Annotated in this window: 52 protein-coding genes, 1 tRNA gene, 2 rRNA genes and 1 riboswitch (2 of these 56 running past the window's edge); of the genes, 36 read left to right on the forward strand and 19 right to left on the reverse strand. The window is 46.9% G+C overall.

The window, feature by feature from the left end; genetic code table 11:
- From ACYCS5_RS15200 to ACYCS5_RS15255, 12 genes are all read left to right on the forward strand, one after another.
- Nucleotides 1-2,819 (forward strand): 23S ribosomal RNA (locus tag ACYCS5_RS15200) (it extends 109 nt beyond the left edge of the window).
- 144 nt (nucleotides 2,820-2,963) lie between these two features.
- Nucleotides 2,964-3,080, forward strand: a 5S ribosomal RNA gene (rrf, locus tag ACYCS5_RS15205).
- 346 nt (nucleotides 3,081-3,426) lie between these two features.
- Nucleotides 3,427-4,884, forward strand: coding sequence for an IMP dehydrogenase (gene guaB, locus ACYCS5_RS15210; protein WP_013308172.1), 1,458 nt, complete (start codon nucleotides 3,427-3,429; stop codon nucleotides 4,882-4,884).
- Between the two features lie 336 nt (nucleotides 4,885-5,220).
- A complete protein-coding gene (locus tag ACYCS5_RS15215) occupies nucleotides 5,221-6,609 on the forward strand; it encodes a D-alanyl-D-alanine carboxypeptidase family protein (RefSeq protein WP_029514963.1) in 1,389 nt (462 codons plus the stop codon).
- 131 nt (nucleotides 6,610-6,740) lie between these two features.
- A complete protein-coding gene (gene pdxS, locus ACYCS5_RS15220; protein WP_025720037.1) occupies nucleotides 6,741-7,622 on the forward strand; it encodes a pyridoxal 5'-phosphate synthase lyase subunit PdxS in 882 nt (293 codons plus the stop codon).
- 16 nt (nucleotides 7,623-7,638) lie between these two features.
- Nucleotides 7,639-8,205 (forward strand): pyridoxal 5'-phosphate synthase glutaminase subunit PdxT, encoded by a 567-nt coding sequence (gene pdxT / locus ACYCS5_RS15225; protein WP_029514961.1) that lies wholly within the window; start codon nucleotides 7,639-7,641, stop codon nucleotides 8,203-8,205.
- A gap of 35 nt (nucleotides 8,206-8,240) precedes the next feature.
- Nucleotides 8,241-9,524 (forward strand): serine--tRNA ligase, encoded by a 1,284-nt coding sequence (serS, locus tag ACYCS5_RS15230; protein WP_025720034.1) that lies wholly within the window; start codon nucleotides 8,241-8,243, stop codon nucleotides 9,522-9,524.
- An 89-nt stretch (nucleotides 9,525-9,613) separates the two neighbouring features.
- Nucleotides 9,614-9,702 (forward strand) — tRNA-Ser (locus ACYCS5_RS15235).
- Nucleotides 9,703-9,846: 144 nt separating this feature from the next.
- Complete coding sequence (locus ACYCS5_RS15240) at nucleotides 9,847-10,188, forward strand: hypothetical protein (protein WP_029514958.1); 342 nt, start codon at nucleotides 9,847-9,849, stop codon at nucleotides 10,186-10,188.
- 26 nt (nucleotides 10,189-10,214) lie between these two features.
- Nucleotides 10,215-10,385, forward strand: coding sequence for a hypothetical protein (locus ACYCS5_RS15245; RefSeq protein WP_007428073.1), 171 nt, complete (start codon nucleotides 10,215-10,217; stop codon nucleotides 10,383-10,385).
- 72 nt (nucleotides 10,386-10,457) lie between these two features.
- A complete protein-coding gene (locus ACYCS5_RS15250) occupies nucleotides 10,458-10,613 on the forward strand; it encodes a small acid-soluble spore protein P (protein ID WP_029514956.1) in 156 nt (51 codons plus the stop codon).
- A gap of 200 nt (nucleotides 10,614-10,813) precedes the next feature.
- A complete protein-coding gene (locus ACYCS5_RS15255; RefSeq protein ID WP_165150530.1) occupies nucleotides 10,814-11,890 on the forward strand; it encodes a hypothetical protein in 1,077 nt (358 codons plus the stop codon).
- 87 nt (nucleotides 11,891-11,977) lie between these two features.
- Here ACYCS5_RS15255 and ACYCS5_RS15260 read toward each other — a convergent pair whose 3' ends face one another.
- Nucleotides 11,978-12,544 (reverse strand): GNAT family N-acetyltransferase, encoded by a 567-nt coding sequence (locus tag ACYCS5_RS15260; protein ID WP_069011492.1) that lies wholly within the window; start codon nucleotides 12,542-12,544, stop codon nucleotides 11,978-11,980.
- A gap of 60 nt (nucleotides 12,545-12,604) precedes the next feature.
- Complete coding sequence (tadA, locus tag ACYCS5_RS15265) at nucleotides 12,605-13,105, reverse strand: tRNA adenosine(34) deaminase TadA (protein ID WP_069011491.1); 501 nt, start codon at nucleotides 13,103-13,105, stop codon at nucleotides 12,605-12,607.
- A 328-nt stretch (nucleotides 13,106-13,433) separates the two neighbouring features.
- On the opposite strand from tadA, the gene ACYCS5_RS15270 reads away from it, so the two are divergent.
- Nucleotides 13,434-15,710: a PAS domain S-box protein gene (locus ACYCS5_RS15270; RefSeq protein WP_029514948.1), complete on the forward strand. Its 2,277-nt coding sequence runs from the start codon at nucleotides 13,434-13,436 to the stop codon at nucleotides 15,708-15,710.
- 51 nt (nucleotides 15,711-15,761) lie between these two features.
- A complete protein-coding gene (gene rluF / locus ACYCS5_RS15275) occupies nucleotides 15,762-16,463 on the forward strand; it encodes a 23S rRNA pseudouridine(2604) synthase RluF (RefSeq protein WP_029514947.1) in 702 nt (233 codons plus the stop codon).
- Nucleotides 16,464-16,597: 134 nt separating this feature from the next.
- Here rluF and ACYCS5_RS15280 read toward each other — a convergent pair whose 3' ends face one another.
- A complete protein-coding gene (locus tag ACYCS5_RS15280; protein ID WP_029514945.1) occupies nucleotides 16,598-17,425 on the reverse strand; it encodes a flagellar motor protein MotB in 828 nt (275 codons plus the stop codon).
- Nucleotides 17,418-18,212: a flagellar motor stator protein MotA gene (gene motA / locus ACYCS5_RS15285; RefSeq protein WP_029514943.1), complete on the reverse strand. Its 795-nt coding sequence runs from the start codon at nucleotides 18,210-18,212 to the stop codon at nucleotides 17,418-17,420. Before motA ends, ACYCS5_RS15280 begins: the two co-directional genes overlap by 8 nt.
- A gap of 187 nt (nucleotides 18,213-18,399) precedes the next feature.
- Here motA and ACYCS5_RS15290 point away from each other — a divergent pair, with 187 nt between their 5' ends.
- Nucleotides 18,400-18,693: a hypothetical protein gene (locus ACYCS5_RS15290; protein WP_013308186.1), complete on the forward strand. Its 294-nt coding sequence runs from the start codon at nucleotides 18,400-18,402 to the stop codon at nucleotides 18,691-18,693.
- Between the two features lie 117 nt (nucleotides 18,694-18,810).
- On the forward strand, nucleotides 18,811-19,110 hold the full coding sequence (locus tag ACYCS5_RS15295) for a 4a-hydroxytetrahydrobiopterin dehydratase (protein ID WP_007428083.1): 300 nt from the start codon (nucleotides 18,811-18,813) through the stop codon (nucleotides 19,108-19,110).
- A 78-nt stretch (nucleotides 19,111-19,188) separates the two neighbouring features.
- Here the strand turns inward: ACYCS5_RS15295 and ACYCS5_RS15300 are convergent, their stop codons facing one another.
- The 4 genes from ACYCS5_RS15300 to ACYCS5_RS15315 form a co-directional block, all read right to left on the reverse strand.
- Nucleotides 19,189-19,695 (reverse strand): GNAT family N-acetyltransferase, encoded by a 507-nt coding sequence (locus ACYCS5_RS15300; RefSeq protein ID WP_459759733.1) that lies wholly within the window; start codon nucleotides 19,693-19,695, stop codon nucleotides 19,189-19,191.
- 302 nt (nucleotides 19,696-19,997) lie between these two features.
- A complete protein-coding gene (locus ACYCS5_RS15305) occupies nucleotides 19,998-20,498 on the reverse strand; it encodes a C40 family peptidase (RefSeq protein ID WP_029514939.1) in 501 nt (166 codons plus the stop codon).
- A gap of 5 nt (nucleotides 20,499-20,503) precedes the next feature.
- Nucleotides 20,504-20,641, reverse strand: a riboswitch (cyclic di-AMP (ydaO/yuaA leader).
- A 276-nt stretch (nucleotides 20,642-20,917) separates the two neighbouring features.
- A complete protein-coding gene (locus ACYCS5_RS15310) occupies nucleotides 20,918-21,745 on the reverse strand; it encodes a hypothetical protein (RefSeq protein WP_029514937.1) in 828 nt (275 codons plus the stop codon).
- A gap of 11 nt (nucleotides 21,746-21,756) precedes the next feature.
- On the reverse strand, nucleotides 21,757-23,769 hold the full coding sequence (locus tag ACYCS5_RS15315) for a M1 family metallopeptidase (RefSeq protein ID WP_069011489.1): 2,013 nt from the start codon (nucleotides 23,767-23,769) through the stop codon (nucleotides 21,757-21,759).
- 124 nt (nucleotides 23,770-23,893) lie between these two features.
- On the opposite strand from ACYCS5_RS15315, the gene ACYCS5_RS15320 reads away from it, so the two are divergent.
- Complete coding sequence (locus tag ACYCS5_RS15320) at nucleotides 23,894-24,400, forward strand: YwhD family protein (RefSeq protein ID WP_029514934.1); 507 nt, start codon at nucleotides 23,894-23,896, stop codon at nucleotides 24,398-24,400.
- A gap of 438 nt (nucleotides 24,401-24,838) precedes the next feature.
- Entirely contained in the window at nucleotides 24,839-25,345 is a 507-nt protein-coding gene (locus ACYCS5_RS15325) for a PTS sugar transporter subunit IIA (protein ID WP_029514933.1), read from the forward strand.
- Between the two features lie 100 nt (nucleotides 25,346-25,445).
- On the opposite strand, the gene ACYCS5_RS15330 is transcribed toward ACYCS5_RS15325, so the two are convergent.
- Nucleotides 25,446-26,195, reverse strand: coding sequence for an MBL fold metallo-hydrolase (locus tag ACYCS5_RS15330; protein WP_029514932.1), 750 nt, complete (start codon nucleotides 26,193-26,195; stop codon nucleotides 25,446-25,448).
- 141 nt (nucleotides 26,196-26,336) lie between these two features.
- On the opposite strand from ACYCS5_RS15330, the gene ACYCS5_RS15335 reads away from it, so the two are divergent.
- Both ACYCS5_RS15335 and ACYCS5_RS15340 read left to right on the forward strand, forming a co-directional pair.
- Nucleotides 26,337-26,876, forward strand: a complete 540-nt coding sequence (locus tag ACYCS5_RS15335; RefSeq protein ID WP_029514930.1) for a histidine phosphatase family protein — start codon at nucleotides 26,337-26,339, stop codon at nucleotides 26,874-26,876.
- 56 nt (nucleotides 26,877-26,932) lie between these two features.
- Entirely contained in the window at nucleotides 26,933-27,286 is a 354-nt protein-coding gene (locus tag ACYCS5_RS15340) for a YunG family protein (protein ID WP_459759734.1), read from the forward strand.
- A gap of 225 nt (nucleotides 27,287-27,511) precedes the next feature.
- Here ACYCS5_RS15340 and ACYCS5_RS15345 read toward each other — a convergent pair whose 3' ends face one another.
- The gene (locus tag ACYCS5_RS15345; RefSeq protein ID WP_029514927.1) at nucleotides 27,512-28,324 is read right to left on the reverse strand and encodes a pentapeptide repeat-containing protein; all 813 of its coding nucleotides are present in this window, start codon (nucleotides 28,322-28,324) and stop codon (nucleotides 27,512-27,514) included.
- Between the two features lie 118 nt (nucleotides 28,325-28,442).
- The gene (locus ACYCS5_RS15350) at nucleotides 28,443-28,835 is read right to left on the reverse strand and encodes a VOC family protein (protein WP_459759735.1); all 393 of its coding nucleotides are present in this window, start codon (nucleotides 28,833-28,835) and stop codon (nucleotides 28,443-28,445) included.
- 118 nt (nucleotides 28,836-28,953) lie between these two features.
- On the opposite strand from ACYCS5_RS15350, the gene ACYCS5_RS15355 reads away from it, so the two are divergent.
- On the forward strand, nucleotides 28,954-30,030 hold the full coding sequence (locus tag ACYCS5_RS15355; RefSeq protein WP_459759736.1) for a hypothetical protein: 1,077 nt from the start codon (nucleotides 28,954-28,956) through the stop codon (nucleotides 30,028-30,030).
- Between the two features lie 108 nt (nucleotides 30,031-30,138).
- Nucleotides 30,139-30,603 carry a transporter gene (locus ACYCS5_RS15360; RefSeq protein ID WP_459759737.1) on the forward strand — a complete coding sequence of 155 codons (465 nt, stop codon included), beginning with the start codon at nucleotides 30,139-30,141 and terminating at the stop codon, nucleotides 30,601-30,603.
- A gap of 146 nt (nucleotides 30,604-30,749) precedes the next feature.
- Here ACYCS5_RS15360 and ACYCS5_RS15365 read toward each other — a convergent pair whose 3' ends face one another.
- On the reverse strand, nucleotides 30,750-32,807 hold the full coding sequence (locus ACYCS5_RS15365; protein ID WP_318628408.1) for a transglycosylase domain-containing protein: 2,058 nt from the start codon (nucleotides 32,805-32,807) through the stop codon (nucleotides 30,750-30,752).
- A 282-nt stretch (nucleotides 32,808-33,089) separates the two neighbouring features.
- Here ACYCS5_RS15365 and speE point away from each other — a divergent pair, with 282 nt between their 5' ends.
- Nucleotides 33,090-33,917 (forward strand): polyamine aminopropyltransferase, encoded by an 828-nt coding sequence (speE, locus tag ACYCS5_RS15370; protein ID WP_029514919.1) that lies wholly within the window; start codon nucleotides 33,090-33,092, stop codon nucleotides 33,915-33,917.
- 271 nt (nucleotides 33,918-34,188) lie between these two features.
- Nucleotides 34,189-35,481, forward strand: coding sequence for an MFS transporter (locus ACYCS5_RS15375; protein ID WP_069011485.1), 1,293 nt, complete (start codon nucleotides 34,189-34,191; stop codon nucleotides 35,479-35,481).
- A 149-nt stretch (nucleotides 35,482-35,630) separates the two neighbouring features.
- Here the strand turns inward: ACYCS5_RS15375 and ACYCS5_RS15380 are convergent, their stop codons facing one another.
- The 4 genes from ACYCS5_RS15380 to ACYCS5_RS15395 all read right to left on the reverse strand — a co-directional run bounded on the left by ACYCS5_RS15380 (nucleotide 35,631) and on the right by ACYCS5_RS15395 (nucleotide 40,236).
- Nucleotides 35,631-36,212 carry an LOG family protein gene (locus tag ACYCS5_RS15380; RefSeq protein WP_029514915.1) on the reverse strand — a complete coding sequence of 194 codons (582 nt, stop codon included), beginning with the start codon at nucleotides 36,210-36,212 and terminating at the stop codon, nucleotides 35,631-35,633.
- A 13-nt stretch (nucleotides 36,213-36,225) separates the two neighbouring features.
- Nucleotides 36,226-36,540, reverse strand: coding sequence for a MazG nucleotide pyrophosphohydrolase domain-containing protein (locus ACYCS5_RS15385; protein WP_029514913.1), 315 nt, complete (start codon nucleotides 36,538-36,540; stop codon nucleotides 36,226-36,228).
- A 205-nt stretch (nucleotides 36,541-36,745) separates the two neighbouring features.
- Entirely contained in the window at nucleotides 36,746-38,485 is a 1,740-nt protein-coding gene (locus tag ACYCS5_RS15390; protein ID WP_342425494.1) for an ABC transporter ATP-binding protein, read from the reverse strand.
- Nucleotides 38,482-40,236 (reverse strand): ABC transporter ATP-binding protein, encoded by a 1,755-nt coding sequence (locus ACYCS5_RS15395; protein ID WP_340931155.1) that lies wholly within the window; start codon nucleotides 40,234-40,236, stop codon nucleotides 38,482-38,484. Before ACYCS5_RS15395 ends, ACYCS5_RS15390 begins: the two co-directional genes overlap by 4 nt.
- Before the next feature lie 153 nt (nucleotides 40,237-40,389).
- On the opposite strand from ACYCS5_RS15395, the gene ACYCS5_RS15400 reads away from it, so the two are divergent.
- The 3 genes from ACYCS5_RS15400 (at nucleotide 40,390) to argS (ending at nucleotide 43,489) form a co-directional block, all read left to right on the forward strand.
- Entirely contained in the window at nucleotides 40,390-41,280 is an 891-nt protein-coding gene (locus ACYCS5_RS15400) for a LysR family transcriptional regulator (RefSeq protein ID WP_209950358.1), read from the forward strand.
- Nucleotides 41,281-41,372: 92 nt separating this feature from the next.
- Nucleotides 41,373-41,807 carry a YwiB family protein gene (locus tag ACYCS5_RS15405; protein WP_080658551.1) on the forward strand — a complete coding sequence of 145 codons (435 nt, stop codon included), beginning with the start codon at nucleotides 41,373-41,375 and terminating at the stop codon, nucleotides 41,805-41,807.
- Between the two features lie 2 nt (nucleotides 41,808-41,809).
- Complete coding sequence (argS, locus tag ACYCS5_RS15410) at nucleotides 41,810-43,489, forward strand: arginine--tRNA ligase (RefSeq protein ID WP_069011482.1); 1,680 nt, start codon at nucleotides 41,810-41,812, stop codon at nucleotides 43,487-43,489.
- A 110-nt stretch (nucleotides 43,490-43,599) separates the two neighbouring features.
- Here argS and ACYCS5_RS15415 read toward each other — a convergent pair whose 3' ends face one another.
- Together ACYCS5_RS15415 and ACYCS5_RS15420 are read right to left on the reverse strand one after the other, a co-directional pair.
- Nucleotides 43,600-44,460 (reverse strand): hypothetical protein, encoded by an 861-nt coding sequence (locus ACYCS5_RS15415; RefSeq protein WP_069011481.1) that lies wholly within the window; start codon nucleotides 44,458-44,460, stop codon nucleotides 43,600-43,602.
- 126 nt (nucleotides 44,461-44,586) lie between these two features.
- Nucleotides 44,587-45,480, reverse strand: coding sequence for a LysR family transcriptional regulator (locus ACYCS5_RS15420; protein ID WP_029514902.1), 894 nt, complete (start codon nucleotides 45,478-45,480; stop codon nucleotides 44,587-44,589).
- 202 nt (nucleotides 45,481-45,682) lie between these two features.
- Between ACYCS5_RS15420 and ACYCS5_RS15425 the strand changes: the two genes are divergently transcribed.
- From ACYCS5_RS15425 to ACYCS5_RS15440, 4 genes are read left to right on the forward strand one after another with little or no spacing between them, the layout of a single operon-like run.
- Nucleotides 45,683-46,681, forward strand: coding sequence for an ABC transporter ATP-binding protein (locus ACYCS5_RS15425; protein WP_340931157.1), 999 nt, complete (start codon nucleotides 45,683-45,685; stop codon nucleotides 46,679-46,681).
- Nucleotides 46,682-46,701: 20 nt separating this feature from the next.
- Entirely contained in the window at nucleotides 46,702-47,772 is a 1,071-nt protein-coding gene (locus ACYCS5_RS15430) for an ABC transporter substrate-binding protein (RefSeq protein ID WP_069011479.1), read from the forward strand.
- Between the two features lie 4 nt (nucleotides 47,773-47,776).
- A complete protein-coding gene (locus ACYCS5_RS15435) occupies nucleotides 47,777-49,447 on the forward strand; it encodes an ABC transporter permease (RefSeq protein ID WP_459759738.1) in 1,671 nt (556 codons plus the stop codon).
- Nucleotides 49,444-50,829, forward strand: a complete 1,386-nt coding sequence (locus ACYCS5_RS15440; protein WP_459761318.1) for an MBL fold metallo-hydrolase — start codon at nucleotides 49,444-49,446, stop codon at nucleotides 50,827-50,829. The genes ACYCS5_RS15435 and ACYCS5_RS15440 overlap by 4 nt, the downstream gene beginning before the upstream one ends.
- A gap of 14 nt (nucleotides 50,830-50,843) precedes the next feature.
- Here the strand turns inward: ACYCS5_RS15440 and ACYCS5_RS15445 are convergent, their stop codons facing one another.
- Nucleotides 50,844-52,004, reverse strand: coding sequence for a S8 family peptidase (locus ACYCS5_RS15445; protein ID WP_029514895.1), 1,161 nt, complete (start codon nucleotides 52,002-52,004; stop codon nucleotides 50,844-50,846).
- A gap of 403 nt (nucleotides 52,005-52,407) precedes the next feature.
- On the opposite strand from ACYCS5_RS15445, the gene rpoE reads away from it, so the two are divergent.
- The 5 genes from rpoE to ACYCS5_RS15470 form a co-directional block, all read left to right on the forward strand.
- Nucleotides 52,408-52,953 carry a DNA-directed RNA polymerase subunit delta gene (gene rpoE / locus ACYCS5_RS15450; RefSeq protein WP_029514893.1) on the forward strand — a complete coding sequence of 182 codons (546 nt, stop codon included), beginning with the start codon at nucleotides 52,408-52,410 and terminating at the stop codon, nucleotides 52,951-52,953.
- 402 nt (nucleotides 52,954-53,355) lie between these two features.
- A complete protein-coding gene (locus ACYCS5_RS15455; protein ID WP_039275105.1) occupies nucleotides 53,356-54,957 on the forward strand; it encodes a CTP synthase in 1,602 nt (533 codons plus the stop codon).
- A 213-nt stretch (nucleotides 54,958-55,170) separates the two neighbouring features.
- Nucleotides 55,171-55,539, forward strand: coding sequence for a response regulator (locus ACYCS5_RS15460; RefSeq protein ID WP_013308218.1), 369 nt, complete (start codon nucleotides 55,171-55,173; stop codon nucleotides 55,537-55,539).
- Between the two features lie 248 nt (nucleotides 55,540-55,787).
- Entirely contained in the window at nucleotides 55,788-56,642 is an 855-nt protein-coding gene (fba, locus tag ACYCS5_RS15465) for a class II fructose-1,6-bisphosphate aldolase (protein WP_013308219.1), read from the forward strand.
- A 225-nt stretch (nucleotides 56,643-56,867) separates the two neighbouring features.
- Nucleotides 56,868-57,671 carry the 5' portion of a UDP-N-acetylglucosamine 1-carboxyvinyltransferase gene (locus tag ACYCS5_RS15470; protein ID WP_029514892.1) on the forward strand. It continues 450 nt past the right edge of the window, so the window shows 804 of its 1,254 coding nt (coding positions 1-804); it begins with the start codon at nucleotides 56,868-56,870; the stop codon falls past the right edge of the window.

A 57,671-nucleotide genomic window follows, 5' to 3' on the forward strand; every position in this document is an offset into this window, starting at 1 on the left:
GATGTCCGAATGGGGAAACCCGGCTGTCTTCATCGACAGTCACTTTCTGCTGAATACATAGGCAGAATAGAGGCAGACCAGGGGAACTGAAACATCTAAGTACCCTGAGGAAGAGAAAACAATAGTGATTCCGTCAGTAGCGGCGAGCGAACGCGGATTAGCCCAAACCAAGGAGCTTGCTCCTTGGGGTTGTGGGACGTCTCACATGGAGTTACAAAGGAACCGGTTAGATGAAGAGGTCTGGAAAGGCCCGCCAGAGAAGGTAAAAGCCCTGTAGTTCAAAACTTGTTCTCTCCGAGACGGATCCCGAGTAGTGCGGGGCACGTGAAACCCCGTATGAATCCGGCAGGACCATCTGCCAAGGCTAAATACTCCCTGGCGACCGATAGTGAAGCAGTACCGTGAGGGAAAGGTGAAAAGCACCCCGGAAGGGGAGTGAAATAGATCCTGAAACCGTGTGCTTACAAGAAGTCAGAGCCCTATTTATGGGTGATGGCGTGCCTTTTGTAGAATGAACCGGCGAGTTACGTTCCCGTGCAAGGTTAAGGTGAAGAGCTGAAGCCGCAGCGAAAGCGAGTCTGAATAGGGCGAATGAGTACGTGGACGTAGACCCGAAACCGGGTGATCTACCCCTGTCCAGGGTGAAGGTGCGGTAACACGCACTGGAGGCCCGAACCCACGCATGTTGAAAAATGCGGGGATGAGGTGGGGGTAGCGGAGAAATTCCAATCGAACCCGGAGATAGCTGGTTCTCCCCGAAATAGCTTTAGGGCTAGCCTCGGAAAGAAGAATCGTGGAGGTAGAGCACTGATTGGGTGCGGGGCCCGCAAGGGTTACCAAGCTCAGTCAAACTCCGAATGCCATAGATTTAGTTCCGGGAGTCAGACAGTGAGTGCTAAGATCCATTGTCGAAAGGGAAACAGCCCAGACCATCAGCTAAGGTCCCCAAGTGTGTGTTAAGTGGGAAAGGATGTGGAGTTGCACAGACAACCAGGATGTTGGCTTAGAAGCAGCCACCATTGAAAGAGTGCGTAATAGCTCACTGGTCGAGTGACTCTGCGCCGAAAATGTAACGGGGCTAAACACACCACCGAAGCTATGGCTTGATGCTTGCATCAGGGGTAGGGGAGCGTTGAATGCGGGTTGAAGGTGTACCGTAAGGAGCGCTGGACTGCATTCAAGTGAGAATGCCGGTATGAGTAACGAAAAGATCTGTGAGAATCAGATCCGCCGAAAGCCTAAGGGTTCCTGAGGAAGGTTCGTCCGCTCAGGGTAAGTCGGGACCTAAGGCGAGGCCGATAGGCGTAGTCGAAGGACAACAGGTCGAAATTCCTGTACCACCGTAATCCGTTATGAGCGATGGGGTGACGCAGTAGGGTAGTGACGCGGACTGATGGATGTCCGTCTAAGCAGTGAGGCTGGTGTGTAGGCAAATCCGCACATCGTTAAGGCTGGGCTGTGATGGGGAGCGAAAATTATAGTAGCGAAGGTCATGATCTCAGACTGCCAAGAAAAGCCTCTAGCCAGGAGAAGGTGCCCGTACCGCAAACCGACACAGGTAGGCGAGAAGAGAATTCTAAGGCGCGCGGAAGAACTCTCGTTAAGGAACTCGGCAAAATGACCCCGTAACTTCGGGAGAAGGGGTGCCTCGGTAGGGTGAATAGCCCGAGGGGGCCGCAGTGAAAAGGCCCAAGCGACTGTTTAGCAAAAACACAGGTCTGTGCGAAGCCGCAAGGCGAAGTATACGGGCTGACGCCTGCCCGGTGCTGGAAGGTTAAGGGGAGTGGTAAGCTCGCAAGAGCGAAGCTATGAACCGAAGCCCCAGTAAACGGCGGCCGTAACTATAACGGTCCTAAGGTAGCGAAATTCCTTGTCAGGTAAATTCTGACCCGCACGAATGGCGTAACGACTTGGGCGCTGTCTCAACGAGAGATCCGGTGAAATTTTAATACCTGTGAAGATGCAGGTTACCCGCGACAAGACGGAAAGACCCCATGGAGCTTTACTGCAGCTTGATATTGAATTTGGGTACGATCTGTACAGGATAGGTGGGAGCCGTTGAGCCTTGAGCGCCAGCTTGAGGGGAGGCATCCTTGGGATACCACCCTGATCGTATCTAGGTTCTAACTTGGTACCGTAATCCGGTGCGAGGACAGTGTCAGGTGGGCAGTTTGACTGGGGCGGTCGCCTCCTAAAGAGTAACGGAGGCGCCCCAAGGTTCCCTCAGAATGGTTGGAAATCATTCGAAGAGTGCAAAGGCAGAAGGGAGCTTGACTGCGAGACCTACAAGTCGAGCAGGGACGAAAGTCGGGCTTAGTGATCCGGTGGTACCGCATGGAAGGGCCATCGCTCAACGGATAAAAGCTACCCTGGGGATAACAGGCTTATCTCCCCCAAGAGTCCACATCGACGGGGAGGTTTGGCACCTCGATGTCGGCTCATCGCATCCTGGGGCTGAAGTAGGTCCCAAGGGTTGGGCTGTTCGCCCATTAAAGCGGTACGCGAGCTGGGTTCAGAACGTCGTGAGACAGTTCGGTCCCTATCTGTCGTGGGCGTAGGAAATTTGAGAGGAGCTGTCCTTAGTACGAGAGGACCGGGATGGACGTACCGCTGGTGTACCAGTTGTTCCGCCAGGAGCACCGCTGGGTAGCTATGTACGGAAGGGATAAGCGCTGAAAGCATCTAAGCGTGAAGCCCCCCTCAAGATGAGATTTCCCAATTAGTAAGACCCCTTGAAGACGACGAGGTAGATAGGTTGGGGGTGGAAGTGCAGTAATGCATGGAGCTGACCAATACTAATCGGTCGAGGGCTTATCCTAAGATAAAACGCAATGAGTTTCGGATCCAGTTTTCAGGGTGTAAGTTTTGTATTGTATAAGCACAAGTGGCTTATATGGAACAAGCGAACACACAGCATTTGGCGATGCTGATTCCTGAAAAAGAATTTGCTCAGCAGATTCATGTTTGGTGGCGATAGCGGAGGGGTTCCACACGTACCCATCCCGAACACGACCGTTAAGCCCTCCAGCGCCGATGGTACTTGGACCGCAGGGTCCTGGGAGAGTAGGACGTCGCCAAGCAACAAGTAAAGAGGACCATGATCTCAATGAGATCATGGTCCTCTTTGGTATATTAGGGTACAAACCACTTGTATAATTGCTTCTATGCTGCGCATTCAAAGAAGAGATACGCTCTTGTGAATAGCTATTACTCTTAAAAACGCTTATTTTTAAAGGTTGTCCTCCGTAGGAGTACAGTTGTTTGTACAGGGAAATACTAAAGGTTAGGGCTATTGTTGAAGGCTTGACACCCCTATACCGCTTTGCTAAGATTGCAATAATATATTTTCAGAGAGCCTTGATTTGTCCATGTCGGACAGACAACAAGACCAATACAGACTAAACAATTTGAAGGAGGATCATCTTGGTGTGGGAAGATAAATTCGGTAAGGAAGGCCTTACCTTTGACGATGTTTTGCTGGTACCTCGCAAGTCGGTGGTTCTGCCCAAAGAAGTAAGCGTGGCGACACGTTTGAGTGATAACGTAAAGCTGAATATTCCTTTAATGAGTGCTGGTATGGATACTGTTACTGAGGCAGTGTTGGCAATCGCGATGGCTCGTGAGGGCGGTATCGGTATTATTCATAAAAATATGTCGATTGAACAGCAAGCGGTAGAGGTGGATCGGGTTAAACGTTCTGAGAGCGGTGTTATCACCAATCCATTCTCATTGACTCCGGATCATTTGGTATCTGATGCTGAAGCAGTTATGGGTAAATACCGTATTTCTGGTGTACCTGTTGTAAACGAAGAAAACAAACTGGTGGGTATTATTACTAACCGTGATCTTCGCTTTATTCACGATTTTAACCTTAAAATCAGTGAAGTCATGACGAAGGAAGAACTGGTAACTGCACCTGTAGGTACGACTTTACAGGAAGCGGAAGTCATTTTGCAAAAGCATAAGATTGAAAAGCTCCCTTTGGTCGATGATGAAAATTATCTCAAAGGTCTTATCACCATTAAAGATATTGAGAAAGCTATTCAATTTCCGAACGCAGCGAAAGATGCACAAGGTCGTCTTCTGGTCGGTGCGGCTGTTGGTATTTCCAAGGATACATTTGATCGGACTGAAGCACTTGTAAAAGCGGGTGTGGATATGATTGTTGTGGACTCTGCTCACGGCCATCATATTAACATCATTGAAGCGGTCCGCAAGCTGCGTGAAGCTTATCCTGATCTGACGATTGTAGCAGGTAATGTAGCTACTGGAGACGGAACGCGCGAATTGATTGAAGCAGGAGCATCGGTCGTAAAAGTCGGTATTGGTCCAGGCTCCATCTGTACAACACGCGTAATCGCAGGGATAGGTGTTCCACAAGTAACAGCAATTTATGATTGTGCAACAGTAGCACGTGAATATAATATTCCGATTATTGCAGACGGCGGTATTAAATACTCCGGTGAAATTACAAAGGCCATTGCGGCAGGCGCTTCTGCGGTAATGCTGGGAAGTCTTTTTGCAGGTACGGAAGAAAGCCCGGGCGAATCTGAAATTTACCAAGGACGCCGCTTCAAAGTATATCGCGGTATGGGCTCTATGGCTGCGATGAAGCAAGGTAGTAAAGATCGTTATTTTCAAGATGACGACAAGAAATTGGTACCGGAAGGCATCGAAGGACGCGTTGCTTATAAAGGACCACTTTCCGACACTGTTCATCAGCTATTGGGCGGTCTCCGTTCCGGTATGGGTTATTGTGGTACAGCTAATATTGAGGAGCTTCGTAACGATACAAGCTTTATCCGTATTACAGGCGCTGGTCTGCGTGAGAGCCATCCGCATGATGTGCAAATTACGAAAGAAGCACCAAACTACTCTCTATAAAGTTCGGCTGTAGTAGACTTGACGACAGGCAGAGCGTATTTCGCTCTGCCTGTCTTTTTTTAGAGATACCCCTGTGATAGAATAGACAAGTGTCCGCCTTTATGACGAAATTATTGACGAATTAGGGCACGTAGGTCTTTTGGATGATTCCTACCAGTAAAGAAGATTCGAGCAGAAAATGCTCATGACAGGATACAACTAAGAAAACGAAATAAAACGAAATGAAACTGGATTTTAACACTAAAACATTAATTACATTGGCCAAGTAGAGGCTGTAACCACCGTCTCGTTGTACATAACGGATCGGGTTGAGGTACGAGAGGAGTTTGTATTCATTTGAAAGCGAACAATTTAAAGCAAAATACAAAACGCAGCATGATTAAAAAGAGCGTGACTGCAGTCATGGTGCTCAATATGATGTATATGTCGGCATTGCCTGTTGTAGGCAATTTCGATCCGAGCGTGGCTACTTTTGCAGCTGGAGCGGCAACACAGGCAACCAATATTACGGGGACAGGTTCTATTAACCCCCCTAGTCTGGCACTACGTTCTGCCATTTTGATCGAGCCTTCCACGGGGCAAGTATTGCTGTCTATGAATCCAGATGAGCCACTTCCACCAGCAAGTATGACTAAAATGATGACAGAATACATCGTGGCTGAACAGGTTAAGCAAGGCAAACTCAAGTGGACGGATAAGGTTACGGTTAACGAGAATGCTTCTAAGAGCATTGGATCACGTATTTTTTTGGCTCAAGGGGATCAACATACGGTAGAAGAGCTTTATATTGCCATGGCGGTAGGTTCTGCTAATGATGCAACAGTAGCCCTTGCTGAACGCGTATCCGGAACTGAGCAGGATTTTGTAAAACTAATGAATGAAACAGCTCAGAAAATGGGCATGAAAAATACGTATTTTATCAACTCGACTGGTTTGGACCGTGGTGATATGCCGAAAGGCTTCCAGCCGGATACAGACCGGGAAACGGTGATGACAGCGAGAGATGCAGCTACTCTGGCTGGTTACATCATTAAAGATCATCCGGATTACACACGATTCACGACAATTCAATCTTACAAATTCCGTCCTACTGACAAGGCGCCGATTATTAACTATAACTGGATGCTGGAAGCAAACAAAAATATTACTAACTTTAGAAAGTTTGCTTACCCAGGTTTAGACGGGATGAAAACAGGCCATACGGCCAATGCTGGCAACTGTTTTACAGGAACCGCTGAACGCAATGGAATGCGTCTCATCAGTGTAGTTATGGGAGCTGATTCAGATGCACACCGTTTTACAGAGACAGCTAAAGTGCTGAACTATGGTTTTGATAATTTTGAAGTGAAGCAGGTTATTGCCCCAAAGACGGTGGTTAAGGGTGTTGAGAATGTGCCAGTGACCAAAGGTACGGAAACAGAAGTGCCGATCGTTACAAAAGATGCAGTAAGTTTTATCGTACCCAAGGGTGCGAGCAATCCCAAGGTAACCTTTACAACGAACATTACACCAGCAAGCTCTCTTGTAGCACCTTTGAAGCAAGGGGCCAAAGTCGGAACCATTACGTACACGTACAAGACAGACGGTGTGGATAAAGGGCAGACGAAAACCGTTGATCTGGTTACTACGACAGCAGTAGAAGAGGGCGGCTGGTTCCGAATGCTTTTCCGGGCAATCGGTGATTTCTTCGGAGATCTGTTCCAAGGAATTAAGAATCTCTTCTAAATAAGCAGAGCTAAGCGACCTACCTTGTTTTTCATTACTTATTTTGCAGCTTGAAATGATTGTGTATTTGGCATTGGTGCGGTAAAATATTTAGTTAGAATCTAAACGTAACCCTTACAGGAGGCAACGACATGGAAACGGGAACTTCGCGTGTAAAAAGAGGTATGGCAGAGATGCAAAAAGGTGGCGTAATCATGGATGTCATGAACGCTGAGCAGGCTAAAATTGCAGAGGCAGCAGGAGCTACAGCTGTAATGGCTCTTGAACGGGTACCTTCGGATATCCGTGCAGCTGGTGGGGTTGCTCGTATGGCTGACCCAACGATTGTGGAAGAAGTTATGAAGGTTGTTTCTATTCCTGTTATGGCTAAGGCTCGCATCGGTCACTTTGTAGAGGCAAAGGTACTGGAATCTCTCGGTGTTGACTATCTCGATGAGAGCGAAGTATTGACACCTGCGGATGAAGTTTTCCATATTGATAAGCGGGAGTTCACCGTTCCATTTGTTTGTGGAGCCAAGGATCTGGGAGAAGCACTGCGTCGCATTGGTGAGGGTGCATCTATGATCCGTACGAAGGGTGAACCGGGAACTGGGAATATTGTTGAGGCCGTTCGTCATATGCGTTTTATCAATGGTCAAATTCGCAAGGTGCAAAACTTGTCGAAGGACGAGCTGTATGCAGAAGCGAAAAACCTCGGTGTTGCATATGAACTGCTGTTAGAAGTGCATGAGCTTGGCAAGCTGCCAGTGGTTAACTTTGCAGCGGGTGGTGTAGCAACACCTGCTGATGCCGCGTTAATGATGCATTTAGGCGCTGATGGCGTCTTTGTAGGTTCTGGTATTTTCAAGTCGGATAGCCCTGAGAAGTTTGCACGGGCAATCGTGGAAGCGACCACTCATTATACGGATTACAAGCTGATCGCAGAAGTTTCCAAGAATTTGGGAACTCCTATGAAAGGCATTGAAATTTCCAAACTGGCACCGCATGAGCGCATGCAGGATCGTGGTTGGTAAGAAAGAAGGGACCGGCATGAAAATAGGTGTATTGTCGCTGCAAGGCGCTGTAGCTGAACATATACGAAGCGTTGAACGTGCGGGTGCGGAAGGTATAGCGGTGAAGAAGATCGAACAGCTCGATGAGCTGTCCGGTCTTATCATTCCCGGTGGTGAAAGTACCACTATCGGTAAGCTAATGCGCAAGTATGACTTTATAGAGGCTATACGTCAGTTTTCCAATCAAGGCAAGCCTGTATTTGGCACTTGCGCAGGATTGATTGTACTGGCTAAAACGATTCAAGGACAGGAAGAAGCACATTTGGGACTCATGGATATTACAGTATCGCGTAATGCATTTGGTCGCCAAAGAGAAAGCTTTGAAACAGACTTGAACATTAAAGGGATTGAGGAACCGGTTCGTGCTGTATTTATACGTGCACCATTAATACAGTCTGTTGGAACGGGAGTAGATGTGCTGTCTGAGTATAACGGCGAGATCGTGGCAGCCCGTCAGGGTCATTTGCTGGCTTCATCCTTCCATCCGGAGTTAACAGACGATTACCGGTTACATCAATATTTTGTGGATATGGTCCGCGAATAGTGAAAGTCAGGTTTGTAGTGTAGGAGGGATTACCTGTGTTAGATATAAAGATTTTACGTAATGAGCTTGGTAGGGTTGAGAAAGCTTTGCAGAACAGGGGAAAATCTCTGGATCTGATTAATGGTTTTACAGATCTGGATGTAAGCCGTCGTGAGTTACTTCAGGAAAGTGAAGGGCTCAAAAATCGTCGGAACGTGGTATCCGGTGAAGTAGCCAAGTTGAAGAAGAACAAGGAAAATGCGGATGATCTTATTGCAGAAATGCGTCAAGTCTCCGATCGTATCAAAGAATTAGATGAGCAAGTACGCGAACTGGAAGTTCAGATCGACGAATTGGTGATGTCTATTCCGAATATTCCTAATGAAACAGTACCTGTAGGTGCATCGGAAGAGGATAATGTAGAAATCCGTCGCTGGTCGGAGCCGCGCGAGTTTTCTTTTACACCCAAAGCGCATTGGGAATTGGCTCAGGATCTAGACATTCTTGATTTTGAGGCAGCAGCCAAGGTAACAGGTTCTCGTTTTACGTTCTACAAAGGACTGGGAGCAAGATTAGAGCGCGCGCTGATTAACTTTATGATGGATCTGCACAGCAGTGAGCATGGTTATGAAGAAATGCTTCCTCCATACATTGTAAATCGGGACAGCTTGTATGGAACGGGTCAACTTCCGAAGTTTGAAGAAGATTTGTTCAAGCTGCGTGATACGGAGTATTATCTTATTCCTACGGCCGAAGTTCCGGTAACGAACTACCACCGTGAAGAGATTATGAATGCGGAACAGCTTCCGAAATATTATGTGGCATACAGCTCTTGCTTTCGCTCGGAGGCAGGATCAGCAGGACGTGATACACGTGGCCTGATCCGCCAGCATCAGTTCAATAAGGTAGAGATGCTTAAGCTGGTTCACCCGGATACCTCTTATGAAGAATTGGAGAAAATGACGAATAACGCTGAGCGTGTTCTACAACTGCTCGGACTTCCATATCGCGTGCTGGCACTTTGCACTGGAGATATGGGCTTTACGTCTGCCAAAACGTACGATCTGGAAGTATGGTTGCCTGAGAGTGGCATGTACCGCGAGATTTCTTCTTGTTCAAATACGGAAGACTTCCAAGCGCGTCGTGCGAACATCCGGTTTCGTCCAGATTCGAAGGCAAAGCCTGAATTTGTACATACGCTGAACGGTTCAGGTTTGGCTGTAGGGCGGACGGTGGCTGCTATTTTGGAGAACTATCAGCAAGAGGACGGAAGCATCGTGATCCCAGAAGTGCTACGTTCATACATGCGAGGCATTGAGGTTATCGCTCCTAAACAGTAAGTGTTGCATTCTTAGAAGTTCTGTGGTAAAATAATTTTGTTGCGCCTGAGTATGTTTAAAGGGGAAGCAGCTTTATCCATTTACCACCTGGAGAGGTACCGAAGCGGTCATAACGGGGCGGTCTTGAAAACCGTTAGGGGGCAACTCCACATGGGTTCGAATCCCATCCTCTCCGCCATATTCTAAATAAACCAAGCCATTCGAATACGATAGCTGGTACATTGGCCTTTATACGCCAATGATCAGGAATCGTGGGGAATGGCTTTTTTGTTGTATAAAAAGCTCGTTTTTTTCACACGTTATCAGATGTGGAGGTGCTGGCATGAATCGAGAAATGACAGTAGATCAGCAAAAGCTGGTAGAGGCCTGGCAGGAACAACTGCCGATTCTTTTGAATTCAGGGGACAAATCACAAGTACAAGCAGATGAAGCCGACAACCGGGCTATACGAATCCATATCGAGGTAGAAGGCCGGCAAATGTACTCCTTTGATTTTGCATGTACTTATGTAGACTCTCGGGAAGTACAGGTTAGCTTAGTCGATGTAGAACGGGACGGACAGTCTGTAGATGAACGAACAGATATCATTCAACAGCTGGTGTCCGATTATACTCGGCATATTCACCAATGTGCCCAAACATTACAGTCATTGACGCATTCGTAGTATGAAGGAATGAGGAGGAAGGCTACATGACAAAAGCCAAAAACGGACTGGATAAAAACCTATCTAACATTGTTGATGATTTGGAGCAACGTCCAGTGAATAGTCATCAGGCACAGCAAGTGCAGCAGGATCGTAATGATCGCCGTCATCAGGATTCACTAAACCACGATAAAACAGAAGATCTACACCATCTATAGTCCTATTTTTAATGGTAATAAACGGATTTGTTGATGTACCACAAATATAGACTGAGAATGGAGGATGCATAAATGGGCAAGCCTAAAGCCATTCCTGTCCCTGAAGCACAGGATTCTGGTGGAAGTAACGAAAAGCGTGAGCGTAGTCATCAGCAGGAGCCGTTATCTGGTTCCAAGAAGGTGAAACAGCGGAATCACGTGGATCATCATAACAGAGAAGGTTCATAAGCAGGAAGACCTTTCTCCTAAAAATATATTGCATCGATAGTACACCCTGGTTAGGAGAACCAGGGTGTCTTTGTGCTTATTGTAAGAAAATTTTCCAATAAGTGTTTCGCTGTTTGAGAATATGAGTTAAAATAGGAGGTGTGTATTTTTTTTGTTAGCATAAAAAAAGGGGTTAATTACGAGAGGAGAGAATCTACACAATGAGTAAAAAGTTATCCGTCTTGGTACTCACTATGGTGTTGCTTTTGACGGTAGCCCTGGTAGGTTGTAGCAAGAAGTTAGAACCGAAGGAAGCAGTTACGACCGGTACTGCAAATGCAATGAAGTTGAATTCTTATGAATCCAAAAGTCAATTTACCGTTAAGGATCTGACAATTTCATCCGCTACTTTACCAAGTGAACAAAGTGCAATGATAACCAGTATGCTGAAAAATGCAGACATTACGCTGGACGGTGTATATCAAAAAGAACCTTTCCAATCTGAAATGACGCTCGGCATTCATTTGAAAGGTGATCTTTCCACCAGCTTCACGATTCCAATGGTGATGACTAAAGATAAACTGTACGTTAAAATTCCTAATATTCCATTTTACCCGCTTCCACAGGATGTTGTAGGTAAATTCCTGATCATTGATCCACAAGAACTGGCTAAACAATCGGGACAAGAATTTAACCCTGCAGCTATGGATCAAGAAAAATCGCAGAAATTTGCGAATGAAGTGATCGCTGCTATTATGAACGAGTATGATCAAGCTACGTACTTCTTTGATATTGATCCTAAAGACGCTAAGTTGCCACAAGGCGTTGAAGCTAAACAAGTAGTTCAGTTTAAAATAACGAACGACAATGTGAAGCAAGCAACCAATACATTTATCACTAAGGCGCTTCCTAAAGTCCTTGATATAATGTCTAAGGACGAATATGCTAGCATGCTTCAAGTGAAGAAGGAAGAGCTGGCTGAAGCGAAGAAAGAATTGCAATCTAACACCAGCGAAGTTAGCAAAAAGCTGGATGAGTTGAAAAACTACTTGACAGTGAAGCAGTTTGACATTAACACAGCTTTGAACAAGGATAACATTCCTGTGTATCAAGACCTGAATGCGAATGTAGAGATGAATGATCCGGCTACAAAAGACAATGTAAAATTGTCTGTAACAGGCTACACGCAATACAACAAAATCAATGCTAAAGCAGCATTTAAAGTAGGTATTCCAACAGCTGATCAAGTCCTGACGATGGAACAACTGCAACAAAAAATGCAAACTGTTGCTCCTTAAGTATGGGATAACATGATTGCAAGAAAACCGCTCGGCATAGGCCGGGCGGTTTTTTGTTTACTTTTAATGTTGTCCCTGTACAGTCATTTAGCTCTGCCACACGTCATCCTCGGCTAAAAGTCCAAACATCTGGTGATCCTGCCATGTGCCCTGAATCTGTACAAGCTTGCGAGCAATGCCTTCTGGTCGAAAGCCACATTTTTCTAATACACGTTGTGAGCGATCATTATGCAAAAGAGTACCCGCTTGGAGACGATGTAGAGATAAGGCACGAAAGGCATATTGTATGATTAACTTTAAGGCAGCGGTCATATGCCCTTTACCCTGTTCATGATGATCCATCATGTAGCCGATATCAGCGAATTGTCCAACTCCACGTACTAGATTGGAAATGGAGATATAACCGATGAGCCGTTCTTCCTTTAAGAGAAAGATACCGAATACGTAACCTCGATCTTCTTCGGCTTGCCGCAATTTCTGACGGATGTAGTCCTGTTGTTTCTCTAATGTGAAAAATGAATCCTCGTAAAGCGGCTCATAAGGCGCATGGGAATCCCTATTTCGGTGCCTAAGGGCGAGAAGGGCTTCGCTATCCGCCAAGCTAAATGGCCGTAAAAAGATACCTTGAGGCGTATTATACAAGCTCATAGGCATGGGGTGATCTCCTTCCATGGGGAATTAGCAATGAGATGAGGTATTTTGGACTGTGTCTCCTCAGAATGAAGACGGGGGAGGAGACAATTTGGCTGCCGCTCTTTTTTGCCGCAGATGCCGAAAGAAGCTCGTTAGCAGCGATGCACATTCCTCCTGCAGTACACCACTAGTTACTTCTGTACAATGATTGAACCGAGGCTCCTGTAATAAATTCATCAGCGTGCCTGCGCAGCCTGCCTTGGGATCTGTAGTGCCGTATATCAAATGGGGAACCCGTGATTGCACAATGGCTCCGGCGCACATTGGACACGGCTCCAGAGTGACATACAGCCTACAATCCAGCAGGCGCCAGGCACCTAAGTGCTCACTGGCCTGACGAATGGCGACCATCTCTGCATGTGCGGTTGGGTCAGCATCCGTCTCGCGCAAATTGTAGCCGCGACCGATGATTTCATTATCTTTTACGATGACAGCCCCGATAGGGACTTCACCTAACGTTTCTGCCTTATACGCTTCCTGAATGGCTTCTTTCATCCAATAGGCGTGATCCATGGTGGTCACTGGGAAAATGCTCCTTTCAAAACGCGGAATTATCCAACGAACAAATATTCCGTTGTTAACATGATGTGAATAAAATTGTGGATAACAAGGTACTTGTCCACAGGTTTATCCACAGTTTATAATAAAATCTGTGTATTTGTGGACTACCTGTGGATGATTATCTTTTATATTGTAGGCAAATCCTCGTCTATTGACAATACTGTACACAAGGTGTGTATTTATGTATATCCGGTAAATGTAAATGCTGGTATCACAGGCGCTATTACGGTATCATTGAGTTAGCAATTCCCAGTAATCGCCAGCATGCGGCAAGAGGTGAGAAATCAGTGTGTCGATAAAAATCAGAATAACGATCATTTTGTCGGGGTCCGTCCTGTTTATCCTTTTATTAAACATCGCACTTAATTATTACACGACCCACGAAAACCTAAGAAGTGACAGTGAAACTAAAATGGTTCTGACGGCTAAAATTATCGGAGGAGCTATCGAACAAACCCAACATAGCTGGGAGGCCGTTGACAAACAGCTCGGATATAATCTGTGGCTTTCTGCCACGTTGGCTGCCAATCAGCTCGATCCTGACATTCGAAATATTCAGCAGGAACAGCTTCAAAAGGTGGCCTCACTCCACAGAGATACTAATATTTCCTTGATGATTCGAGACGGGCAGGGGTATAAGGTTGTTAGATCCTCGGATCCTAAAGAAGTAACGCCATCCGATCCATTGACAGGATATTGGAAAAATGCAGTTGACCAATTATATGAGCACGGACAGGCTGCAATGGTGCAAGGTCAGAAACTGGATCATTTTTGGACGGGGTCATTTGACTACACCGGTTCAGACTCCTCAGATATTAACAAATGGGGATTTTATTATGATCAAAAACGTAACTACTTAATTCGAATTTCCTTTCAGGATACTTCAGTACAAAATTTCATAACCATCCTGAGCCCCGATGAGATCGTAAAGCAAACTCAACAAGTGGATTATCGCATCATGGAGATTACAGGAATTAACCCTGCAACCTTTGGTGGCGCTTCGATGGACAAGAACGGAAACGATTCGAAATACTATTACATGTACAACAAACCGATCCAATTCGGCACGTATCAACTAACAAGGGTGCAGGAAGATCGTTTGGCCGTGTCCAGAGCTATCCTCTCGGGGGAGAGTATTGTACAAGACTGCTATATTAAAGGTGAGCGGGTTCTCGTCAGTTACATACCTTTTTATCCGGCTAATCGTGATGCCTATGTTATCCGTATTGTTATGAATTATGATACGATCACTTCTGTTATTTCCAAGCAATTGATAAGTTTAATTGCCATTTCCATTGTCCTTTTAGAGGTGGTGATCATTGGAAGCTATGTGCTGGCAAGTCTGTTTGTCCGCCCAATTCAGTCGATTCTGGGGAAAGTGAATGAGATGGCTGACGGTCATTTTGATACACGGCTAGAAATAAAAGGTGGTCATGAGCTTGCACAGTTGGGTGAGCGCATCAATGCGATGGCCTACAACCTAGGGATGTACACGAGAAGACTCGAGCAGATGTATGAAGAGAACCGTTCTGTAAAGGAACATCTAGAATCGGTTATTAATCAGACAGCAGATGCGATTCATGTAACCGACGAGGAGGATCGCGTCGTTCGGGTCAATCATGCCTTTGAAGCTTTGTACGGCTGGACCAAGAAAGAATTGGTTGGTCGTAAGTTGGAATTTGTACCTCCACAGCAACAGGAGGAATATGAATTTCAGAAGAAGAGCCTGCTTCAGGGAGAGAGCATCGTATCAAGTGAGTCCCTTAGAATGCGGAAGGATGGAAGTACAGTAGAGATTAGTATGAGCACATCGCCTATTCTGGATGAAGAAGGCCAGATTTTGGGATTTATCTGCGTGTCGCGTGATATCACGGGTCGCAACCGGATGGAGGAGTTGTTGCGCAGATCAGAGAAACTGACAACCGTCGGGCAACTGGCGGCAGGCGTAGCGCATGAGATTCGTAATCCGCTAACCACGCTACGTGGCTTTCTCCAACTACAGCAGCAAAATCAAGTGTTGAATATGAAACACAACGATATTATGATGTCTGAGCTGGATCGCATTAATTTGATCGTTAGCGAGTTTTTAATACTGGCGAAGCCACAGGCAGTGCATTTTCAGAAAAAAGATGTTCGTTATATTGTGAGCGACGTGATTTCTTTACTAGATAGTCAGGCGCATCTGCTGGGCATTGTATTCAACCTTCAGGTCACGGACGAGCCTGCCCTGGTATACGCTGAAGAAAATCAGTTAAAGCAAGTATTCATTAATTTACTTAAAAATAGCATGGAGGCTATGAGTAAAGGTGGCATCATCACGATTCATTTGTTCTTGGAGGGAGAAAACGTTAAAATCTTCATACGGGACCAGGGAGCGGGTATTCCCGCAGAAATGCTGTCCAAGTTGGGAGAACCTTTTTTCACAAACAAAGAAACAGGTACAGGACTAGGACTTATGGTCAGCCAGCGTATTATACAGAGTCATAAAGGCACACTGGATATTGAAAGCACAGAGGGAGAGGGAACGACAGCCCTGGTGCAGCTTCCGATTGCCAAGCCGGAGTAACGGGCTGGGGCGCAGGAGGAAGTGTGTTAGTAGAAATGGAGGGTACACAGGTTGCGCATTAACAAGTTTATCAGCGAAACCGGTTTTTGCTCGCGCCGGGAGGCAGACAAGCTGGTAGAGAGCGGTCGCGTGACGATTAACGGCGAAGTGGCTGTGCTGGGTAGTCAAGCGGAAGAAGGCGATGATGTTCGCGTGAACGGCAAGCCACTGCGCGATAAGTCTGATCACGTCTATATTGCATTGAACAAACCGGTGGGCATTACAAGTACAACGGAGAGCCACATTAGAGGCAATGTTGTTGATTTTGTGGGGCACCCGCAGCGGATATTCCCGATTGGACGCCTGGATAAGGATTCGGAAGGTCTCATTTTACTTACCAACGATGGAGACATTGTGAATAAGATTCTACGGGCAGAAGGCAAGCATGAGAAAGAATATATTGTAACAGTGGACCGCCCTGTCGTACCGTCTTTTGTGCAGGGCATGTCTAGCGGGGTGAAAATACTCGGTCAGCGGACGCTACCTTGTGAGGTGACGCGTGTATCTGAGTATGTATTCCGTATTATCCTGACTGAAGGGAAAAATCGTCAGATCCGGCGTATGTGTGCAGCCTTCGGTTATGAAGTTAAAAAACTGCAAAGGCTGCGAATCATGAATATTCGGTTGGGGTCCCTTCAGAAAGGTGCCTGGCGTGATCTGACAGAGGCTGAGAAGCTGGAGCTTGGTCAGATGCTCGATTATACGCTTAGCTAATGCCAGAGGGGCTCGTATAGCCTAGAGCGTATGATCGTCGTATCTGAAAGGGCAAAGTACAGGAAGCACTAAACAAAGAGGCACCAGCTGCATAAAAATGCGGCGGTGCCTTTGTTCATATAACATATGCATAATCAACCTTCACTCGAGCTTGAGGTAGGACTGATGACTTGTGTCCCGTTCTGATATTTGCGGAGAACAGATATTTCAACACGACGGTTTTTAGAGCGTCCTTGACCATCTTGATTGCTTGCCAATGGACGATACTGGCCATAACCGATGGATACAAACTTGGTTGGGTCGAGATCTGGATTGAGCAACAAGATACGCAAGAAATTCAGAGAGCGCTTGGCGCTCAAATCAAAATTGGACGGGAACTGGCTGTTGGAGATCGGTACATTATCCGTGTGACCCGATACGATAACATCATAGCCAGGGAACTGCTGGAGCATACTAGAAATGGACTTGGCCAGCTTTCTTGCTTCCGGCTTTACTTCGGCCTGCCCGGATGAAAACAAGGCATTATCACTAATGGTGATCATTAGTTGCGATTGGTTTAGCTTGGTATTCAGCAACGGGGTCAGGCCGTTATTTTGAATGTATTGATCCATCTGTTTTTTAAGCTTTTTTAAATCTTCTTCTTCCCGTTGGGCCAGCTGTTTTTGCAGTTCAGAGGTAGAAGTAGCTTTCGATTTTACGGGTTGTGACACTTGTTCTTTATTTTTGCCCATATCCATGGATTGTGACGACGGATTCGCAGCTGAGTGATCCAGCACGCCAGTGCCGCCATTAAAAGCTGCACTCAGGGATTGAGCCATAGTTTCAAATTTTTTGGCGTCGAGCGAGCTCATACCGAATAAGACAATGAAAAGAGCCAACAGAAGGGTCATTAAGTCGGAATATGGCAACAGCCAGCTTTCGTCAGCATGCTCTTCATGCGGTTCATGTCTCTTTTTACTCACTGGAATCGCCATCCTTCTGGGTCATCGTAGCCCGTTCGGTCGGAGTCAGGAAGATCGTCAGTTTCTGACTGATGGCGATCGTCGATATCCCCGATTGAATGGAAAGCAGACCTTCGACCATCATTAATTTAAGCTCGACTTCTTTTTTGGATAACCGTTTCAGCTTGTTGGACATCGGATGCCACAGGACATAACCTGTAAAAATACCGAGCAACGTCGCAATGAAGGCTGCTGCAATGGCATGAGAGAGCTTTTCCATGTCACTAAGGTCGGCCAGAGCGGCGATCAGACCTACAACCGCACCGAGTACCCCGAGCGTTGGAGCGTACATACCGGCTTGGGAGAAGATCAGCGCGCCAGAGCGATGTCGATCCTCGGTGGCATTGATATCCTCCATTAGAACGTCCCGTACGAATTCCTGATCATTGCCGTCAATAATCATTCGCATGCCGCCACGCATAAAGGGATCGTCGATTTCCTCTACCTTGGATTCCAAGGCGAGCAGACCTTCACGACGGGTAATGGATGCCCACTCGGTAAACGTACCGATGAGCTCTTTGCGGTCTAATAGTTTTTGTTCGGTAAAGATAACCTTGAACAGCTTCGGAATCCGTTTGATTTCTGCCATCGGGAAGGCCATAAATATACTCGCTGCCGTTCCGACGAAAATAATCATGTAAGCAGCGGGATTATTGACCAGATTGACGACCGGAGCGCCTTTTAAGATCATCCCGACGACCAGTGACAAAATCCCGAGCACAAGTCCGATAATGGTTGAAATTTGCATGATACACCTCATCCATGAGAATAGATTTTGAATCCTTTCATGCCGCCGGGGTCGTCCTTGCCCCAAGCGCGTCATTACAAGACGGATTATAGTATTTATCGACAAAACTCTCTTTTTTGTTAAGTGCGAATTTCCGGTATAATAAGGTGATTATGTATTGAATGGCGGAACCATTGGAGGAAATGGCATGGGAGTAAAGCATGGACGTGAGTATGAACAAATTTTGAACGATTTGACAGAGGCTGTGGGGCGCATCCCAGATAGCTATGAATTTTTTGAGATGGAAGCAGAAGATTGGGACAGGCTGGACCCGGCGGGACGTCAGGAAGTCAATGAAGCTTTGGCAGAAGACTTATTTTATGCACTGGGTACAGAGCCCACAATCACTGTAGGGAGTGGCGTTGTGATCTATGAGCCGGAGCAGCATCGTATCTATGTACTGATTGGGGACGAGGAGCTGACGTCAGTCCCTTTGATTTGAGGTCCGTCTTATGGATTTATCAACGGGGCCGTGGTAATATGTACACCAATATATCGTAGTTTTGGCCGTATTTAAGCGGTCGAAAGGCTTCCGTATAAACGGGGAGGAGTTCGTAACATGCCTTTTACACAAGAAGAGATTGAAGCACATCTGGAGAAACTGGAGGGCTGGGAGCTGGAGGAAGGACGTTGGATCGTTCGGAAATATAATTTTTCCAGTTTTATGAAAGGGATTGCATTCGTGGATGAAGTTGCCGCTATATCTGAAGCATTCAATCATCATCCATTTATTACGATTGATTACAAGACCGTGACTCTGCGTTTGACCTCTTGGGACGATGGCGGTATTATGGCCGTGGATATTAAGGAAGCCCAACAATATAATGAAGCTTTTGAAAAAATGCGTAGCAGTCATTGAGCTTGTAATGTTCTGTCGTATGATGATAAAAGCGCCTTCGCTATACAACATCGTGGTTGTATGCCGAAGGCGCTTTTATCATAGAACCTGGGTTGGGTGGTCTGGACGATATACCATACAATAAAACGGTTTTTTTCCATCGGGAGTCTGGCGTTCATAGGTATCTGTAAGCTCAAATCCAGCCGCCTTGTAGGCCCGAATAGCACGCCCATTCCAAGTGAGCACCTCTAGATCAATTTCATTCTTCGGGTTGCGTCGTTGGGCTTCCTCTGCAATGGCACGGACAAAATCTGATCCTTTGCCATGTCCGCATCTTTCAGGATGCATGCCAAGACCTAGCCGGGTCACACCGATCATAGGAAAATATTGAGCAAATCCTGTCAGCTTGTTCTCTTCATCCAGTACGGCAACATATTGCTCTTGGCGAAGCGTGGGACTCCCAAATTCGACTTCAAGCGCCTTCATTTGTTCCCAGGGGAGCCAACCGTATATGTTATAAGGTGGATCATAGCGCCACTCACAGATTGCAGCCGCTTGATGCTCGTCCATCGGTACGATCCGATAGTTGGATATTGAGGCCGGCATGTGTTCCATCCTCCTTTTACAGGTGCTTCAATCATTAACAACAGATTGTAGACAAGTCGCAGGGGAATAGCAAGCGTGTTTATTTTATACCCAAGACGGGTATACATTCAATAAGAAGGAATTACTGCTCATATGCTCCCCCAGCGGTGACGGTAAAACCGACGATGTTCGCTAAAATTGAAACCTTTTGAGGTGTCAGTTCGTCAGTAAAGATAATCATTGCTGATGTTGTGGACATAAAAAGCCGCAATTCGATTCCGGCAGAATCAAATTGCGGCTAGAGTTAGCTTGCTGTGCGTTAGTTATTCTACGTTGTCGTCATCAGGAATATCTGAAGCTACAGAATGGTAAGCGTCTGTGCTCATAATTCTTTTTGCACCGACATAGCGGTTAGCGTAATAATTTTCGTTCAGTGAGCTAACTACTACACCACGTGAAGTCGAGGAGTGGGCAAATTTCCCTTCACCTACGAAGATACCTACATGGGAAATGCCTCTTCCTGTGGTGTTGAAGAACACCAGGTCCCCAGGCCTCATTTCATCGCGGGATACAGAAGATCCCATTTTGAATTGTGATCCAGATTGATGCGGAAGTTTAATTCCCAGTTTGTTGAATACATACATTGTGAAGCCGGAGCAATCGAATCCCTCGAGTGTAGTGCCTCCGCTTCTGTAGTTCGTTCCTTTGGCATCTTGGATGACCTGGTCCATCTTGGAGTCTGCAAATGCACTGCCGCCACCGAATGTAAAAGATGTAAAGGCAATGGCAAGACTCATAGCTGCGATCGTTAGCTTCTTCTTCAAAAAAAATATACCCCTTCCAATGCCTGCGAGGTTAGCTTAAGGATTCGGTAGAAGGTTCCCCTATGACCACTCTGTTGCGAGATCAATTCACCCAAACTGGTTCCCCCGCTTCCTAGGTGCCAGGAATTAGGCTTTACTTAAGATGTGCACCTTGGAGAGCAGTATTCACAATAACGATATTTTTGAGATAAAGGTTACAATAAAGATTACAAAGTTGTTACTATCAGTTCACTGCGATTATTGTAACAAAGTCGGCTGGCTTTGGCAAATGTTTCATTGCAAAAAGTTACAAAAAAAATCTGCTCCTAATGTCCCAGGAACAGATCTTGTTAACAGTATTCAGTTATGTGCCGTTTGCGCGGTTATGCATAAAGTTTTTTCGACAGACGGAAATGAAGTGATTAACATAAAGGAAGGGCTTAGCTTCTACTGGAGATATCGGTATGCCATAGTCTGTACTGCGAACTGATATGCCACAGCCTGACCAGACTAGTAACAAAATGATACGATTGTTGGAGAATGAGCGCGAGCATGCCAGTCCAAATCATTGCCACGGTGCCAAATAGACCGAAGACCAGCAGCACACAAGCACCGAGCAAAAGGGATATACCGACAGCTGGGAGAAGCTGGCGAAAGAAGGCGAGCAGGGACGATAGTATGGCGTGACCACCGACAGTGCCTAGTTGCATATACAGGATGCACTGCCGAATGAACCATCCGTATGCCATCCATCCCATGGCATAGGGCAACAAGTGCAGCAGGTAAGAGGGAGATTGAAGCGTACCTGCTACAATAGGGTAGAGTCTCGGTACTACCCAAAAGGCGGGAATCAGCAGCAGTCCCAACTCGATGATGTAATACAACAGCGACGACATGCCATGGCGTTTCATACCTTTGAAAAAGGACAGGCTTTGCGGCTCAGTCGCATCGGTATGCAGGCTTTGATATATTCCGGCTCTAATGAAGGGAGTGATTAGTATGCGTAGTACAGTCGCCCCTAGTAGTATCCACAAATACACATGTACTTCCCGGCTGTCCATCAGAGCAATCTGGCTCTCCATCCAAAACAAGGTCTGTCCCAGCTCGTTTTGACCCTGATCAGGATAACGGAGCAATAGCGGGATAACGGCAGACTGCACCAGTCGATAGAGAAACACCCCCCACAGTAGTCGATACAGAAATAAAATGATAACGATATAGAATCGTATGCGCACCAGCGCCCAGCCCTCTTTTATAACAGTCCGCATCTATAGACACCTCACCATGACAGACTTCCAAGCAGTGTCTCCAACAGCTTGGTTACACTTATACTCCAACGGGTTTGTTGCTTTTCGTCCAATTCGGCTTTTAGGGTATTGTTAATATGCTTGTTCTCCAGTGCAATGGTATATAGGGGATCAAGGGTTACATAGGAAACGGGAGAAGTACTTTTGATCCGAAAAGTTGTGCTTTTGCCCGCACCGTCCCAAGCCTTGAATTTCGTGGTTCCATCCTTGAAGGTAAATTGGACAGGGATCTTGGGATAATCCGCCCCTTTTTTGCTGACCGTCACGACTGCTTCATATCCATTCTCCAGCTTGTGGTTTGTGATGTGATCCACTGAAAAGTCCGCCATCTGGCCGTCATATACATACTGTTCAAAATAGTGGCTCCATGAGCGTCCGGTGACTCTCTCCACGATACGTTGAAAATCCTGTGAGGACGGATGCTTAAATCGGTACGTCTGGACGTAGGTCCGCATAATGCGATCCATTTTTTTCATACCCACCTGACGTTCAATGCCCCGTAGTACCAGCTTGCCTCGAGAGTAGGCATTTTGCGCGTACTCAGCAGCCGAGCCGTACTTCCATGACTCACGGTTTAGCGGCTGTGGGGAGGATACCTGTCCCGATTGTAATGGCAAGTTGGGGGTAAGCCCATATTCTTGCTCCATAAGTCGCTCCTCTGCATAGGAGGTGAAGCCTTCATCCAGCCACGGCTCCTCAAATTCATTATTGGCTACCATTCCATAGAAATATTGATGTCCAATCTCATGAACTAATGTCCGTTCCAGACTATAGCCAGGATTGAGATTACCCGCAGCAGCGGCCGTGATGAGTGTCGGATACTCCATGCCGCCAGCTCCATTGCCTGATTTAGGTGGAACCACGATGGACAGGGTGGAATATGGATAAGGCCCGTACCATTTGCTGTAGTACAAAAGAGCGGCCTTCGCTGCGCTCATATAGCGTCCTTTGAGCTCCTTGTGCGATGGGTCAAGGTAGAGCTTGATTTTGACACCAGGGACTTCAGCAGAAGAAAAGGGTTCTTCTACGGCTACAAAGTTGGGTGAAGCGGACCAGGCAAAATCGTGTACATCATCGGCATAAAATTGATATATTTTTTGGCCGTTCTGTCGGACGGCACCACGGGTGGGAAATCCGGTCGCTGCTACGATATGAGTTTCAGGCACCCGAATCCGTACGCTGTAAATTCCAAAATCGGCATAAAACTCGGAGTTACCATGATACTGGTGGAGGTTCCAGCCCTCCTCGGCGCGTCCACGCTGCCCTGCAGTCTCGTAGACACTGAGCTTCGGGAACCACTGTCCTGCCATTACAAAATCATCTGTCCCACCCATACGAGCAAAGATGGCAGGCAGTTTTACCTCAAACTTCATATATAATGTGATTTCTTCGCCACCTCGTACTGGCTTGGGTAGACGCACCTTCATGAGCGAACGGTCGCCTGCGTTACCGTCATCTGGCTGCACATATTGGATGCGATGCATGAGGGATAAACCGTCTTCTGTTTTTAGTTCAGTCAGCGTCATAGAGCCAAAGCCGTCTTTGGGCATGGTGTCTCCGCGCAGCTTTCCACCGGATTCCTTCATAAAGGTGGTTTCCATGGAAGAGAAGGCGTTCGGGTATAGATGAAGATACAGATCATTCACGGTTTTCTTGCCCGGATGTTTCCAGGTCAGTGTCTCAGTGCCTCGCAAAACCTGTCCCTTTTCCAGAGATACATCAATGTGGTACTCTACCACCCGTTTGCTGAGGATTTCTGTAGCGGGTTGTGGAGGGTTCTTGGGCAGGTCAGGCAGGATGTTTGCCCCTAGAGGCTTGCCCACATTTGGGGCAAGCGCAGACTCAGACAGGGAGCCGTATAGTGGTTGGCCTATGGACTGCGGGTCGGATTGCGATTGGGGCTGCCAGGCAAACCATAACGTCCCTGCGAGGAGACCGAGGGCTAGTGTAGACAATAAAACGATTTTAGTGCGTGCTGGGGTCATACAATGGATACCTCCCGTTGACAAGCATCTACAGCATGTATATGTTTGCTTTCAGGAGATTATTAGTTAAAATATTTATAGTGTAGAATGAGTGTGAAGACGGAAAATGGAGGTCTAGTGACGCATGAGTGAAAATCAGCCGGACGGCAAAAAACAGATTGCACTGAACATTGTCAGTGGCAAGAGTAAACATAAGGGTTTCGGCGCAGGCTCAATTGACCTGAACAGCATGTCACCGGTCATCATTGACCGAGGAGAGGCGAAAATTGATATCGGTGCCATGCATGCCAAAAGTAAAGTAGAACGTGGTATCAAGTTCTCTACGAATAAAGAGGACGTACCGAACGGACGCCAGGTATGGCTCGTATGGGTAGCTGTGGACCGTACAGCCGAAGGACGTATGTACGGCGGCGCCACCGCCTGCGAGATGCTGATTGACGACGAGGCCAAACGCGGCTGGAAAATCCTCGCCGATCACGTCAACCGTATGGATTACGCGCTCAAGCGTCGTTTCATGCTGGAGGATCTCGGCAGCGAAGATAAGGCAGCGCTCAAAAGCCTGCTCATTTCGCATAACGAGGAATGGTGGGACGCTTCGCCTGAGGAATTGAAGCAAGCGCTGGAAGGGTAGGCCAAGCGTTAACACGATTCCAGTGTACACAACTGCTTAAAGAGCAGTCGGCAGTAAGGTTCAGAAGTAGACCGATACCTTGGTTGGGGGCGGTCTACTTCTTTTTCATGTAGGTAAGCAATGCTGAATGAACATGCCAAACATGATCATCAAAGAAATTGCTGGAAAAGTATACTATAAAAAATCTGTTTTTAAGAGATAAAACACTTAAATCCGCAATTTGTTAGAGCACCTCCAAGTTACATGAAAATTATTGTAACAGATATGTAGTTATGAACTGATAGCTCCTTGACATCCTGGAAAGGCATTCACTATAATTCAGATAGAAATCGCTTCCACTCTTCTTTCTATTCATTTTGTGGAACCGGTTCCTTGAAAGATGTAGTTAAGTCCTATTTACTGTTTATGAATGTAATCTCTAAATAAGGTGGCATCGTTATGTTTAAATGGTTGAAAAAGAAGGCGGCTCCTCGTATTGAAGAATTCGAAATGATAGCACCAATCAAAGGAAAAGTGGTTTCCCTGGAGGAGGTTCCAGATCCTGCGTTCTCTACGAAAGCTATGGGGGATGGCATCGCTATTCATCCGTCTGAGGGTAGGGTCACCGCTCCTTTCGCGGGAAAAGTTGCCCATGTCATGGAGAAAAGTAAGCATGCTCTGATTATTGAACATGAATCCGGCGTACAAGTTTTGATACATGTCGGGATTAATACCGTCTCTCTCAAAGGACAAGGGTTTAATCCTCATGTCCAAGTAGGAGATAGCATTAAAGCTGGGCAATTATTGATGGAGTTTGACCTGGATGCGATTCAACAGGGTGGATTGCCTGTAATTACGCCGGTAATCGTTCCAGATGGGCAAGAGATGATTAGCCATGTGGAAATCCTGGAAGGTACATCTGCCTCTCCAGAAGTACCTGTATTAAGAGTTCACTTAAAAGCCTAGTTCTCATTCAAAAAAGACTAACCAGGAATTCCTGGTTAGTCTTTTCTTTAGATGATTCACTGACCAGTCAAGGGGTGGGTACGACCATGTAAATCAAAGGTTAGGATTCATATATTTCAGATATCCGCTGATTACAATTGCCTTCGTACAGCCCTCCATGAAAGCAGACCACTTTTTTAATATCATATGGCAGCAGGTTTTTAAGAGATTCTTTGGCCATATTGAAATCACAGCAATATTGCGGGTCTGGAGCCAGTAATTTGCCGCTTACCACGCGTAGAGCATCTCCTGCAATCAGGGTTTGACTGGATTTATGATAGAAACTTAGGTGTCCTGGTGTATGTCCAGCAGTATCTATAACTACGATCCCCCCACAGAAGGGCAGTTTCTCTCCGGCAACGATGGTGGAGTTTACAATAGCCTTTGGGGGATTTTCAAGTGTACGCCGGAATGCGTGTCTCCACTCTACCGGAACGGATTCGGGCATGGAGCTTACAGCTTGATCTATTGCTTCTGGAGTCAGCTTTATAAGCTGTTTTTCTCCCTGTATATAGGGCTTTTCGATAGAACTGGCTAATACTTGAACTGGGGATGAAGAGGCTCGGACTATATCTGCTAAACTGCCGATATGGTCAAGGTCCTGGTGTGTTATTAATATAGAGGTAAGTTTATGGATTGCTAATCCGGTGTCTAGAATAGCCTCATGTAAAAGTGAGAGTTGCCCGGGGTAAGCCGTATCAACTAAAATCATGTTATCTTCGTCCCACACTAAAGTCGGGTGAATACTCTCTATACTTCCCATAATGTTAGCAGAAACCTGGAGCATGTGTATTCCCTTGTCTAATTGCATCGAATCCCTCCCATAAGAGTTGATGTAATACAAAGGAATCGTATCATTAAACATAAATATGTAAACCTATACTATATCATAAAAATAATTATTTGTAAATATGTAGAATTTTAAATTTGTGTGACAGTTAGGAGTGATGACGTGAAGAGAATTTATTTTGTCAGACATGCCCAAGCAACAGGACAGGAACCAGATGCCCGACTTACCGATGAGGGTACCCGACAAGCTGAGCAGTTGGTTGATTTTATGGAGAATGTAGGTGTGGAATATATTGTGTCCAGCCCGTGGAAACGGGCCGTGCGAACCATTCAGCCCTTGGCTGAACGGAAACAGTTGCAGGTGTATACTGATGTACGTCTTCAAGAACGGGTACTTAGCCATGAGCATTTGGATCATTGGCTGGACGTGCTGGAACAGACCTATTTGGACGAGGACTTGAAGCTGGAGGGAGGGGAATCATCCCGTGAAGCAGTAGATCGAGGAATCCAGCTTGTTCAGGAGCTTATAGAGCGGGCGGAAAAAACGGTTATCATTGTAACTCATGGAGCTTTACTATCTCTTCTCATTCGACATTACGATCCGCAGTTTGGGTTTGAGGACTGGAAAAAGCTTTCGAATCCCGACGTGTATTTGCTAGAACTGAAAGAAGCAGAAGCCAAGATTCACAGAGTGTGGGGTTGAAATAAATAAAGCACGTTCACATAAGTGCAGAATGGAATCGAAAGGGGAGGCGCATGTTGAAGGCAAACCGTTTTTTAGAATTAGAAAAGGCGTTGTTTCGAGCTTGGTCTTTGGAGTCTAGCTCTAAATGGACAGCAAATAACCCCGCGTCTGGGCAATGTGGTGTCACAGCACTCGTCGTTCAGGACAGGCTTGGCGGCGATATTTTGAAAACATGGCTGGATAGTGGTTGGCACTATTACAACCGTATTGGTGAGGGCATTGTAGATTTTACGAGGTCTCAATTTTCAATCCCTCCACAGTATCAGGATGTATACTCCAACCGGGAGGAGGCTTTTTCGGACACCAATGCAGAGCAGTATGCAGCCTTAAGTCGGAGATTGAAGGAATTTCCAAACGAAGGAGAATAAGGGGATTTAAATCTTGATGCAGTCATAAAGACGTGATTTTTGAACCTGATCCAATGGAAGGTGCTTTTTGTTGCCCAATATACATTAAAGAACTGAGTAATCAGTAAAATTCTTGAAGATAAGAGCTGTATTTACGTTATAAAATGAGCTATATACTGAGGTAAGAATAATAAAGAAGTCGTGCGCTAACACGACTCGAATATACAACCACTGCTTAGAAAAAAACTAATGCAGCCAATGGTATGGAATGCTTAGAGAAGGGGGCAGTTTGGTTTTACAATTGCCCTTAGCCGAATTTAATTGCGCCTGTGTAAGAAAGATACTTCCTTCCAGATTAGCCCCACTTAAATCAGCATCTCTAAAATCCGTACCGATCAAGTCTGTCATTCTCAGGTCAGCCTCTCGCAAATCAGCAGCAATCAGTAAAACTCCTCTCAGGTTGGTACCTCTAAGATTAGCGCCTCTTAAATTAGCCCCGATAAGGTCTCTACTTCTGATTTTTTTACTATATTTGTTGTGCTCTATGTTTTTCTTAACTTTTTCTCGTACTAACTCACTTGTTTGTAAAAGTAAATCATTGACTAACGCCCTATGGGTGGGTACATGAAGATTTATGAGAGATTTTGGATCTTGATTCGTAAGCTGCTCGGTTTTCGCCATAGCCTTTTGTAAGTCTGTATAGATGGGATGAGTTTCTTTTAAGTTAAGGGCTTCATTTAGGTAATAAAGCATTTCATGAAGCTGTTGCATGATGGGAAATATATTGAACATTTCCTCAGCTATTGCCGGATCGTCTCGCCAGCTTTTTCCGTTGTATGTAACTTGGGAAACTTTTTGGCCAGCTCCAAAGCAATCATATACTGTACAGCCTCGCAAGCCGTTATTTCTTAGGTTCTTATGAATATTACAACGATAATCCGCATTTAGGTTTTGACAAGGGGTTCCTCCGTCCTTATTAAAAGCAAAATCGGCTGATTTAGCATAAGGCAAGGCTACACAGCATAAACCAAAACATTGTTCACAATTTGCACTATACAATAAACACACATCCTTTTATTGGCACCTATTAAATATAATATTACCAAAAAAAGATGGAGCATGGTCTATTGTTTTTCTATAGACTTCTAGAGTCTGCTGGATCGTTTAGAGAAGAAATTTAGTCTTTTGCCAAATTTAATTGCCATGAAACACCGTATTTGTCTTCAACCCAGCCAAATTGTTGGCTTACGGGCGAGGCTTCAAGGGGCATTAGAACTCGGCCTTCCTGAGATAGCTGACTAAACACACGATGAATTTCTTCTTCCGAATCACAAGTGACGAATAGCGATAGAGCTGGGGTAAAAGGGTGTTTGTCCTGATGGTTATAGTCTATAGCCATAAAGGTTTGCCCTTTGAGGTTGAATACGGCATGTAACACGGTCCCATCTTCCTGATGGAAAATGCTCATGATACCAGACGGCTTAAAGACAGAGGTATAATATTGCATGGCTTCTTCTGCTTGACCAGAGAACATGAAAAATGTTGTAACTTTTGGATTGGAATCATGCATGAGATCAACTCCCTAGACTGGATCGTAGATGGTAACATCTTTCCTCTTTTTTAATAGAAATATTCAGCATTAGAGAATTGCTTTATGAAGACGTACACACGTGAAAGGAGAAAACAGGATGATGGACGCGACAGCAAGACTTATGGATATGTTCGGCTCAGGCAAGAAGCTGGACGCCAGCATCATTTCCGCCTATACGGATGTGGTTGCCCAATATGGGACAGTGGAGGATGCGTGGGAGTTATATAGGCTTTTTGTAGAAGATCCCCACCATTATATCAGGGGGTTGCTCCTCCAGCCGATCATGAGATGCGGGGATGTTACTTTGGCGCAGGATATGTACGAGCGTTATGTGCGAAATCAGGCATCCCCAGAACATATACCTGACGGTGTGCTGTATGTGCTAGGTTATTTGGGTTATGTGGAGGCTGCTGCTGATCTTGTCGCTTTGGTGAACGGATCGTATGGAGCTGTGTCTGTGGATGCCTGTTTGGGACTGGTACATCTTCCATGCGAACCGTACCGTGAGAAACTGGCGGCTGAATTGGAAAAAGTATTGGATCAGCATTTGTTTAATGAATTCTTACCTCTGCTAAGCTTCAAATGTACTACTGAAGATATGATTCCGCGATTGGTGCATTGGGGAGAACGACATGCCTCGGTAGACTGTAATGGGGGAATTATTGCTGGAATTGCCTTGTTTGGAGAGGAGCAAAGGGATACGATTCGGTCTATTTTGTGGAATCCGCTTTGGGAGGCTCATGGAACAGCTACGGGAAGCTGTGTGTGGTCTTATATTGCTATGCAGCATGTAGGGTTGACCTTTAGAGAGCTTATTCAGGATATAAAAAGCTACGATGCATCCATAGAAGATGTACAGGCATTGGAATACCGTTTAGACGTGCTATATGAGATGTTGGAACTCAAGCTAAGCTATACAGCCCGACCGATCCGGTTCGCTCGCTGTAACGAGGAATCATTTGGTCGGCTCTATAGCGATTTATTTAGCTGGTCCACAGAGCATAAGGATGACTCTATGATAGGCTGGATGAACGACAATTTAGGGTATAAGCATCGGCTGCTGGAACAGTATGATGCGCTCAGGAAACGAGTCGAGATTAAAATGATACATGAAATTGAGCTGGAGCATGTTCAAAAAAGGAAGTTAATCGTATCAGGAAATAAGAATTTTTGATGTAAAAGGACGAAATAGCGGAGTTTGGCGGAGATATGGGGATTCGCCCAGTCCGCGGGCTGGTGTCCCGCATAGGATACATCAGCCTAGACACAAGGAGTGAAACACATGTCTTTACTGCCACAAGTTCCTTTCGGAACGCAACCGGGTATTCCGGGTCCATTCACGCCGTCAAGTCCTTCGATTCCACAATTTCCTGATATGCAGGATTCGTTCCCGTCTCCGATAGGTCCGCCACCAGGCCCAGGATCATTTTCGCCACAGCCGTTCTCACCGCCGCCGCAAGGGCCGTTCGGTCCGCAAGGTGGGCAGCAAGCTCAAGCACCCACTTCTCCACCACCGCAATTTACGCCACCGAAGCCGCTGGTTTCGGCCTATGCTGTTGACCCTGGAGCCGTCTTCGGTTGTTTGTTCCGCAACACGTTTGTATGGCTGACGAACGGAGAGCGTTTTTGGCTGTACCCTGTCTTTGTAGGCAGAACATCGGTAGCGGGTTTTCGGTGGAGTGGACGTTTTTGGTTTTATTATGGTGTAGACCTCAACCGTATTGAGTCGTTTAGCTGTTATTGGTAATAGCGCAGCTTTAGGGAAGAGCGGGGTTTAACGGGATGATGGCTGATGGCACTGGCAAGAGAGGTAAATGGGCATATGAGGTAAGTGATGCGAAAATAAAAAGACTGAGAGAGCGCTCATCGCGTTCCCCCAGTCTTTTTTTGCTATTAATCCATCCACCAACGCTTAAAATTGCCCCACCACGATTTCTTTTCAGCTTGTCGCTCCGCTTGGTCAGTTGGTGTGGATGCCGGTTGGTTATCTTGCCCCGATAGCGTCTCCTTCGGCTCCGTGCCGCTGACGAATACCTCCAGCCGCTTGTCCGGGCTGTCCGGTGCAGCCAGCTTGCCGCTGGCCGGGTCAATATAAGCGCTGACTACGCCGTCAGGGATAGGAAAGATTTTGGGTGGCACATTCTCCAGCGCTTTCTCCGTATATTGCGCAAAAATCGGAGCCGCCCGTCGGGCATCCTGTGTGCTGATGTCCTTGCCCTTGTCATAGCCGACCCAGACAGCGGTGGACAGCTCGGGGGTAAAGCCGACCATCCACGCATCGGTGTTGGTCGTGCCGCTCTTGCCGGCAACCGGGCGCTTGATCAGCTTCGCGACCCGGTTGCCAGTGCCTCCTTCCTCGAACACGCCTTCCATAAGGCGTGTGAGGACGTAGGCGGAGGCGGGCTTCACCACCTGCACGGGCGCGGCTTGGGGCGCTTCGTACAGCGACCGCCCGGCAGCATCGGTGATGCGCAGCACTGCCACCGGAGCCACCTTTTGCCCGCCGCTACCGATGACCGAGAAGGCCGAGGCCATCTCGAACGGGCTGACGGGCGACACACCCAGCGCTAGCGAAGGTACGGGCTTGAGCTCGCTTGTAATGCCCATTTTGCTGGCGAGATCCATGACCTTATCCGTTCCCACCTTCAAAATGGTGCTTACGGCATAGATATTATCGGACGCCGCAATTGCGCGCCGAAGATCTATTTCGCCCAAGTATTTGTCTCCAAAATTTTTGGGCTTATAGGTCTTGCGGTTGTTATCGTAGTGGAACAACGTCGGTCGGCTTTCGAACTTGGACGTACTCGTCAATTCGCCGGAATCCAGTGCGCTTAGATACATAATCGGCTTGAAGGAGGAGCCAGGCTGCCGGGTTGTGGCCAGCGCATGATTATATTGATTCCCGACATAGTTCGTTCCGCCGACCATGGCCTTGACATGTCCGTTGCGCGGGTCCATGGAGATTAACGCGGTTTCCAGTCCGTTGCTGTTCTTCATGCCTTCGTTTACAGCCGCCTCGGCTGCTTGCTGCATGTGCATGTCCAGCGTGGTATAAATACTCAGGCCGCCATGCTCAAGCACCCCTTCGCTAATCCCGAGCTGATGTGTCACCAACTGGCGGACGTAATCGCGGAACCAGGGAGCGGTTTCCACTGTCCGACGCTGGCTCTCGGGCCGCAGGGCTAACATTTCCTCATAGGCCTTGGTGGCTTCAGCCGGTGTAATTTTGCCGATAAGCGCCATGGAGTCCAGAACAATTTTCTGCCGATCCTTTGCATTTTTCATATGATTATACGGTGAATAGTAGGTCGGCCCTTTCGGAATACCTGCTAACAGGGCGCTTTCGGCCAAGTCCAGATCCTTTGCGGATTTACCGAAATACATTTGCGAAGCTGCTTCAATGCCATAGGCGCCGTGACCATAGTAAATTTCGTTCAAATACATTTGTAGCAGCTCATTTTTGGTGTACTTCATTTCAAGCTGTGCAGTATAGATGGCCTCCTTGGCCTTGCGCGTCCACGTTTTCTCATGAGATAAGTATAGATTGCGTGCAAGCTGCTGAGTCAGCGTGCTGGCCCCTTGCGACATATCCCAGTGGGTCAGATTAACGATTACCGCCCGGCCCAGACCTTTGAAATCAAAGCCAAAATGATCGTAAAACTTCCGATCTTCCACAGCCAGGGTAGCTGCAATCAAATCGGGTGAAATGTGATCAAGCTGGACCGGAATGGATTCTTTGCCTCCAGCAGAGAAAGTGGCGATGACTTTCCCCTGACTATCGAGCAGACGTGAATTCCGATCCGTATCCGCGAGCGGAAGGCTGGTCGTGTACAAATAGGCGAGCAGGATGCAGGCGGCGATGACCGTCAGGATCGTGAGAGACATCAGTCCTTGAAACAATCGAAGCCAAAGCGGTTTACGCTTGGGGGATCGTCCGGTCGTATCGGTCATCATGCCACCTCCTTCCATAGTTGATGTTCTCAGTATAGTCAATCCGAAAGCGTCTATTCATCAGATACACATACGTGTCTATTTTAAACAAGATTAAATCTCCAAATTGCTTTAGCAGCTCATTCAGGTATCACTTATAATGCAAAAAGTGTGAAATTCCAATGTGTTTGGTACAATAAATATAGCAAACTTGGCGTTTGCGTGTTACTGATATAAGGAAAGTCAACGTTTATGCTACCGGATTGCCGGACACATACTTTGATCAGAAAGAAGGTTGGAATGATGGACTTGTGGTTTACGGAGAAGCAGACTCCCTCTTTCGGTATTACAGCAAAAATCAAACAAACCTACGTCTCTGAGAAAACAGATTTTCAGGATCTGGCTATGATCGAGACAGAGGAATTCGGCAATATGCTTGTTCTGGATGGCATGGTGATGACAACGGTTAAGGATGAATTTGTGTATCACGAAATGGTAGCACATCCAGCTTTGAATACACATCCCAATCCGAAAAAGGTTTTGGTTGTGGGCGGTGGCGATGGCGGCGTTATTCGTGAGGTCATCAAGCACCCTGAAGTGGAAAAGGCTGTATTGGTGGAGATTGACGGTAAGGTGATAGAATATTCCAAGAAATATTTGCCTGAAATCGCAGGAAAGCTGGACGAGCCTAATGTAGAAGTGCTGGTCAATGACGGATACATGCACATTATTGAACACAAAAATGAATACGACGTCATTATGGTCGATTCGACGGAGCCCGTAGGTCCGGCAGCCCCGCTGTTCGAGCGCGGGTTTTACCAAGGTATTTTTGAAGCATTGAAGGAAGACGGTATTTTCGTTGCACAAACGGATAATCCTTGGTTCAAGGCAGATCTGATTCAGAAGGTTAACAAAGATGTGAAGGAAATTTTCCCGATTGTGCGTGTATATGGTGCGAACATTCCAACCTATCCGAGTGGTCTATGGACATTCACGTTGGGTAGTAAGAAGTATGATCCGCTCGAAGTAGACGAAAACCGAATTCCAGAGATGGACACCCGATATTATAGTCCGCGTTTGCACAAAGCGGCGTTTGTACTACCTAAGTTTGTAGAGGATTTAACGAAGTAAACATTTTAAGAAAAAGCGTCTTAGTGGTCTTTATTGCCTGTTTTTGGGCGGAAAGGAGCGCTATAGGCGCTTTTTTGTCTTGAATAAGATTTAAAAATGGCCATGATGCATACTGGACACTGAATTTCCTTTTAAGATAAAAGAAGGAAATTTAAGGGTGTGTGTAGAATATACAAAAAACCAGACATTTAACAGATTTGTAATGTCAACAGGGACGGTTTGGTTATGGAAATACATAAATCGGCGATGTACCAAAGAGGGGGAAACTTTTTTGATCAGACGCTCTTTTTATTACCTGTGGGGGTCCCAGACGATCTCCAACGTAGCAGATATCATCTACATGTTGAGTGTAGTGGTATTGGTGTTCAGCTCAAGTAATTCCTTAATGACGACTATTCTAATCCCGCTGTTCCGATTGTCTGCCCAAGTGCTTAGTGGGCTCGTTGCACCAATCGTCCTCGGCCGATTTCGGCTAACACGCGTGTTGCTATTTTCCCAGTTTGGTCAGTTTGTCATTTTTACGCTACTGCTGCTTTATTTGTGGATCGTACCTGAGCAGAGGTCGTTTCTATTTATTTTTGTGATGGTGTTCGGTATGTCTTTTCTGGATGGCTGGACCAATCCTGCGCGTAATGCGCTTGTACCCCGTTTGGCTACGGGTGAAGGGCTAATGCGTGCCAACGGCATGGTGGCGGTCAGTGATCAGGTGGTCAGGTGTGCAGGCTGGGCGCTGAGCGGAATTATTGTGGCTTGGCTGGGTTCCCTGAATACGCTTGTGATTGCATCCTGTTGTTATCTCGTGGCTGTAACTGTCACGTCCTTTATTCGTGATCCGCTGGATCAGAAGGAATTAAGTCTTGAAGCTTCGGATTCCTCGACAAATGCAGTAGAGCCTGCAAAGGCAAAGGAAAAAGGCTCCCATTGGAAAGAGCTTGGGGAAGGCTGGACAATCATTTGGCACAACCGTCGTATTCGTTCTCTGATGATCGTCGATAGCGTGGATAGTATCGGGGGAGTCTCCTGGCTTGGGGTATTTATTCTGGCGTACGTCAGCCAAGTGCTGCATCGGGATGCGAGCTGGTGGGGCTTTATGAATGCGTCCTTTTTCTCGGGCACGATTTTGGGTGGATTGATTGTCGTTGGCTTGGTCAAGCGATTGCAAAAGAACAGCTTTTTGTACATGCTCGGAGCATTGCTGGTGTATGTACTGATTACCATTGTATTTGCGCTGAATACCATCCCCGTTGCTGCGCTTATTCTTTTTGCTGTATCAGGCTTACCTGTTCAAATGGCGGGGATTATTCGCCGCACCTTGCTGCAAACCAGTGCACCGCCAGCCCAGCTGCCCAAAGTGATGGCGGGAATTGATGTGCTTACAAATCTCGCTTTCGGTCTGTCTTTGTTATTCATGGGCTGGTATGCAGACCGTTTCGGTATGGTGCAGGTGTATTTGTTGGCTGCGGCCATGACTACCGTTGCTGTTCTGATCGGCTGGTTCTACCGCAGGGATTTTCAGGAAAGTGAGCAAATGGACCAACCAACCGCTACGGGCGCTGGGATTTAAAATTGGGGTTCCCGTTAGGCGTGACAGCATTCATTGGATGAGTTCAATTTTACAGGAACACCACTGGAATAACGTTGACGGTGGTGTTCCTTTCATATCATATTAAATTAAATGGTATGTCTGTTGAGCAATACGTGCCATTCCTAATGTCAGGTCCGTTTGCTCGTGAGATATGTTTTGACGGCAGGAGGAGTGTAATTTGTAAATTGCTGTAGGATTCCTTGCGAAGTAGTATCCGTAATTACCAACGCACGATATTTTTCCTGCATAAATTGTTCCTCAACCATACGATTAAACAAGGAAATAAGAGGATCGTAATAATGGTTAATATTTAAAAGACCGCATGGCTTTTCATGCAAGCCTAATTGCGCCCATGTGAAAATTTCAAAGTATTCTTCCATTGTACCTGGGCCACCTGGTAAAACAATGAATCCGTCCGCAATCTCTGCCATTTTAGATTTTCGTTCGTGCATGGAATCAACAATGATTAATTCGCTCAGGCCATTATGTGCAATTTCACGGCTTTGCAAAAAGTGAGGGAGTACACCGATGACGTGACCTCCTGCATGAAGTGCCGCGTCAGCCACTGCACCCATTAAACCAACACTTGCTCCTCCATAAATCAGGCTTATTTCCTGTTCGGCAAGTGCCTTGCCCAGAGCAACAGCATGCTCTCGATAAATCTCAGACGCTCCATTACTGGAACCGCAAAAAACAGCAATGCTTTTCATATGAGATTCTCCTTTATGTATATCTTTTTGCAAGTTTTTGCTGGTGTGTTCGAAATATATCCTCCAAGGTGATGTCATACTTGTTGGCGATCACGATGAGATTACCCAGTACGTCTCCAAGTTCTTCAGTTAAATGCTCCCTGTTCTCCTCGAATGAACCATCGATCTCATCAGGCCGGTCTCTGCCGATCTCCAGGGCGCGAATAGCTCTCGCAACCTCCCCGGTTTCCTCTGCCAAGAAACCAATTCGGACGAAGATATCTAAATCAGACCAGTTCCTCTCTTGATAATATTGCTTGACCCACTTTTGAAATTCATTAATATCCATATTCAGCCTCCCAACTGAAACCCATGCATGATGTTGGCTATACAAACCATAAGGTTTAGATGAAACGGAAACGTTTGTTCTCGTTTTATTATATAATATAGGGGGGGATTTATCAAAGAAAAATAAAAAAGCCAATTGCTTAAAAAGCAACCGACTTTTTTTAAGAACGTTGACCTTACTGATGCGACCGTATCCGGTCAGCCTTTTAAGCCGTAGTAAACTGGCTGTTATAGAGCGAGGCATAATGGCCGCCGCTGGCAAGCAGCCCCTCATGGGTACCACTTTCGACGACATCGCCGTTTTTCATGTATAGAATCAAATCCGCTTCGCGGATGGTCGATAGTCTGTGGGCGATCACAAAGCTGGTGCGTCCGGCAATCATTTTCATAAATGCTTTTTGGATACGCGCTTCTGTCAGAGTGTCTATGCTACTGGTCGCTTCATCCAGGATCAGCATAGGTGGATCGACGAGGATTACCCTCGCGATGGTAAGCAGCTGTTTTTGGCCTTGCGACAGGCTGTCACCTGACCCGCTGATGACCGTATCGTAGCCATGAGGCAGTCGCTTGATGAAGCTATGCGCATTGGCAGCTGTTGCAGCCGCGATGACTTCTTCGTCCGTGGCTTCCGGCTTCCCGTAAGCGATATTGTCCCGAATGGTTCCGCTGAACAGCCATGTATCTTGAAGCACCATACCAAAGTTAGTCCGCAGGTTGTCCCGGCTCATGTCGTTGATATTCACCCCGTCGATGGATATCGAGCCGCTGTCCACATCGTAAAACCGCATGAGCAGATTGACGAGTGTGGTTTTGCCAGCTCCGGTCTGTCCGACAATGGCCACACGTGTACCCGGTTTAACCTCCAGACTAAAGTTCGTAATGAGCGTACGTTCCGGGTTATAGGAGAATTTGACATGATCAAAAAGAATCGTGCCTTTGCTGCGCTTCAGCTGTACGGCGTTCGATTTTTCCGGCTGCTCTGGCGGTGAGTCCAAAATCGCAAATATGCGCTGAGCAGAAGCCGTGGCTGCCTGGAACTGGGTGAGAACACCCGTAATTTCATTAAAGGGCTTGGCGAACAAATTGGTATAAATCAGAAAGCTCGACAATCCACCTACCGAGATCCCACCCAAAATAATGGAAATACAGCCAATCATGGCGGTGACTGAAAAAGTCATGTTGTTCACCAATCGGGTAGAGGGGTTGGACAATGATCCGTAAAACTGCGATTTCACCCCGGCTTGATACAATTGTTCGTTTCTGGCGGAAAATTCCTCAAGCGAGCGGTTTTCATAATGAAAAGCAGTAACTACCCGTTGCCCGCCGATCATTTCTTCCACGTAACCGTTCAGGCTTCCTAAAATTTTGGCCTGTTCGCGGAACATACGCTGTGACCTTGTCGTAATGAACCGTGCCACACCGTATGTGATCGGGGCAGACACCAATACGACCAACGTCATGATCGGACTGATATACAGCATGAGTACAATGGAGCCTATAATCGTAATAATCCCGGTAATCAAGGTGGAAAATCCTTGCAGAAATCCATCCGACACAGCATCCATATCGTTCACGAAACGGCTAATGCTGTCTCCTTGCGGATGAGTGTCATGAAAGCTTAACGGAAGGATATTAAAATGGTCAAATAACTCCCGCCGCATATCATTTACGGTCTGAAAAGCAATACGGTTCGTCAAATACGTGAGTAGCCAGCTAAACAGACTGCCTACAACATATACAATGCCTAATCCAGCTAGAATCTGTGCAATACCTTTAAAATTCACTGCTCCCTTATCCACCATGTGGTCGATAGCTTGACCAATCATGTAGGGTCCGATCAGACTGGCAAGCACGCTGAGAATCGCACTGACGATGACCCAAAATGTTGTTGTTTTATATTGACCGACATAGGTTAACAATCTTCTCCAGGTTTCCTTGCCACTCATTGGTCCACCTCCTGCGTTGAGAGCTGGGAGCGATTAATTTCCTGATATACCTCCGAGCTGCTCATCAACTGATCATGTGTGCCGATTCCGACAATCCGGCCTTCATCAAATACAATGATTTTATCAGCATGCTGTACGCTGCTTACTCGTTGCGAGACCAGTAGGACAGTCATGCGGGTGCTTTTTTCCCGTAGCGATTTCCGGAGGGCGGCGTCAGTTGCAAAATCAAGTGCGCTTGAGGAATCGTCCAAAATCAGAATTTCCGGATTGCCTACAATAGCTCTGGCAATGGTAAGTCGCTGTTTTTGTCCTCCCGATAGATTAAGTCCTCCTCGGGTGATCGGGGCATCGAATTTTTCCGGCAAGTTAGAAATAAATTCATCCGCTTGCGCGATTGCTGCGGCTTGAGCGACTTCCTCGTCGGTGGCGTGTTCATGTCCCCAACGGATATTATCCGCTATCGTCCCAGTGAACAGCAGCGCCTTCTGAGGAACAATACCGATTTTCTGCCGCAATTGCTCAAGCTTATACTGCCGTACGTCGATGCCGTCAACCTGTACACAACCCTCTACCGCATCATAGAAGCGGGGAATGAGATTCACAAAGGTGGATTTCCCCGAACCTGTTCCTCCGATGATTCCAACCGTTTCACCAGGATAGATGTTTACCACTACATCGTTAAGTGCCAGTTGCCCTGTCGTATTGTATCCAAAGGAAACATGATCAAAAGAGATGGCTGGTACAGCGCCATGCCCACTTGTTCCCTCCCTATCTATAGATGTAGAAGTAGCAGCAGTGTCGGAAATCGAAGCTTGCGTGTCTAGGACCTCCTGAATCCGCGCTGCTGAAGTGGCAGCCTTGGTGAACAAAATAATTAAATTGGTCACCACAATCAGAGCTAATAAAATTTGCGTAATGTAATTAATAAAGGCAATAATCTCCCCTTGTGTAAGTGATCCATATTGGATATGGATGGCGCCGATCCACAGGATTGCAATAATAGCTCCGTTTACCACCAGCAAGGTGGCAGGGCTTAGCAAAGCAGAAATACGTCCGACACGAATAGCGGTCTGAGTCAGGTCATCCGAAGCGGCGTTGAATTTAACTCGCTCAGCGCCTCTTTTGGCAAATGCGCGTATGACCCGTACGCCTGTAAGATTTTCGCTAAGTACCAGAGCGATTTTATCGAGTTTTTTTTGATACCGACGATACAGTGGTGAAGCCTTCGTAATGACCACATACAGGATCAAAGCTAGAACCGGTGTAGCCGCCAACAGCACCAAAGCCAGGCGGAAATCCAGGATCATGGACATGATAATAGCCCCGATACAAATAAAAGGAGCACGAATGACCAGACGAATCAGCATCGCTACAGCCGTTTGGAGTTGATTGACATCATTCGTAATCCGGTTGATGAGCGAGGGCGTACCGAACTTATCGAGATCAGCATAAGAAAACGATGAAATATGTTTAAACATCGTATTGCGCAGCGTAGTTCCGAATCCTTGGGAGGCACGGGCTGCGTAAAACTGACACACTAATGAACTGCCAAAGCCCAGTATAGTCATGAGTAACATCAAAAGACCCATCTGCCAAACATAATGGGTGTCTCCTTTACCTACACCATGATTGATCATTAAGGCAACCATAGTGGGCAGCAATAGTTCCAAGATGGCCTCAATCAGTTTAAATAGAGGCCCAAGAATCGTTTCCTTTTTATAGGGTTTCAAAAAAACAGCAAATTTCAGCAAATAAACCATCACCTAACCTAAATAATGTATATAGCCTCATGCCGCAATAGCATATCTGAATTTGATTATGTCATATCCCCAACCATATGAATAATATTTAATATATATTAGAGGTATAGGTTTTACATATATCAGTACCGGAGGGCCATAATGATGGAATTGAGACATCTCAAGTATTTTTTGGCGATCGCAGAGGCCGGACAGATTACAGCGGCAGCCAAAAAGCTGCAAATCGCACAGCCTCCCTTAAGTCAGCAGCTCATGCAACTGGAGGAAGAGCTTGGTGTAAAGCTCGTGCATCGAGGCTCACGAAGCATCCAGTTGACGGAGGCCGGCATCATTTTACAGAATAGGGCCAAGCAGATTCTGGAGCTGACAGATGCCACAACGAGAGAAATTAACGATTTTGCCTTGGGGATGAAGGGTACGCTTACCATTGGAACGGTCTCCTCTTCCGGCGCAGCCCTAATGAAAGACAGGCTTTCCGAATTTCATAAAACCTATGCGGGTGTAAAATTTGAAATTCATGAGGGAAATACCTTTAGGATTCTCGATCTTTTGAACAAAGGAATTGTCGAGGTCGGTATCGTCAGAACCCCTTTTAATACCACTGATTTAGGGTGCAGATATGCGTCCTCCGAACCGATGATCGCAGTGATGACAGAAGAACATGACTGGAACCCCGAACAGAAGACCATCCCGTTGTCTGGCTTGAAAAACAGGCCGCTCATCGTTTATCGCCGCTTTGAACAATTGATCCACGATACCTGTATAAAGCATGGCTTTGAGCCAAATTTCTTTTGCAAAAACGATGATGCTCGCACCACGCTTCATTGGGCTAATGAAGGGCTGGGGATCGGTATGATTTCGCGGTCTGCGTTGTCACTCGGAAGCAATAACCAGTTAATCGTTAAGGAAATTATGTGTGAAGAATTGCATACACGTGTGGCGGCTGTCTGGATGAAGGATAAATACATGTCTTCTCTAGCCTCTCGATTCATTGAAAGTTTTAGCCAAGCATCTGATGGAGCTGACTTAAGGTAGCTAAATTTTTTGGATGAAAGCATCTTTTTGTAAAAACTCATTTGAATTGCAATCGGGAACTGGATATAGTAGTACAGTAGGATAGCAATAGAATGGAGTTTGAATACATGCCACATAATGCAAAGGTCCGAATCCGTCTTCATAGTCATCATGACGGAGAAGATGTGGTACAGGAACTTCCCGGAGAAGCGATTGTGCGTGGGAAGCATCTATATATAAGGTACGATGAGCCGCAAGAAAGTCCTGAGGGCGGTACGACACGGAACACAGTCAAGATCGGACCGGATGAGCTAAAGCTGATTCGTCACGGTGAGGTACAATCAGAGCAGTCGTTTGCGCTGGGACGCAGGTTGCCTGGATTTTACCGCTCGCCTTATTTAAACCTGAACATGTCTGCGCATACGCAGAAGCTTGATATTCGGATGGATGGATTCAGCGGACATGTGAGCTGGACCTATGATCTGTACGTATTTGAGGATTTCTCGGGGCATTTTGCCATCAGTTTGCATATACAGGAGGAGCAATAATCATGACAAGCAATCCACTGGAACTTATTAATCAAAAGGTGACTTTAGCAATCGAGGCGGCGGTGCTGGCTGCCGGAATCGTGAGCCGCGAAGAGCTGCCGACCATTACGCTGGAGGTGCCCAAGGACAAGTCACACGGTGATTTGGCTACCAACGTTGCGATGCAGCTCACCCGCATTGCGAAGAAGAACCCACGGCAAATCGCTGAAGACTTAATCGCGAATATGGATTTAGCTTCCGCTTCTATTGAAAGTGCGGAAATCGCTGGACCGGGTTTTATTAACTTCCGCCTGAACAAGAGCTACCTGTACGCAGTCATTGGACAAGTGCAGGAGCAGGGGGCAGATTACGGGCGTATACAGGAAGGTGCAGGCAAAAAGGTACAAATCGAGTTTGTCAGCGCCAATCCGACAGGTAGCCTTCACTTAGGTCATGCACGTGGTGCAGCCGTAGGGGATGCTCTCTGCAACGTGCTTGATTTTGCCGGATACAAAGTAACTCGTGAATACTATATTAATGATGCGGGCAACCAGATTTACAACATGAGCCGCTCTATTGAAGCGCGTTATTTGCAGGAGCTGGGACAGCCTGCGGAGATGCCGGAAGATGGTTACCATGGTGAGGATATCATCGGGTTTGCCAAGGAACTGGTGGCTGAAAAGGGCGATTCTCTGTTGTCCATGGAACCGGGAGATCGTGCTGCTTATTTCCGTGACTACGGTCTGGAAAAGGAACTAAACAAGATTAAGCGTGATCTGGAGCTGTTCCGTGTACCTTTTGACTCCTGGTTCAGCGAAACGTCGCTGTATGAAAATGGTGAAGTGCTTAAAGCGCTGAATGAGCTGCGTGACCGTGAAGAGATTTACGAGAAGGACGGAGCTACATGGCTGAATACGACCAAGTACGGCGACGATAAAGACCGTGTCTTGATCAAAAATGACGGTACATATACGTACCTGACCCCGGATATCGCTTACCATCGCGATAAATATGCTCGTGGGTATGACACGATCATCAACATTTGGGGAGCGGATCACCATGGCTATATTCCACGGATGAAGGCAGCAATGGAAGCACTGGGTAATGACCCGGATAAGCTTAAAGTGTTGATTGCCCAAATGGTCAGCTTGTTCCAAAATGGGGAAAAAGTAAAAATGTCCAAACGTACTGGCAAGGCCGTGACGATGGAAGATCTGATGGAAGAAGTGGGTGTAGACGCGATCCGTTACTTCTTCACTATGCGCAGCATGGATTCGCACCTGGATTTTGACATGGATTTGGCGATTTCCACTTCCAATGAGAATCCAGTATTCTACGTACAATATGCGCACGCACGTGCATGCAGCGTATATCGTCAAGCTGAAGAGCAGGGGATTGCTGTGCTGCCGTTGGCAGAAGTTGACTTGTCCAAGCTGACGGCTGAGCATGAATACGATTTGCTCCGCAAAATCGGCGAGCTGCCGGAGGAAGTATCGGTGGCGGCTGCAAACTTTGCACCACACCGTATGATTCGCTATGTCTACGAGCTGGCTTCATTGTTCCACAGCTACTATAAGGCAGAGCGCGTCATTACAGAGGATGCCGCTCAAACGCAGGCACGCTTGGCGTTGTTTGGTGCGGTGCGCACGACCATTGCCAACGTACTGAAGCTAGTGGGCGTGTCTGCACCGGAACGTATGTAAGCAAGCAACTTTAACATCATGACCTTGTAGTCATATAAATAATAATAAAAGGAACCGAGGCGCCACTCTCAACAGGTTGGCGCCTCGGTTCCTTTTTATGTTGGATTAGCTTAGTAGCGTTCCAGTACCAAATTCGTTTTCAGGGAATCGGCGGGAACCAGCCATCCTTTGGATTGCAACAGGTTCATCAGCTTGGTGCGGTTGCTGGCGGCAACACTGTAATCCGAGGTTTTGAAGGAGATTTCGATAATATTTTCTGTACCTGATCCGTTTGCGCTGCGAATAGGCCATATTTCAACGTCGGTATCCAGTCCCTGAAAGCTACCTTCATATTTGCTGACCTGTACCGGACCGCGTACTCTGGAGTCTGCCAGAGTTTTCTTGCCCCAGTTGCTGGATTTCCAGTTTTGCAGCTTGCCCGGAAGATTATCCTGTAGTTGCTTTAATGCTTGATCTGGGGAAGGCAGAGCCAATCCTTTGGAGGCGTTTGTTTTTTTATCATTGGAAAAACTTAGTGTTTGCTTGCTGTATCCCCAATCCACCTCAGCCTCATAATTATCATCAGATGCGCTGAACCCTTCTTTATTCGCTTGGGTGAGCGCCGCGTCGATATTTCCATTTGTGACCGTATAGCGTTTTTTGTAGGTTAATTCATAATTTTTTTTGTCCTCTTTTTTGCGAAATCTCACGTTCCAGCCCTCGTCATTCAATTGCAATGAATTTGTATCAAAATACTCGACGCTCAATCGTTGTGCATCGTCGCTAATTTGAAACTCGTTCACGATGCCACTTTTTAATGAGCCATCCGCATTGAGCACCTGAGCCGTATCCAGTAGTAGCTTCACCTCATAGCTTGGTGTGGCATTGGCGGCAGCTTGTACCGGTTCTGCTCCTTTCCATCCTGTTACGAGCAGTACTGCACTCAGAGTTACTACCGACATCAATTGGGTGATACGAAGGCCTGTTTTCATTTCATCCTCTCCTGTTCGTCTGAATAGGTTACACGCTACACTTTACGGGTGTATTGTCAGTCGTATGTCAAAGCAAGAGGGTACTCCGGTAAAAAAAAGACATAATTTCTATATGACAGGTAAGATTTAATCTTGGTTCCATGATAAATATTCGGTGAATCTGTGAATGAGCGCCGAGCGATGGCGGTCTTTGTTGCTGACCATATAAATATACCGCTCAACAGACTGCCCCGGAATAGGTCTTACAACCAGTAAGCCCCGCTCAACCTCTGACTGAACGGCAATGCGAGAGACAAAGGAGATGTGTTCTCCCAGCATAACCGCCTGTTTGATGGCTTCCAGTGAATCCAACTCCAGATAGGAGGGAAGTCGCCGACTCCCACGCTCCAGCCATTTGTCGGTCACGTGGCGTGTGCTGGAATCCTTGCCATGTAATACGAAGGAGGAAGAAGCGATAAGCTCGGGTGTCAAATCGGTTTCGTTGGCGAGCGGATGAGTGGGTGAGCAGATGAGCATCAGTTCATCTTCGCCCAAGGATTCTGAGAGTAGCGTTGGGGATTGAAACGGCTCTGCCGAAATGATGCCAAGATCAATTTCGTGACGAGCGAGCATGTCCTTGATCACGGGCGCAGTTTTCACAGACAAGGCGATGTGAATGCCCGGATGCTCACGGGCAAAGCGGTGCAACACAGCAGGAAGCAAGTAGGTAGCGGGTACATAGCTTGCGCCAATACGTATGCTTCCCCGCTGGAGCGTATCGAACTCGCGGACGACTCGCTCAGCTTCGGCAGCCAGTGCATTAATTTTGCTGGCATAGTGCAGTAGCGCATTTCCAGCATCCGTCAGGATGATTTTGCCCATGCGTGTGTCAAACAGCTTTACGCCGAATTCACGCTCCAGATTTTTCATATGAAAAGTAACAGTGGGTTGCTTTAGGCCAAGAAGCTCGGCGACCGTGGTAATTTTATGGTGCTTATTCAGCAGTTCTACAATATGTAACTTTAGAAGACTTAAATTCACTTAGAATGCCTCGCTTTCAGGTTAATCGAACAATCATGCCTATTTGTATGGGTAGCAGCATCAATCCCCTCTATATAGATTAAATCTATGAGTGTTAACACAATTCATTGAAATAATTAATTTTGTTTTAACTTTCCAATAACACAGCTTGCGAATTCAAGTTTTACACTGGGGTCAGTCAGAAGAACAGGCAGGTAATGCGATGAATCAGGATCTATATATTCACGGATTAAGTAAAACCTTCAGCCAAATAACAGCGCTGCATGAGACGAATCTGGTCGTACGACGGGGTAAATTCACAACACTGCTCGGACCGTCCGGATGTGGGAAAACAACGCTCTTGCGCTTGATTGCTGGTCTGGAGACACCGGATACCGGCACAATCACGATGGGAGAGGAAATTCTTTTTTCGGCAGAACGAAAAAAGGATATTCCCGCGCATCTCCGCCACTTTGGTATGGTCTTTCAGGATTTCGCGTTGTGGCCGCATATGACGGTGTTTGAAAATGTGGCCTTCGGCCTGCGTGCGGGCAGGCGCGGGAAAGGGTTTGCCAGCGCCCGAGACAAGAAACTGCGGACAGTGGTGCTGGAGGCGCTCGACATGGTCAGATTGTCAGGGATGGAGGATCGGTATCCTCATCAGCTGTCCGGTGGTCAGCAGCAGCGGGTTGCCTTCGCAAGAGCGGTTGCTATCCGGCCTCGACTGGTGTTGTTCGACGAGCCTCTCAGTGCGCTGGATGCGGTGCTACGGGAGGAGATGCGCATTGAGATGCTGTCGCTTGTGCGCGATCTGGGGCTGACCGCCCTATATGTCACCCATGATCAGATCGAGGCCATGTCCATGTCTGATGAAGTGGTTGTTATGAAAAGTGGACATATTTTGCAGACCGGAACACCAGAGGTGATCTACGGTTGCCCAGCTCATCCAGAGGTGGCGAGGTTTATCGGCAAATCCAACTGGCTGGAGTTGGAACGGACACTATTTCGTCCTGAACATGTCCGTTGGGAACAGGAGCAAGCGGATCAGCACGCTTTTACAGTAGAGATCCTGCATGTCAGCTATGTCGGCGATCGTTATGAAATTCGTATACTAGCCGAGAACGGTGAGCAATGGACTGCATATCACTCCACCCGTTTGCCGATTGGCGAAAAAATGCACATTTGGGTATCACCGCAACACATCCACCAACTTGAAGCATAAGGAAAAGGGGTATATATAAGATGATGAATAGGCATGTTTTTCGTACAGGATGGAAAAAAGGGACGATGCTCGCATTAACCTTGACTTTTGGACTCGCTGTGGCGGGTTGCGGAACAGCAACGCCAACCAAGGATGGGGCGCCAGCTAATGGATCAGCAGGACAAGCGGAGGCGGCATCCACCGATCAGAAGTTGGTGGTCTACAGCGCAGGCCCGGATGGACTGGCGAAAAAGCTGATAGCAGGATATGAGGCGCAGAGCGGAGTGAAGGTAGAGTTGTTCCAGGGAACGACAGGAAAAATTTTGGCCCGTATGGAAGCCGAGAAGACAAATCCGGTAGCGGACGTGGTTGTGCTGGCATCGCTTCCGTCTGTACAAGGCTTGAAAAAGGAAGGACTAACACTGCCTTACCCGGATGCCAAAAACGCGGACAAGCTAAATCCAGACTGGTCCGATAAGGAGGGCAACTACTTCAGTACCAGTGCTTCTGCTCTGGGCATTGCGTATAACACAAAGCTGGTGAAAACACCACCAACTTCATGGGCCGATTTAGCGAAGCCTGAGTACAAGGATCAGGTTAATATTCCCGATCCATCCCTGTCCGGCTCAGCGTTGGATTTTATGACAGGCTATCTGAGCGCCAAGGGCGATGGAGGCTGGACGTTGTTCGAGCAGTACAAGGCTAACGGTGTTGCTATGGCTGGTGCCAATCAGGAAGCGCTGGACCCCGTGATTACCGGAGCTAAAGGTATAGTCGTTGCTGCAGTCGATTACATGACCTACAAGGCTAAAGCCAAAGGCGAGCCGATTGACATCGTCTATCCAACAGAGGGAACCGTCATCAGCCCACGTCCTGCTGCAATTCTCAGGTCAACGCAGCATGAGCAGAATGCCAAGGCATTTATTGACTATCTGTTGTCGGACGACGCACAGAAACTAGTAGCGGATGCCTCCTTACTCCCGGGCCGCACGGATATCAAAGCTGACAAGCGTGCCAATCTGGACGAGATCCCATTGCTGAAGACCAATTGGGAATGGATGGGCGAACATGGATCAGACGTGACAGAGAAGTTCACGCAAATGTTCAAATAAGCCGATGAGAGGCTTATCCGTTAAACACATCAGAGCGTGGTGTCTGACGCTGGCTCTGATCGCGCTTCTTTTCTTGATTGTGATGCCGTTGCTGCAAATCTTTATCCAAAGTGTGTATGTTGATGAAGAATTTCAGTGGGATGCACCTTTTCGAACGTTAGCTGCTTCACCATTTGCGGGAGTGCTATTCAGCTCGATTTGGCTAGGTATCTGTGTGATTGCAGGAACAACGGTACTTGCACTTCCGCTAGCCTGGATCATGTCCAACACTCGTCTTGCGCACTGGCGCTGGTTGGATGTCGTGCTGCTAATTCCGTTTATGACCCCGCCCTATATCGGGTCCATGGGCTGGATTCTGTTTATGCAAAAAAACGGATATCTGGAGCAGTTGTTCCCGGACCTGTATTTCTTAACGCCATCCTTCTTTAGCCTTGGTGGCATGCTGATGATCATGAGCCTACATCTATTTCCATTCCTGTACCTGCTGCTGCGCGGGGCGCTGGTGAGGATTGGCGGGAGTCTGGAGGAGGCGGGTGCCGTAATGGGCGGCGACTTTCTGTACAGGTTCCGACGAATCATTTTACCGCTGCTGCTTTCAGCTTACGGAATGGGCGCGTTGCTCATTTTCGTTAAAACGATTGCCGAGTTTGGCACCCCCGCTACCTTTGGGCGGCGTATCGGGTATGAGGTCATGACTTCGGAAATTCACAAATACATTTCCAGCTGGCCCATAGATTTTGGCAAAGCGACGTCGATGGCCTCGGTGCTGTTAACCGCCTGCCTGCTCATGTGGTATGCGCAGTCGGTGATCAACCGGAAGTTTACGTATAGGCTGGTAGGTGGTAAAGGTTCGCGTCCGTCCCGTCTTCGTATATCCGGTTGGACTACGGGGCTGAGTGTTGCATTCATTCTATTGTTGCTCATTGCGTCCATTGGCATTCCTTATTTTTCAATTCTTTCAGCCTCGACGATGAAGCTGAGGGGAATGGGACTTGCCTGGGATAATTTGACGCTCGACTCTTACAAGGAACTGCTGTCTTGGGGATCAGAGAGTATGGAGGCGCTCCTGAACAGCGTATTTCTCTCTTTGGGCGCATCGACGCTTGCTGTGGTGCTGGGCACTTGGTTTGCACTTGTCATTGGCGGCTCACGCACAAGAATCCAACGGACGGTTGATGCATTTAGTTTGCTTCCGAATACGGTGCCGGGAATTGTTATGGTGGTGGGCCTGATTTTGTGGTGGAACTCACCATGGATGCCGATTCCATTGTATAACACATACGGCATGGTCATTCTGACGTATGTTATCTTGTTTGTTCCTTATACTGTGCAGTATGTCAAAAGCGCCTTTACACAGGTGGACGCTGGCCTTTTTCAGGCGGGGCAGGTATTTGGCGGGCGACCGTCTTATATATTCCGCCGGATTGTACTGCCGCTGATTGTACCGGGAATGCTCGCTGGTTGGATGATGACATTTACCATTGCTTCACGCGAATTGGTAGGATCATTACTGATTTTGCCACCATCCGTTCAGACGTCAGCAACCTACATATTTGCACAATTTGAACAGGGACAGGTGTCGCTTGGGATGGCGATGGCTGTCATATCGGTCGGAATGACCACGTTGCTACTGATCTTAATGGAAAGCTTAAACTCGCGAAGAAAGTGGAAATAATCATGACCAAGCTTAGGATTTGGGGAGGGGCGGGCGAACATGGCCGTTCCTGCTATGTTTTTGAAGGAAAACAGCATCGCGTCATGCTGGATTGTGGCGTGAAAAAGGAAGGAACCGGACAATATCCGGTTTTCCCACCGCAGGTGGCTGAGAGACTGACCGCTGTATTGCTGTCTCATGCACATGAGGATCATTCCATGGCACTCCCCCTACTGTACAAGTATGGATACCAGGGGGAGGTCTGGACGACCAAGGCCACTGCTGAGCAGTTAGGCTCCTATTTTCGCTCCTGGCATACTTATGTTGAATCAAGAGGAGCAGAACTACCATACGACGAACAGAACATCCAATCCATTGCTTATCGCTATCTAGAAGATGAGGCGCCAGCAGGAGAATGGCTTGAGGCTTGTCCGAGTATGAGAATCATGTGGGGACGCAGTGGACATTTGGCTGGTGCAGTATGGTATGTGGTAGAAATGGAAGGGAAGCGGTTGTTTTTTTCTGGAGATTACAGCCGCGAATCTGAGCTTCTTGCTGCCGATGCGCCAGACTTGGGTGTTGGGGAGGGGCTGCATGACCTGCCTGAATGGAAGTCAGAGCCCAATCTAGCGGACATATCCATTATGGACAATGCGTATGGCATGGATATAGACCCGCAGCCTGTTAAGCTGGAGCGGCTGAGGGTCGAGATGGAGCGGATATTATGGTCTGGTGGCCATGTGTTGTTGCCGGTGCCTGCCTTTGGCAGAGGACAGGACTTGATTGTATGGGTTAGTGAGCAATTCCCTGAACAGGCAATGATTGTAGAGCACGACATATGGCAGGGATTGAAACAGTTAAACCGCTGGAAAGAATGGCTGCGTCCGGAAGCTCTAGCGCGAATAAAACATGTGCTAAACAGTGACAGGGTCTTCGTGCCTCGTGATGCTGCGGAACGAGTGAGTCTGCTGGAACAGAACCCAACGGCTATTATCATAACAAGAGACGGCATGATGGATTCCCCACAGGCGCGCTGGTACTATCAGTATCTATCGGATAACCGCAACATGGGGGAGGGTAATGATAGCGGAGAAAGAATCAGCAACAGTGTTATATTGACCGGGCATGCTCCACATGGTTCTTTTGGCAAATATCTGTTGGAACGTGTGGATCAAAATAACAGCTGTGTAGCTCGGCATTTGATTTATAAGGTGCATCAGGGATTATCAGATGTGCGGCAAATGCTGAAGGAGCTGCCTAGCAAACAGGTTGTACTCGTTCATGCGCCGAAGCTGCAGACTGACCTGGTACGAGATGAGTTGATAAGAGAAGAAAATAGTGGATGTGAAGGTCCTTCCAGAAAAGTTCACTCTCTGGAGCCAGGCGATACACTAGAGGTTTAGCATCACATCATCATTCACTTTGTGCCCTCCTGCATCAACCGGAAGGCATCGACTTCGCCAAGTTTGGTCGAGATAGAGCTACGTCCAGCGCTTTTGCGCAGGCGTAGTGGTGTGGCGGTACGCTTAAGCAACGCCTTGATTTCTCCAGGCCCCAGTTCCGGCCTCAGTGAAAGGAGAAGTGCGATGCTTCCGGTCACATGGGAAGTAGCCATAGAGGTACCACTCATTTCGTGATGCTTGCCATGGATCCAGGAGGATGTGATCTTTTCGCCAGGTGCGTACACGTCTACAAATTGCCCTCGGTTGCTGAAAGGTGCAATGCGTCTGTATTTGTCAGTAGCCCCCACTGAGATCGTCTGGGAATAGCGGGCGGGGTAGTCAATACTTCGGCGCTTGCCCTCGTTTCCTGAGGACGCTACAACGACGATGCCGTTATGATATGCCTTATTCACCATATCAAGTAATGCCTTGCTGCGCGACTTCATACCAAAGCTCATATTGATGATATCGACACGATTTAATACACACCAGTCGATACCAAGAATGATATCGGAGACGTAGGCGGCTCCATTATGATCAAATGCTTTTACGGGATGAATTAAAGCTCGTGGTGCTACGCCCACCATACCTTCGTCATAGTTGGACGCCGCGATAGTTCCAGCAATATGAGTACCATGGCCATTATCGTCATAGGGTAGCATGGTTCGGTTAAGCAAATTAATACCTCTGGCGAGAGAATGGCGAAGATCAGGATGTTGAAAATCCGCTCCTGTGTCGATCACACCGATTCTGACCCGATTCCCTGTCGAGGAAGGCCAAGCCTTGTATGCACGTACCTGTTTGACTCCCCATGGCATGGAAAGGTTCTTCTCTGCTTTTGGTATATGAGCAGTTTCAGCGTGAACCTTCATGCGGGTATCTTCTTCAACGGTAACACCGTTGTGATATTTGCCCAGCCTGTCTCCCCCTGAAAGCGGAGCGATTAAAGCACGGATTAGTCTGGCCGGTTGTACTTGCCGTAATCCCGCAAGCTCGGGTTTCAGCTTCCTGAGATAGGACAGGCATTCCCGGTATTGGTGAGGCTTATCGAACGTGATGATCTGTTTGTTCCGTCCACTGCCGGACGGCTCCGAAATACCCTCATGCAAACGCTGCAAAAAATCCGGATAGTCCATTTGAGACGGTCCCCCTCCGATGAGCCATGCTGAGGTATAGTATGAGCAAGCGTCAGCTGCGGCATGGGAAACCTGCCCCTTTTTTAAGTAAATAGGCCTGCTTGTCGTGTCAAAGTGGATGTGGACACATACGATACATGGAGGGCATAAGCTCTTGTGCAACAACTTTGGGGGTTCTCCCGAAGCGGGTACAGTCGAAGACGGGGGGGACCCCGTCTTTTTACGTGTGCCGTCTTGTTTAGGGGGATATTCCTGGAAATTATGACGATACCCATCTTTAACTTGCAATTTGCTTCCAAATAGGTTTTACTTAGTTTTGATAATGGATATGTTAGTATTGCATGTATCGTGTATGCTCTGAAACATGTTCTTGTGAATTACGTGTGAGAGGAAGTGTCCCTAGGTGAGTACCCCACTCAACTTGAAGATTGACCCGGAGAAAGTCCACGAGACTCCAATGGTGGACTTGGCATTTATGGTATTGAAAGCAGCCAATACTCCATATTATTACCGTGACCTGATGAAGGAAGTCGCCAAATTGCGCGGCTTGTCTGACGAAGAAATTAATGACGTTATTGCTCAGCTATATACTGAAATCAACATTGACGGGCGTTTTGCCTGTGTCGGTACGAATCTGTGGGGCTTGAAACGTTGGTATCCGGTAGATAAATCCGAAGATGCCCTGACAGGCGCCAAGCGTCCTCGTATTATTAACGACGAAGACGATGACGACGAAGATGACTATCATGAAGAAGAAACATACAACTCTGATGACGACTTCGATGCAGATAGCGAAGACGAGGACGGCGAAGACGAGCTGTTCGACGGAGAAGATGATGATGATAGTGATGAAGACGTGGTTATAGACGACGAGGACCTCAGTGATGAGGAAGATTCAGAAGATGAAAATGACGATGAGTCGACGGAAGACGACGATTCACTTCGTTAGGAACAGGCTGCAAGGGGAGATGCGTTCTCCCCTTTTTCATGACCGTTTTATTGAAAACCTCTTCTGATTTAAAGCTTTCAGGTGGATTCTCTCCAATCTGGTTCAATGGACAAATTAACACATATAACTTCCTTGACAGCGGATTGGACACGGGGTAAACTATTGCTTGGGCTTATGATTGATTCACTTATATGTTTGCTTTTTTTATAAAAGTGCCCCGTACTACGGGAGTGCTTTTTTGTTTTTTATAGGGGTGTTTTCACTCATGAAAGAAGGCTAAGGGCGGCGGACATGGAAAATGATTCCGCTGCCTTCTTCATGGATGATAATCCGTGCAAACGGGTTACGATAACATCATAATGTCGCCTGAATTTTGCATCTTATCTAGGAGGGTTTTGAACAGTGACAAAGTATATTTTTGTGACAGGCGGGGTTGTGTCTTCCTTGGGCAAAGGGATTACGGCAGCTTCACTGGGGAGGCTTTTGAAGAACAGGGGACTGAAGGTAACGATTCAAAAATTTGACCCTTACCTGAATGTCGATCCGGGTACGATGAGTCCTTACCAGCACGGTGAAGTGTTTGTAACGGATGATGGTGCGGAAACGGACCTTGACTTGGGACACTATGAGCGCTTTATTGATATTAATCTGTCCAAGAACAGCAATGTCACAACAGGCAAGGTATATTCCAGCGTAATCAGCAAAGAGCGTCGCGGAGAATATTTGGGCGGTACGGTGCAGGTTATCCCTCATATTACGAACGAAATCAAGGAGCGCGTGTACCGTGCAGGCCGTGAAGCGGGTTCGGACGTAATTATTACAGAAATCGGCGGTACTGTGGGCGATATTGAGAGCTTGCCATTTTTGGAAGCTATTCGTCAGCTCAAAAGCGAAGTTGGGCGCGAAAATGTGATGTATATTCACGTAACGCTCATTCCTTATATTAAAGCTGCTGGTGAGGTTAAAACCAAGCCAACCCAGCACAGTGTAAAAGAACTGCGCAGCATCGGCATCCAACCGAATGTCATTGTTTGCCGTACAGAGCATGAACTGTCCTCCGATATGAAGGCTAAAATTGCATTGTTCTGCGATATTGATGCGAATGCAGTGGTAGAATGCCGCGATGCTTCAACCCTCTACGAGGTTCCGTTGAACCTACGTGAAGAAGGCTTGGACGAAATCGTAGTTAACCATCTCAAGCTGACAACACCTGCACCAGATATGACCGAATGGGAAGGGTTAGTTGATCGAATCAGCAAGCTGGATAAAACGGTTGAAATTGCTATTGTTGGTAAATATGTTGCATTACATGATGCTTATTTAAGTGTGGTTGAATCACTTTCGCACGCTGGATTTGATGCGAATGCAGACGTAAAAATCCGTTGGGTGAATGCTGAAGAAGTGACGGACGAGAACGTAGCTGACATGCTGGGCGGCATTGGCGGCATTCTCGTACCAGGTGGCTTCGGCGATCGCGGAATTGAAGGCAAAATTAGTACTATCCGTTATGCACGGGAGCAAAAAATTCCGTTCTTCGGTATTTGTCTGGGTATGCAGGTATCTGTCATTGAGGTTGCACGTTCCCTGGCTGGTCTCGAAGGAGCCAACAGCTCGGAAATTAATCCGGCAACGGATTATCCTGTCATTGACTTGCTTCCCGACCAAAAAGACATCGAAGATCTGGGCGGTACGATGCGTCTTGGCTTGTATCCATGCAAACTGGTGGAAGGCTCCCTGGCTTCTGTTTGCTACAACGACGAGCTGGTGTACGAAAGACACCGTCATCGGTACGAATTCAATAACGAATATCGTGAAGTTATTGAAAAAGCGGGTCTTCGTATTTCCGGTACTTCACCGGATGGGCGCTTGGTGGAAATCGTGGAGCTTCCTGAGCATCCGTGGTTCCTGGCGGTACAATTCCACCCGGAATTTACTTCCCGTCCGAATCGTCCGCAGCCTTTGTTCCGTGAATTTGTAAAGGCAGCATTGCAGCTTCAAGGTTAATGCTACGGCTTGAAAGACCTCCTACGGGAGGTCTTTTTTTATCCCATGCTTCCTGATTATGAAAGAATATTCCACAATTATGTATTAGAGAAGGATTTTCTTTTTGCAGGAGCGAATATAGTTTTAGGTATGGGACGGATATTGTACGTCATCGGACGCTGTTATGGCAATAGCTGCATGATCCTCGTTTTAAGATCTTAGGAGGTTAAAACATTGGAAAAGAAGAAAGTATTAATCGTCGATGACCAGAATGGAATACGGATTTTACTGATGGAAGTGTTCGGAAGTGAGGGTTATGAGACCTTTCAGGCGGCGAACGGGAAAATTGCACTTGAAATTGTTGAGAAGGAACCACCTGATCTGGTTCTGCTCGATATGAAAATTCCAGGTATGGACGGACTCGAAATTCTGAAACATCTAAAAACCATGAATCCCGATATCAAGGTTATTATGATGACAGCATATGGAGAACTGGACATGATTAAAGAGGCGACGGAGCTAGGTGCGCTAATGCATTTTACCAAGCCCTTTGATATTGACGAAATGCGGATTGCTGTGAACAAACAACTCAGAGGTGACTAGGTGAGTCACGGTGGTTGAGAACTCTGTTAACACAACAGGGTTTTTTGTTTGTGATTATGGGAAATACTGAAAGTAAATCCTCTCCTTATACAATTCTATCGAAAAACGGCGTCCTGAGCGTGATTTTTGTATGTGTTGATATGCAAAAGCTTGTTTAGTATTTAACATGGGTTGTGGTATAATAAGCCCGTATGTGATGTCGGCTAAAAATATAGACAAACCCAAACACCTTTAGGAGGACTGTAACCATGCCATTGGTATCTATGAAAGACATGTTGAACAAAGCACTCGAAGGAAAATACGCAGTAGGTCAATACAACATTAATAACCTGGAGTGGACTCAAGCTATTTTGGGCGCTGCTGAAGAAGAAAAATCCCCAGTAATCTTGGGTGTTTCTGAAGGCGCAGCACGTCACATGGGCGGATTCTACACTGTAGTTAAAATGGTAGAAGGTCTTATTCATGACATGAAAATCACCGTTCCGGTTGCGATCCATTTGGACCACGGTTCCAGCTTTGAAAAATGTAAAGAAGCTATCGACGCTGGTTTCACATCCGTTATGATTGACGATTCCCACAGCCCGATCGACACAAACATTGCTACAACGAAAAAAGTGGTTGAATATGCTCATTCCAAAGGCGTTTCTGTTGAAGCTGAAGTTGGAATGGTTGGCGGTCAAGAGGATGATGTTGTCGGCGACGTAATGTACGCTAAGTTGGACGACTGTCTGCGTATCGTTAACGAAACAGGTATCGATACACTGGCACCTGCACTGGGTTCCGTACACGGACCATACAAAGGCGAGCCAAACCTCGGATTTAAAGAAATGGAAGAGATCTGCAATGCAATCAAACTTCCACTCGTTCTGCACGGTGGTACTGGTATCCCAACACATGACATTAAAAAAGCAATCTCCTTGGGAACTTCCAAAATCAATGTAAACACTGAGAACCAAATCGTATTTGCGAAAGTGGTTCGCGAAGTGCTTGCTGAGAAACCGGATGCTTATGACCCACGTACATTCATCGCTCCAGGTCGTGAAGCGATTAAACAAACCGTTATCGGTAAAATTCGTGAGTTCGGTTCCAACAACAAAGCGTAATAATGAATCAAACTGGTCGTGCATCTGCACAGGCTAGATGTATTTCTTAGTTGTAGCTGTAGTTCTGCTGCACAAAATACTTAAATCTGTACAGTTGAATAGTTTGGTATGGAAAGCACACCGCTTAGCCGGTGTCTTTCCATTTTCACCACTAAAAAAGTTAAAAGTTTTATTTGAGATTATTGTTTGACCGACTGCAAAACACGTAGGGGGACCCTCAAGCTTATGGAAAAATTGATGATCACCGGTGGACGGCCGCTTCAGGGTACAGTTTCCATCAGCGGTGCCAAAAACAGTGCCATCGCCTTGATTCCCGCAGCCATTCTGGCAGAGTCGGAAGTCATTTTGGACAATTTGCCACTGTTGAGTGATGTGGCGGTGTATTCCGAAATACTGGAGGAACTTGGTGCAACGGTTGCCTGGGAAGGTAGCCAGATGAAAATAGATCCATCCTCTATTAAATCCATTCCTATGCCGAATGGGCCTGTTAAGAAATTACGAGCCTCTTATTATATGATGGGAGCCATGCTGGGCAGATTCAAGGAAGCGATCATCGGTTTGCCAGGAGGGTGCAATTTCGAACCCCGGCCCATTGATCAGCATATCAAAGGTTTTGAAGCGCTGGGTGCCACGGTTACGAACGAGCACGGCGCTATTCATTTGCACGCCAAAGAACTGCGCGGAACCAAGATTTACTTGGATGTTAGCAGCGTAGGCGCTACCATTAATATTATGCTGGCGGCAGCACGTGCCAAAGGCGCCACAATTATCGAAAATGCGGCTAAAGAGCCTGAGATTATAGATGTAGCAACCCTTTTAAACTCTATGGGGGCCATTATTAAAGGCGCCGGTACGGAGACGATTCGAATTGAAGGTGTGTCGGAGCTACATGGCTGCCGTCATTCCATCATACCTGACCGTATACAAGCGGGCACATACATGATTGCTGCTGCGGCAACCCGTGGAAATGTATTGATTGACAACGTAATCCCCAAACATATGGAGGCTCTCACTGCAAAAATGCAGGAA

The sequence above is a fragment of the Paenibacillus sp. SEL3 genome (assembly GCF_054602585.1).

Bases quoted from the DNA above. Each gene is read 5' to 3' on its own strand.
- ACYCS5_RS15430 (WP_069011479.1), top strand. From the start codon at position 46,702: ATGATGAATAGGCATGTTTTTCGTACAGGATGGAAAAAAGGGACGATG.
- ACYCS5_RS15290 (WP_013308186.1), top strand. From the start codon at position 18,400: ATGGGAGTAAAGCATGGACGTGAGTATGAACAAATTTTGAACGATTTG.
- ACYCS5_RS15435 (WP_459759738.1), top strand. From the start codon at position 47,777: ATGAGAGGCTTATCCGTTAAACACATCAGAGCGTGGTGTCTGACGCTG.
- ACYCS5_RS15385 (WP_029514913.1), bottom strand. From the start codon at position 36,540: ATGGATATTAATGAATTTCAAAAGTGGGTCAAGCAATATTATCAAGAG.
- ACYCS5_RS15355 (WP_459759736.1), top strand. From the start codon at position 28,954: ATGATGGACGCGACAGCAAGACTTATGGATATGTTCGGCTCAGGCAAG.
- ACYCS5_RS15380 (WP_029514915.1), bottom strand. From the start codon at position 36,212: ATGAAAAGCATTGCTGTTTTTTGCGGTTCCAGTAATGGAGCGTCTGAG.
- ACYCS5_RS15310 (WP_029514937.1), bottom strand. From the start codon at position 21,745: ATGCGGACTGTTATAAAAGAGGGCTGGGCGCTGGTGCGCATACGATTC.
- ACYCS5_RS15330 (WP_029514932.1), bottom strand. From the start codon at position 26,195: ATGCAATTAGACAAGGGAATACACATGCTCCAGGTTTCTGCTAACATT.
- argS (WP_069011482.1), top strand. From the start codon at position 41,810: ATGACAAGCAATCCACTGGAACTTATTAATCAAAAGGTGACTTTAGCA.
- ACYCS5_RS15240 (WP_029514958.1), top strand. From the start codon at position 9,847: ATGAATCGAGAAATGACAGTAGATCAGCAAAAGCTGGTAGAGGCCTGG.
- ACYCS5_RS15250 (WP_029514956.1), top strand. From the start codon at position 10,458: ATGGGCAAGCCTAAAGCCATTCCTGTCCCTGAAGCACAGGATTCTGGT.
- ACYCS5_RS15400 (WP_209950358.1), top strand. From the start codon at position 40,390: ATGGAATTGAGACATCTCAAGTATTTTTTGGCGATCGCAGAGGCCGGA.
- ACYCS5_RS15425 (WP_340931157.1), top strand. From the start codon at position 45,683: ATGAATCAGGATCTATATATTCACGGATTAAGTAAAACCTTCAGCCAA.
- ACYCS5_RS15415 (WP_069011481.1), bottom strand. From the start codon at position 44,460: ATGAAAACAGGCCTTCGTATCACCCAATTGATGTCGGTAGTAACTCTG.
- ACYCS5_RS15295 (WP_007428083.1), top strand. From the start codon at position 18,811: ATGCCTTTTACACAAGAAGAGATTGAAGCACATCTGGAGAAACTGGAG.
- ACYCS5_RS15365 (WP_318628408.1), bottom strand. From the start codon at position 32,807: ATGACCGATACGACCGGACGATCCCCCAAGCGTAAACCGCTTTGGCTT.
- ACYCS5_RS15325 (WP_029514933.1), top strand. From the start codon at position 24,839: ATGTTTAAATGGTTGAAAAAGAAGGCGGCTCCTCGTATTGAAGAATTC.
- speE (WP_029514919.1), top strand. From the start codon at position 33,090: ATGGACTTGTGGTTTACGGAGAAGCAGACTCCCTCTTTCGGTATTACA.
- ACYCS5_RS15245 (WP_007428073.1), top strand. From the start codon at position 10,215: ATGACAAAAGCCAAAAACGGACTGGATAAAAACCTATCTAACATTGTT.
- ACYCS5_RS15260 (WP_069011492.1), bottom strand. From the start codon at position 12,544: ATGCCTATGAGCTTGTATAATACGCCTCAAGGTATCTTTTTACGGCCA.
- ACYCS5_RS15255 (WP_165150530.1), top strand. From the start codon at position 10,814: ATGAGTAAAAAGTTATCCGTCTTGGTACTCACTATGGTGTTGCTTTTG.
- ACYCS5_RS15300 (WP_459759733.1), bottom strand. From the start codon at position 19,695: ATGCCGGCCTCAATATCCAACTATCGGATCGTACCGATGGACGAGCAT.
- ACYCS5_RS15445 (WP_029514895.1), bottom strand. From the start codon at position 52,004: ATGGACTATCCGGATTTTTTGCAGCGTTTGCATGAGGGTATTTCGGAG.
- ACYCS5_RS15320 (WP_029514934.1), top strand. From the start codon at position 23,894: ATGAGTGAAAATCAGCCGGACGGCAAAAAACAGATTGCACTGAACATT.
- pdxT (WP_029514961.1), top strand. From the start codon at position 7,639: ATGAAAATAGGTGTATTGTCGCTGCAAGGCGCTGTAGCTGAACATATA.
- ACYCS5_RS15390 (WP_342425494.1), bottom strand. From the start codon at position 38,485: ATGAGTGGCAAGGAAACCTGGAGAAGATTGTTAACCTATGTCGGTCAA.
- ACYCS5_RS15360 (WP_459759737.1), top strand. From the start codon at position 30,139: ATGTCTTTACTGCCACAAGTTCCTTTCGGAACGCAACCGGGTATTCCG.
- ACYCS5_RS15405 (WP_080658551.1), top strand. From the start codon at position 41,373: ATGGAGTTTGAATACATGCCACATAATGCAAAGGTCCGAATCCGTCTT.
- ACYCS5_RS15350 (WP_459759735.1), bottom strand. From the start codon at position 28,835: ATGCATGATTCCAATCCAAAAGTTACAACATTTTTCATGTTCTCTGGT.
- ACYCS5_RS15315 (WP_069011489.1), bottom strand. From the start codon at position 23,769: ATGACCCCAGCACGCACTAAAATCGTTTTATTGTCTACACTAGCCCTC.
- motA (WP_029514943.1), bottom strand. From the start codon at position 18,212: ATGCAAATTTCAACCATTATCGGACTTGTGCTCGGGATTTTGTCACTG.
- pdxS (WP_025720037.1), top strand. From the start codon at position 6,741: ATGGAAACGGGAACTTCGCGTGTAAAAAGAGGTATGGCAGAGATGCAA.
- fba (WP_013308219.1), top strand. From the start codon at position 55,788: ATGCCATTGGTATCTATGAAAGACATGTTGAACAAAGCACTCGAAGGA.